General features: G+C 67.8%; 59 protein-coding genes, 1 tRNA gene, 1 pseudogene and 1 riboswitch (1 of these 62 cut by a window edge). Of the genes and pseudogenes, 35 read left to right on the forward strand and 26 right to left on the reverse strand.

The features are described 5' to 3' along the window. The 4 genes from IQ210_RS00745 to IQ210_RS00755 form a co-directional block, all read left to right on the forward strand. Positions 1–79 carry the final stretch of a LacI family DNA-binding transcriptional regulator gene (locus tag IQ210_RS00745; RefSeq protein WP_194075611.1) on the forward strand. Its footprint begins 944 nt before the window's first position, so 79 of the gene's 1,023 nt are visible here — the last part of the coding sequence; its start codon lies off the left edge, out of view; the stop codon is at positions 77–79. Between the two features lie 88 nt (positions 80–167). Continuing rightward, positions 168–263 (forward strand): putative leader peptide, encoded by a 96-nt coding sequence (locus tag IQ210_RS48160; RefSeq protein ID WP_019759525.1) that lies wholly within the window; start codon positions 168–170, stop codon positions 261–263. A 110-nt stretch (positions 264–373) separates the two neighbouring features. After that, on the forward strand, positions 374–652 hold the full coding sequence (locus tag IQ210_RS00750) for a MoaD/ThiS family protein (RefSeq protein ID WP_194075613.1): 279 nt from the start codon (positions 374–376) through the stop codon (positions 650–652). 6 nt (positions 653–658) lie between these two features. Then, entirely contained in the window at positions 659–1,609 is a 951-nt protein-coding gene (locus IQ210_RS00755) for a PLP-dependent cysteine synthase family protein (RefSeq protein ID WP_194075615.1), read from the forward strand. A gap of 1 nt (position 1,610) precedes the next feature. Here the strand turns inward: IQ210_RS00755 and IQ210_RS00760 are convergent, their stop codons facing one another. Further along, positions 1,611–2,066 (reverse strand): type II toxin-antitoxin system PemK/MazF family toxin, encoded by a 456-nt coding sequence (locus IQ210_RS00760; RefSeq protein WP_194075617.1) that lies wholly within the window; start codon positions 2,064–2,066, stop codon positions 1,611–1,613. A gap of 228 nt (positions 2,067–2,294) precedes the next feature. Here IQ210_RS00760 and IQ210_RS00765 point away from each other — a divergent pair, with 228 nt between their 5' ends. After that, positions 2,295–3,047: an MBL fold metallo-hydrolase gene (locus IQ210_RS00765; RefSeq protein ID WP_194075619.1), complete on the forward strand. Its 753-nt coding sequence runs from the start codon at positions 2,295–2,297 to the stop codon at positions 3,045–3,047. A 66-nt stretch (positions 3,048–3,113) separates the two neighbouring features. Here the strand turns inward: IQ210_RS00765 and IQ210_RS00770 are convergent, their stop codons facing one another. Together IQ210_RS00770 and IQ210_RS00775 are read right to left on the reverse strand one after the other, a co-directional pair. After that, a complete protein-coding gene (locus tag IQ210_RS00770; protein ID WP_194075621.1) occupies positions 3,114–4,361 on the reverse strand; it encodes a PTS transporter subunit EIIC in 1,248 nt (415 codons plus the stop codon). Between the two features lie 138 nt (positions 4,362–4,499). Beyond that, on the reverse strand, positions 4,500–5,789 hold the full coding sequence (locus tag IQ210_RS00775; RefSeq protein ID WP_194075624.1) for a PTS transporter subunit EIIC: 1,290 nt from the start codon (positions 5,787–5,789) through the stop codon (positions 4,500–4,502). Positions 5,790–5,916: 127 nt separating this feature from the next. Between IQ210_RS00775 and IQ210_RS00780 the strand changes: the two genes are divergently transcribed. The 4 genes from IQ210_RS00780 to rdgB all read left to right on the forward strand — a co-directional run bounded on the left by IQ210_RS00780 (position 5,917) and on the right by rdgB (position 8,155). After that, a complete protein-coding gene (locus IQ210_RS00780) occupies positions 5,917–6,150 on the forward strand; it encodes a glucose PTS transporter subunit EIIB (RefSeq protein ID WP_055553187.1) in 234 nt (77 codons plus the stop codon). Positions 6,151–6,227: 77 nt separating this feature from the next. Further along, complete coding sequence (gene rph, locus IQ210_RS00785) at positions 6,228–6,965, forward strand: ribonuclease PH (protein ID WP_194075626.1); 738 nt, start codon at positions 6,228–6,230, stop codon at positions 6,963–6,965. 144 nt (positions 6,966–7,109) lie between these two features. Further along, positions 7,110–7,520, forward strand: a complete 411-nt coding sequence (locus IQ210_RS00790; RefSeq protein ID WP_194075628.1) for a hypothetical protein — start codon at positions 7,110–7,112, stop codon at positions 7,518–7,520. Between the two features lie 32 nt (positions 7,521–7,552). Next, positions 7,553–8,155 carry an RdgB/HAM1 family non-canonical purine NTP pyrophosphatase gene (gene rdgB, locus IQ210_RS00795; RefSeq protein ID WP_194075630.1) on the forward strand — a complete coding sequence of 201 codons (603 nt, stop codon included), beginning with the start codon at positions 7,553–7,555 and terminating at the stop codon, positions 8,153–8,155. A gap of 50 nt (positions 8,156–8,205) precedes the next feature. On the opposite strand, the gene IQ210_RS00800 is transcribed toward rdgB, so the two are convergent. The 3 genes from IQ210_RS00800 to IQ210_RS00810 all read right to left on the reverse strand — a co-directional run bounded on the left by IQ210_RS00800 (position 8,206) and on the right by IQ210_RS00810 (position 9,623). Continuing rightward, positions 8,206–8,289, reverse strand: a tRNA-Leu gene (locus tag IQ210_RS00800). A gap of 45 nt (positions 8,290–8,334) precedes the next feature. Then, positions 8,335–8,985, reverse strand: a complete 651-nt coding sequence (locus tag IQ210_RS00805; protein WP_194075633.1) for an HNH endonuclease signature motif containing protein — start codon at positions 8,983–8,985, stop codon at positions 8,335–8,337. Then, positions 8,982–9,623 (reverse strand): HNH endonuclease signature motif containing protein, encoded by a 642-nt coding sequence (locus tag IQ210_RS00810; protein ID WP_194075635.1) that lies wholly within the window; start codon positions 9,621–9,623, stop codon positions 8,982–8,984. Before IQ210_RS00810 ends, IQ210_RS00805 begins: the two co-directional genes overlap by 4 nt. A 159-nt stretch (positions 9,624–9,782) precedes the next feature. Here IQ210_RS00810 and IQ210_RS00815 point away from each other — a divergent pair, with 159 nt between their 5' ends. Then, positions 9,783–10,295, forward strand: coding sequence for a GNAT family N-acetyltransferase (locus IQ210_RS00815; protein WP_194075638.1), 513 nt, complete (start codon positions 9,783–9,785; stop codon positions 10,293–10,295). Here the strand turns inward: IQ210_RS00815 and bcp are convergent. Then, entirely contained in the window at positions 10,270–10,743 is a 474-nt protein-coding gene (bcp, locus tag IQ210_RS00820) for a thioredoxin-dependent thiol peroxidase (protein WP_194075640.1), read from the reverse strand. The genes IQ210_RS00815 and bcp overlap by 26 nt on opposite strands. 107 nt (positions 10,744–10,850) lie before the next feature. On the opposite strand from bcp, the gene IQ210_RS00825 reads away from it, so the two are divergent. From IQ210_RS00825 to sugE, 3 genes are all read left to right on the forward strand, one after another. Continuing rightward, positions 10,851–11,183, forward strand: coding sequence for a DUF3618 domain-containing protein (locus IQ210_RS00825; RefSeq protein ID WP_194075642.1), 333 nt, complete (start codon positions 10,851–10,853; stop codon positions 11,181–11,183). Positions 11,184–11,227: 44 nt separating this feature from the next. Next, the gene (locus tag IQ210_RS00830) at positions 11,228–11,584 is read left to right on the forward strand and encodes a GroES family chaperonin (RefSeq protein ID WP_194075644.1); all 357 of its coding nucleotides are present in this window, start codon (positions 11,228–11,230) and stop codon (positions 11,582–11,584) included. A gap of 55 nt (positions 11,585–11,639) precedes the next feature. Further along, positions 11,640–11,705, forward strand: a riboswitch (guanidine-III (ykkC-III) riboswitch). Between the two features lie 35 nt (positions 11,706–11,740). Continuing rightward, a complete protein-coding gene (gene sugE / locus IQ210_RS00835) occupies positions 11,741–12,061 on the forward strand; it encodes a quaternary ammonium compound efflux SMR transporter SugE (protein WP_194075647.1) in 321 nt (106 codons plus the stop codon). Here sugE and IQ210_RS00840 read toward each other — a convergent pair. Beyond that, entirely contained in the window at positions 12,058–14,424 is a 2,367-nt protein-coding gene (locus IQ210_RS00840) for a transglycosylase domain-containing protein (protein ID WP_194075649.1), read from the reverse strand. The genes sugE and IQ210_RS00840 overlap by 4 nt on opposite strands. Before the next feature lie 246 nt (positions 14,425–14,670). Here IQ210_RS00840 and IQ210_RS00845 point away from each other — a divergent pair, with 246 nt between their 5' ends. From IQ210_RS00845 to IQ210_RS00860, 4 genes are read left to right on the forward strand one after another with little or no spacing between them, the layout of a single operon-like run. Continuing rightward, a complete protein-coding gene (locus IQ210_RS00845) occupies positions 14,671–15,471 on the forward strand; it encodes an ABC transporter permease (protein WP_194077010.1) in 801 nt (266 codons plus the stop codon). Beyond that, positions 15,464–16,336 (forward strand): ABC transporter permease, encoded by an 873-nt coding sequence (locus IQ210_RS00850; RefSeq protein WP_407699675.1) that lies wholly within the window; start codon positions 15,464–15,466, stop codon positions 16,334–16,336. Before IQ210_RS00845 ends, IQ210_RS00850 begins: the two co-directional genes overlap by 8 nt. A gap of 6 nt (positions 16,337–16,342) precedes the next feature. Continuing rightward, a complete protein-coding gene (locus tag IQ210_RS00855; RefSeq protein WP_228046673.1) occupies positions 16,343–17,320 on the forward strand; it encodes an ABC transporter ATP-binding protein in 978 nt (325 codons plus the stop codon). A gap of 32 nt (positions 17,321–17,352) precedes the next feature. Beyond that, positions 17,353–18,222: a DUF1707 SHOCT-like domain-containing protein gene (locus IQ210_RS00860; RefSeq protein ID WP_194075651.1), complete on the forward strand. Its 870-nt coding sequence runs from the start codon at positions 17,353–17,355 to the stop codon at positions 18,220–18,222. Here the strand turns inward: IQ210_RS00860 and IQ210_RS00865 are convergent. After that, a complete protein-coding gene (locus IQ210_RS00865; protein ID WP_194075653.1) occupies positions 18,219–19,556 on the reverse strand; it encodes an SGNH/GDSL hydrolase family protein in 1,338 nt (445 codons plus the stop codon). The genes IQ210_RS00860 and IQ210_RS00865 overlap by 4 nt on opposite strands. 191 nt (positions 19,557–19,747) lie before the next feature. Here IQ210_RS00865 and IQ210_RS00870 point away from each other — a divergent pair, with 191 nt between their 5' ends. Together IQ210_RS00870 and IQ210_RS00875 are read left to right on the forward strand one after the other, a co-directional pair. Then, positions 19,748–21,100: a DUF445 domain-containing protein gene (locus IQ210_RS00870; protein WP_407699676.1), complete on the forward strand. Its 1,353-nt coding sequence runs from the start codon at positions 19,748–19,750 to the stop codon at positions 21,098–21,100. Between the two features lie 54 nt (positions 21,101–21,154). Next, positions 21,155–22,651 (forward strand): MFS transporter, encoded by a 1,497-nt coding sequence (locus tag IQ210_RS00875; protein ID WP_194075657.1) that lies wholly within the window; start codon positions 21,155–21,157, stop codon positions 22,649–22,651. Positions 22,652–22,877: 226 nt separating this feature from the next. On the opposite strand, the gene IQ210_RS00880 is transcribed toward IQ210_RS00875, so the two are convergent. Then, positions 22,878–24,302 (reverse strand): alginate lyase family protein, encoded by a 1,425-nt coding sequence (locus IQ210_RS00880; RefSeq protein ID WP_194077014.1) that lies wholly within the window; start codon positions 24,300–24,302, stop codon positions 22,878–22,880. Positions 24,303–24,455: 153 nt separating this feature from the next. Here IQ210_RS00880 and IQ210_RS00885 point away from each other — a divergent pair, with 153 nt between their 5' ends. Next, complete coding sequence (locus tag IQ210_RS00885; RefSeq protein ID WP_194075660.1) at positions 24,456–24,818, forward strand: VOC family protein; 363 nt, start codon at positions 24,456–24,458, stop codon at positions 24,816–24,818. Here IQ210_RS00885 and IQ210_RS00890 read toward each other — a convergent pair. Together IQ210_RS00890 and IQ210_RS00895 are read right to left on the reverse strand one after the other, a co-directional pair. Next, positions 24,815–25,471 (reverse strand): hypothetical protein, encoded by a 657-nt coding sequence (locus IQ210_RS00890; RefSeq protein ID WP_194075662.1) that lies wholly within the window; start codon positions 25,469–25,471, stop codon positions 24,815–24,817. The two genes, IQ210_RS00885 and IQ210_RS00890, sit on opposite strands and share 4 nt — an antisense overlap. 13 nt (positions 25,472–25,484) lie before the next feature. After that, positions 25,485–25,787: a hypothetical protein gene (locus IQ210_RS00895; protein ID WP_194075664.1), complete on the reverse strand. Its 303-nt coding sequence runs from the start codon at positions 25,785–25,787 to the stop codon at positions 25,485–25,487. Between the two features lie 201 nt (positions 25,788–25,988). Between IQ210_RS00895 and IQ210_RS00900 the strand changes: the two genes are divergently transcribed. Both IQ210_RS00900 and IQ210_RS00905 read left to right on the forward strand, forming a co-directional pair. Further along, complete coding sequence (locus IQ210_RS00900; RefSeq protein ID WP_194075666.1) at positions 25,989–26,411, forward strand: Hsp20/alpha crystallin family protein; 423 nt, start codon at positions 25,989–25,991, stop codon at positions 26,409–26,411. Positions 26,412–26,435: 24 nt separating this feature from the next. Continuing rightward, positions 26,436–26,843, forward strand: coding sequence for a DUF2267 domain-containing protein (locus IQ210_RS00905; RefSeq protein WP_194075668.1), 408 nt, complete (start codon positions 26,436–26,438; stop codon positions 26,841–26,843). Between the two features lie 14 nt (positions 26,844–26,857). Here IQ210_RS00905 and IQ210_RS00910 read toward each other — a convergent pair whose 3' ends face one another. After that, positions 26,858–27,361 (reverse strand): hypothetical protein, encoded by a 504-nt coding sequence (locus IQ210_RS00910; protein WP_194075670.1) that lies wholly within the window; start codon positions 27,359–27,361, stop codon positions 26,858–26,860. A 130-nt stretch (positions 27,362–27,491) separates the two neighbouring features. Between IQ210_RS00910 and IQ210_RS00915 the strand changes: the two genes are divergently transcribed. Continuing rightward, positions 27,492–28,298 carry an alpha/beta fold hydrolase gene (locus IQ210_RS00915; protein WP_322656288.1) on the forward strand — a complete coding sequence of 269 codons (807 nt, stop codon included), beginning with the start codon at positions 27,492–27,494 and terminating at the stop codon, positions 28,296–28,298. Positions 28,299–28,410: 112 nt separating this feature from the next. Here IQ210_RS00915 and IQ210_RS00920 read toward each other — a convergent pair whose 3' ends face one another. From IQ210_RS00920 to IQ210_RS00930, 3 genes are all read right to left on the reverse strand, one after another. Next, positions 28,411–28,908, reverse strand: coding sequence for a peptidylprolyl isomerase (locus IQ210_RS00920; RefSeq protein WP_194075672.1), 498 nt, complete (start codon positions 28,906–28,908; stop codon positions 28,411–28,413). A 94-nt stretch (positions 28,909–29,002) separates the two neighbouring features. Then, entirely contained in the window at positions 29,003–29,206 is a 204-nt protein-coding gene (locus tag IQ210_RS00925) for a DUF397 domain-containing protein (protein WP_194075674.1), read from the reverse strand. After that, positions 29,207–30,052, reverse strand: a complete 846-nt coding sequence (locus tag IQ210_RS00930) for a helix-turn-helix domain-containing protein (RefSeq protein ID WP_194075677.1) — start codon at positions 30,050–30,052, stop codon at positions 29,207–29,209. A gap of 218 nt (positions 30,053–30,270) precedes the next feature. Here IQ210_RS00930 and IQ210_RS00935 point away from each other — a divergent pair, with 218 nt between their 5' ends. Then, entirely contained in the window at positions 30,271–30,903 is a 633-nt protein-coding gene (locus tag IQ210_RS00935; protein ID WP_194075679.1) for an ATP-binding protein, read from the forward strand. A gap of 87 nt (positions 30,904–30,990) precedes the next feature. Here the strand turns inward: IQ210_RS00935 and IQ210_RS00940 are convergent, their stop codons facing one another. From IQ210_RS00940 to IQ210_RS00950, 3 genes are all read right to left on the reverse strand, one after another. Continuing rightward, positions 30,991–31,689: an HNH endonuclease gene (locus IQ210_RS00940; RefSeq protein WP_194075681.1), complete on the reverse strand. Its 699-nt coding sequence runs from the start codon at positions 31,687–31,689 to the stop codon at positions 30,991–30,993. A 660-nt stretch (positions 31,690–32,349) separates the two neighbouring features. After that, a complete protein-coding gene (locus IQ210_RS00945) occupies positions 32,350–33,717 on the reverse strand; it encodes a DNA cytosine methyltransferase (protein WP_194075683.1) in 1,368 nt (455 codons plus the stop codon). Positions 33,718–33,951: 234 nt separating this feature from the next. After that, on the reverse strand, positions 33,952–34,641 hold the full coding sequence (locus IQ210_RS00950) for an RNA-binding protein (RefSeq protein ID WP_322656289.1): 690 nt from the start codon (positions 34,639–34,641) through the stop codon (positions 33,952–33,954). 119 nt (positions 34,642–34,760) lie between these two features. On the opposite strand from IQ210_RS00950, the gene IQ210_RS00955 reads away from it, so the two are divergent. The 3 genes from IQ210_RS00955 to IQ210_RS00965 all read left to right on the forward strand — a co-directional run bounded on the left by IQ210_RS00955 (position 34,761) and on the right by IQ210_RS00965 (position 38,855). Next, positions 34,761–36,170 carry a ParB N-terminal domain-containing protein gene (locus IQ210_RS00955; RefSeq protein WP_194075685.1) on the forward strand — a complete coding sequence of 470 codons (1,410 nt, stop codon included), beginning with the start codon at positions 34,761–34,763 and terminating at the stop codon, positions 36,168–36,170. After that, positions 36,170–38,014 carry a DEAD/DEAH box helicase gene (locus IQ210_RS00960; protein ID WP_194075688.1) on the forward strand — a complete coding sequence of 615 codons (1,845 nt, stop codon included), beginning with the start codon at positions 36,170–36,172 and terminating at the stop codon, positions 38,012–38,014. Before IQ210_RS00955 ends, IQ210_RS00960 begins: the two co-directional genes overlap by 1 nt. 208 nt (positions 38,015–38,222) lie before the next feature. Beyond that, complete coding sequence (locus IQ210_RS00965) at positions 38,223–38,855, forward strand: protein NO VEIN domain-containing protein (RefSeq protein ID WP_194075689.1); 633 nt, start codon at positions 38,223–38,225, stop codon at positions 38,853–38,855. Here the strand turns inward: IQ210_RS00965 and IQ210_RS00970 are convergent. Together IQ210_RS00970 and IQ210_RS00975 are read right to left on the reverse strand one after the other, a co-directional pair. Then, on the reverse strand, positions 38,846–40,849 hold the full coding sequence (locus IQ210_RS00970) for a GmrSD restriction endonuclease domain-containing protein (RefSeq protein WP_194075691.1): 2,004 nt from the start codon (positions 40,847–40,849) through the stop codon (positions 38,846–38,848). The genes IQ210_RS00965 and IQ210_RS00970 overlap by 10 nt on opposite strands. A gap of 212 nt (positions 40,850–41,061) precedes the next feature. Further along, positions 41,062–41,529, reverse strand: a complete 468-nt coding sequence (locus IQ210_RS00975) for a very short patch repair endonuclease (protein ID WP_194075694.1) — start codon at positions 41,527–41,529, stop codon at positions 41,062–41,064. 573 nt (positions 41,530–42,102) lie between these two features. Here IQ210_RS00975 and IQ210_RS00980 point away from each other — a divergent pair. The 3 genes from IQ210_RS00980 (at position 42,103) to IQ210_RS00990 (ending at position 44,701) form a co-directional block, all read left to right on the forward strand. After that, a complete protein-coding gene (locus tag IQ210_RS00980) occupies positions 42,103–43,515 on the forward strand; it encodes an HNH endonuclease signature motif containing protein (RefSeq protein WP_322656290.1) in 1,413 nt (470 codons plus the stop codon). Between the two features lie 127 nt (positions 43,516–43,642). Further along, complete coding sequence (locus IQ210_RS00985; protein WP_194075698.1) at positions 43,643–43,957, forward strand: hypothetical protein; 315 nt, start codon at positions 43,643–43,645, stop codon at positions 43,955–43,957. Positions 43,958–44,074: 117 nt separating this feature from the next. Continuing rightward, the gene (locus tag IQ210_RS00990; protein ID WP_194075701.1) at positions 44,075–44,701 is read left to right on the forward strand and encodes a TOPRIM nucleotidyl transferase/hydrolase domain-containing protein; all 627 of its coding nucleotides are present in this window, start codon (positions 44,075–44,077) and stop codon (positions 44,699–44,701) included. A gap of 87 nt (positions 44,702–44,788) precedes the next feature. Here the strand turns inward: IQ210_RS00990 and IQ210_RS00995 are convergent, their stop codons facing one another. Continuing rightward, positions 44,789–45,808 carry an SEC-C domain-containing protein gene (locus tag IQ210_RS00995; RefSeq protein WP_194075703.1) on the reverse strand — a complete coding sequence of 340 codons (1,020 nt, stop codon included), beginning with the start codon at positions 45,806–45,808 and terminating at the stop codon, positions 44,789–44,791. An 89-nt stretch (positions 45,809–45,897) separates the two neighbouring features. After that, positions 45,898–47,370 carry a glycoside hydrolase gene (locus tag IQ210_RS01000; protein ID WP_194075705.1) on the reverse strand — a complete coding sequence of 491 codons (1,473 nt, stop codon included), beginning with the start codon at positions 47,368–47,370 and terminating at the stop codon, positions 45,898–45,900. A gap of 310 nt (positions 47,371–47,680) precedes the next feature. Between IQ210_RS01000 and IQ210_RS01005 the strand changes: the two genes are divergently transcribed. Then, entirely contained in the window at positions 47,681–48,448 is a 768-nt protein-coding gene (locus IQ210_RS01005) for a class E sortase (RefSeq protein WP_194075707.1), read from the forward strand. A gap of 116 nt (positions 48,449–48,564) precedes the next feature. Here IQ210_RS01005 and IQ210_RS01010 read toward each other — a convergent pair whose 3' ends face one another. Then, positions 48,565–48,714: an Arc family DNA-binding protein gene (locus IQ210_RS01010; RefSeq protein ID WP_194075709.1), complete on the reverse strand. Its 150-nt coding sequence runs from the start codon at positions 48,712–48,714 to the stop codon at positions 48,565–48,567. A gap of 28 nt (positions 48,715–48,742) precedes the next feature. On the opposite strand from IQ210_RS01010, the gene IQ210_RS01015 reads away from it, so the two are divergent. The 3 genes and pseudogenes from IQ210_RS01015 to IQ210_RS01025 all read left to right on the forward strand — a co-directional run bounded on the left by IQ210_RS01015 (position 48,743) and on the right by IQ210_RS01025 (position 51,416). Continuing rightward, the gene (locus IQ210_RS01015; RefSeq protein ID WP_194075712.1) at positions 48,743–50,041 is read left to right on the forward strand and encodes an RNA-guided endonuclease InsQ/TnpB family protein; all 1,299 of its coding nucleotides are present in this window, start codon (positions 48,743–48,745) and stop codon (positions 50,039–50,041) included. A gap of 48 nt (positions 50,042–50,089) precedes the next feature. Next, positions 50,090–50,428, forward strand: a pseudogene (locus IQ210_RS01020) (hypothetical protein); the annotation flags it as partial. A 130-nt stretch (positions 50,429–50,558) separates the two neighbouring features. Further along, complete coding sequence (locus IQ210_RS01025; RefSeq protein WP_194075714.1) at positions 50,559–51,416, forward strand: fumarylacetoacetate hydrolase family protein; 858 nt, start codon at positions 50,559–50,561, stop codon at positions 51,414–51,416. A 79-nt stretch (positions 51,417–51,495) separates the two neighbouring features. On the opposite strand, the gene IQ210_RS01030 is transcribed toward IQ210_RS01025, so the two are convergent. Next, the gene (locus IQ210_RS01030) at positions 51,496–52,005 is read right to left on the reverse strand and encodes a heme-degrading domain-containing protein (RefSeq protein WP_194075716.1); all 510 of its coding nucleotides are present in this window, start codon (positions 52,003–52,005) and stop codon (positions 51,496–51,498) included. After that, positions 52,002–53,099, reverse strand: a complete 1,098-nt coding sequence (locus IQ210_RS01035; protein ID WP_194075718.1) for a Gfo/Idh/MocA family protein — start codon at positions 53,097–53,099, stop codon at positions 52,002–52,004. The genes IQ210_RS01030 and IQ210_RS01035 overlap by 4 nt, the downstream gene beginning before the upstream one ends. Before the next feature lie 56 nt (positions 53,100–53,155). On the opposite strand from IQ210_RS01035, the gene IQ210_RS01040 reads away from it, so the two are divergent. Next, positions 53,156–54,232: an ROK family transcriptional regulator gene (locus IQ210_RS01040; RefSeq protein ID WP_194075720.1), complete on the forward strand. Its 1,077-nt coding sequence runs from the start codon at positions 53,156–53,158 to the stop codon at positions 54,230–54,232. The last annotated feature ends 229 nt before the right edge of the window (positions 54,233–54,461 follow it).

Consider the following 54,461-nt stretch of genomic DNA (forward strand, 5'->3'; position numbering starts at 1 on the left):
CCGGCTGCTGTTCGACCGGGCGAAGGAGCCGACCGCGGTCGTCGTACCCACCCAACTCACGGTGCGCGCGTCCGCCTGAGCTGTGCCGTCTCATGGTTCGGCCGGAATCCGTCCACCATGTGGGATCACACTCCGGGACCCGGACCGGGAATCGATACGATGACCGCATGGTTTCCCACGACGTGAGCGAGAAGACGCCGGGCATGCTGCTCGTGGCGCGGCTGCACGTCGACCTGTGCAGGCTCGCCAGCGCCATCTGTTGACGCTGCTCCCTGCCGCCGTACGGCCGTGAGCCGCGGCGCCACTCACCTCTGCTGTTCTGCGCTGCCGTGCGCCCACCGACCCGAACACCATCCGACAGGAGCCCGCAACCATGGCCATCGAGGTCCGCATCCCGACCATCCTCCGCACGTACACCGACGGCCAGAAGGCCGTGGAGGGCACCGGGGACACCCTCGCCGAGCTCTTCACCGACCTCGAGACCCGGCACGCCGGCATCCAGGCCCGGATCGTGGACGGCGGCGAGCTGCGCCGCTTCGTCAACGTCTACCTCAACGACGAGGACGTCCGCTTCCTCGAGGGCATCAACACCAAGCTCACCGACGGCGACAACGTCACGATCCTGCCGGCCGTGGCCGGCGGCATGGCCTGATCCTCGATGCGTTACGACTCCCCGCTCGCCGCGGTCGGCAACACCCCCCTGGTGCGCCTGCCGCGGCTCTCGCCGTCCGAGGACGTCCGCATCTGGGCCAAGCTGGAGGACCGCAACCCCACCGGCTCGGTCAAGGACCGCCCGGCCCTGCACATGATCGAGCAGGCGGAGAAGGACGGCCGCCTCACGCCGGGCTGCACGATCCTGGAGCCGACCAGCGGCAACACCGGCATCTCGCTGGCCATGGCGGCCAAGCTCAAGGGCTACCGCATCGTCTGCGTCATGCCCGAGAACACCTCGCAGGAACGCCGGGACCTGCTCGGCATGTGGGGCGCCGAGATCATCTCCTCCCCGGCCGCGGGCGGCTCCAACACCGCCGTACGCGTCGCCAAGGAGCTCTCCGCCGAGCACCCCGACTGGGTGATGCTCTACCAGTACGGCAACCCGGACAACGCGGGCGCCCACTACGCCACCACCGGCCCGGAGATCCTCACCGACCTCCCGTCCATCACCCACTTCGTGGCGGGCCTCGGCACCACCGGCACCCTGATGGGCGTCGGCCGCTACCTCCGCGAGCACAAGCCGGACGTGAAGATCGTCGCCGCCGAGCCGCGCTACGACGACCTGGTGTACGGCCTCCGCAACCTCGACGAGGGCTTCGTACCCGAGCTGTACGACGCCTCCGTCCTCACCACCCGCTTCTCGGTCGGCTCCGCCGACGCCGTCACCCGCACCCGCGAACTCCTCCAGCAGGAGGGCATCTTCGCGGGCGTCTCCACGGGCGCCGCGCTGCACGCCGCGATCGGCGTCGGCAAGAAGGCCGTGAAGGCGGGGGAGACCGCCGACATCGTCTTCGTCGTCGCGGACGGCGGCTGGAAGTACCTGTCGACAGGCGTGTACACGGCAGCGACGACGGAAGAAGCGATCGAGACACTCCAGGGCCAACTCTGGGCGTGACCTAGGTCGCCAGGTGACGGACCTGGTCCCACAGGACCGGGTCCACCACCCCCACCCGGCGCCGGAAGTCCCACACCGGCACCTCGCGCAGCTCGTCCGTCTCCAGGAAGCTCGCGCGCCCGTGGGCATCACCCACGGACCCCGGCGGCAGCGGAATGACGCCCGCCCGCTCGTCGTGATACTTGCTGGTGATCTTCGCGACGACCGCCCGCCGCCCGTGCACCGCCAGCACCAGACACGGCCGGTCCTTCGCCCCCGGCCCCTCCTCGTACGGCACGATCGCCCACCAGATCTCCGCGGGCCGCGGACGCGCGGCAGCACCCCGGGTTCCGGCCCGCCCGGGCGGCCGCGTACGCCGCCCCTCCGGCCGACGCCCCCGCCCCCACCCGTCGACGAGCGTGGCGACCAACGCGAGCAGCACCACTGCCACGAGCGCCAGCCACCAGGACGTGTCCATACGACGACGTTACCGGCGCACGATCCCCACCGCGCCCTCGAAGGGCCTTCCGATCGCGACCGAACAGCTGAACGTCACGTAGCCCGGATGGCAGCGCCGCACAGGTGAGTTCGCCCACAACAGCCCTTGGCGGAGGAGCGACAGGGGGTTTTGCGCCTTACGCTCGACGAACCGCACGACCCCCGACGCACCCATTCTCTCCATCCCGCCAGCGGAGGTTTCTGCTTCATGAAGCTCACCGTCGTCGGCTGCTCGGGGTCGTTCCCGTCCGCGGAATCGGCCTGCTCGAGCTACCTCGTAGAGGCCGACGGCTTCCGGCTGCTTCTCGACATGGGCAACGGTGCCCTTGGCGAGCTGCAGCGCCACTGCGGTCTCTACGACCTCGACGCGATCTTCCTCAGCCATCTGCACGCCGACCACTGCATCGACATGTGCGCGTACTTCGTCGCGCGCTACTACCGCCACGACGGCGGCCGCTGCGCCCCCATCCCGGTCTACGGCCCCGAGGGCACCGAGCACCGTCTCACCACGGCCTACGCCGACACCCCCACCGCCTCCTCGATGAGCGAGGTCTTCGACTTCCACACGGTCAAGCCGTCCACCTTCGACGTCGGCCCCTTCACGGTCCACACCGAACGCGTGGCCCACCCGGTCGAGGCGTACGGCATCCGCGTGGAGCACGGCGGCAAGTCGCTGACGTACTCGGGCGACACGGGCATCACCCCCGCCCTCGACGAACTCGCCCGCGACACCGACCTGTTCCTCTGCGAGGCCGCCTTCACCCACGGCAAGGAGGACATCCCCGACCTGCACCTCAACGGCCGCGAGGCGGGAGAGACGGCGACCCGGGCCGGCGCCCGCCGCCTGGTCCTCACCCACATCCCCCCGTGGACCGACCCGCAGGTCAACCTCGCCGACGCCCGCGCGGTGTTCGACGGCCCGGTGGAACTGGCGGCGCCGAGGGTGTCGTACGAGATCTAGTTCCCGATACGTGCACGAAGGCCCCGGTACCTCTTCGGTACCGGGGCCTTGGTCATCGCGCGAACCTCACGCCTTCGTGAGGTCCTCGACCTCCTCCTCGGGCTCGCGGCCCGGGGTGGGGAGGTTGAACTTGGTGATGGCGAAGCGGAAGACCACGTAGTAGATCGCCGCGAAGACCAGACCGATCGGGATGATCAGCCAGGGCTTGGTCGCCAGGTTCCAGTTCAGGGCGTAGTCGATGGCACCCGCGGAGAACGTGAAGCCCGCGTGGACGCCGAGGGCCCAGGTGATCGCCAGGGACAGGGCCGTGAGCACCGCGTGGATCACGTACAGGATCGGGGCGATGAACATGAACGAGAACTCGATCGGCTCGGTCACACCGGTCACGAAGGAGGTCAGCGCGAGCGAGATCATCATGCCCATCACGGCCTTGCGGCGCTCGGGGCGGGCGGTGTGCGCGATGGCGATCGCGGCGGCCGGCAGACCGAACATCATGATCGGGAAGAAGCCGGACATGAACTGACCGGCGGTCGGGTCACCGGCGAAGAAGCGGGTGAGGTCACCGTGCACGATCTCGCCGGCCGAGTCCTTGAAGTCGCCGATCTGGAACCAGGACACGGAGTTCACGAACTGGTGCATGCCGACCGGGATCAGCGCGCGGTTGATCAGACCGAACAGACCGGCACCCACGGCGCCGAGACCGGTGATCCACTCACCGGCGTCGGAGATGACCTCGCCGATCGGCTCCCAGACCAGGCCGAAGAAGACGCCCATGGCGGTGCCGACGAAGGCCATGATGATCGGCACGAGCCGGCGGCCGTTGAAGAAGCCGAGCCAGTCCACCAGCTTCTTGCGGTGGTAGCGCTGCCACAGCACGGCGGACAGCAGACCCATGATGATGCCGCCGAGGACACCCGGGTTGTTGTAGGTCGCGGCTATGTCCGCGCCCGCCTGCACCTTGGCCTCCGTCACCGGGAAGGCCTTCAGGACGTTGCTGTAGACCAGGAAGCCGACCAGGGCGGCCAGCGCGGTGGAGCCGTCGGCCTTCTTGGCGAAGCCGATCGCGACACCGATGCAGAACAGCATCGGCAGGTTGTCGAAGATCGCGCCACCGGCGGTGGCGAAGACCGCCGTGACCTTGTCGGGCAGGTTCAGCTTGTCCTGGACGTCGGTCTGGCCGAGTCGCAGCAGGATGCCGGCCGCGGGCAGCACGGCGATCGGAAGCTGAAGGCTGCGGCCGACCTTCTGCAGGCCCTGGATCAGACCGGATCCCCGCCTCTTTGCGGGGGCCGCCGTATCGGTGGCGGTGCTCATACATCCTCCATCGGGTGGTGGTCTACACCACTCAGTGGTGTAGACCTGTTGTAGCACGATGAAGGTGACGTAAGGAACCCACGATTCCGTGACGGGAACCGTGGGTTCTGTAACCGCGTCGAGAGGGGCCGTTCGGCCTCAGACCTTGGTCACGTCCTCGACCTCGTCCTCGGGTTCCCGCCCCGGGGTCTTCAGGTCGAACTTCGTGATCGCGAACCGGAAGATCGCGTAATAGACGGCCGCGAAACACAGCCCGATCGGGATGATCGCCCACGGTTTCGTCGCCAGGTTCCAGTTGATGATGTAGTCGATCAACCCGGCCGAGAAGCTGAACCCGTCGTGCACCCCGAGCCCCCACGTCACCGCCATCGACACACCCGTCAGCACCGCGTGCACCGCGTACAGCAGCGGCGCGATGAACAGGAACGAGTACTCGATCGGCTCGGTGATACCGGTGACGAACGACGTCAGCGCGACCGAGAGCATCAGACCGCCGACCTCCTTGCGGCGGTGCGGCTTCGCGCAGTGGGTGATCGCCAGGGCCGCGGCCGGGAGCGCGAACATCATGATCGGGAAGAACCCGGACGTGAACTGACCCGCGTTCGGGTCGCCCGCCAGGAACATGTTGATGTCACCGTGCACCTCGGTGCCGTCCGGCTTGGTGTACGTCCCGAACTGGAACCAGATGGGCACGTTCAGGAACTGGTGCAGCCCGATCACCAGCAACGCCCGGTTCGCCAGACCGAAGATGCCCGCACCCCACGCACCCGCGTCGCTCAGCCAGTCACTGAAGTTCTCCAGCCCGTCACCGATCGGCGGCCAGATCCACAGACACAGCGCCGCGAACACGATCGCCACGAACGCCATGATGATCGGCACGAGCCGGCGGCCGTTGAAGAAGCCCAGCCAGTCCACGAGCTTCGTACGGTGATAGCGCGCCCAGAAGAACGCCGCCATCAGACCCATGATGATGCCGCCGAACACCCCCGGGTTCTGGTACGTGAAGGCGCTGACCGTGCCGTCCGCCGCCTGGCAGCCGGTGACGACCACCTTCGCGCCCGCCGCACAGTCCTCCGGGAACTGCCGCAGCACGTTGTAGTAGACGAGGAACCCGGCCACCGCCGCCAGCGCCGTCGACCCGTCCGCCTTCTTCGCCATGCCGATGGCCACGCCCACGCAGAACAGCAGCGGCAACCCCAGCGAACCGTCGAGCAGCGCCCCGCCCGCGCCCGCCATCACCTTGGACACGTCCGTCCAGCCGAGCCCGTCGTCACCGAACACGTCAGGCTGGCCGAGCCGGTTGAGGATGCCCGCGGCCGGCAGGACGGCGATGGGCAGCTGAAGACTCCGCCCCATCTTCTGCAGCCCCTGGAACGCCGAGTGCCACCGTCGGCGAGTCGGAGGGGTCTCAGTGGTCTCGGAACTCATGAGTTGGCGACCGCCTGTCAGGTGGTGTAGACCAGTTACGGACGATTGGGTAGCTGTGACGTCATCTTTCGGTACGTTCGGCGCAATCGCTCGCGAAGTTGGGCCAACAGTGCGTGAGGAGACCGACATGGCCAGCAAGGCAGAGAAGATCGTCGCCGGGCTCGGTGGCATCGACAACATCGAAGAGGTCGAGGGCTGCATCACCCGCCTGCGCACCGAGGTCAAGGACCCCGCGCTGGTCGACGACGCCGCCCTGAAGGCCGCCGGCGCCCACGGAGTCGTCAAGATGGGCACTGCCGTCCAGGTCGTCATCGGCACGGACGCGGACCCGATCGCGGCGGACATCGAAGACATGATGTAGGGGCCGTCAAGGCACTGCCGGGGCTCTTTCCCACCGGGGGAGGAGCCCCTTCCGTTCGTACGGCTAGGCTCAGCGCCATGTCTCGAATCGACGGCCGCACCCCCGAACAGCTCCGCCCCGTCACCATCGAACGCGGCTGGAGCAAGCACGCCGAGGGCTCCGTCCTCGTCTCCTTCGGCGACACGAAGGTCTTCTGCACCGCCTCCGTGACCGAAGGCGTCCCCCGCTGGCGCAAGGGCAGCGGCGAGGGCTGGGTCACCGCCGAGTACTCCATGCTGCCCCGCGCCACCAACACCCGCGGCGACCGCGAGTCCGTCCGCGGCAAGATCGGCGGCCGCACCCACGAGATCAGCCGCCTCATCGGCCGCTCGCTGCGCGCCGTCATCGACTACAAGGCGCTCGGCGAGAACACGATCGTCCTCGACTGCGACGTCCTCCAGGCCGACGGCGGCACGCGTACGGCCGCCATCACCGGCGCGTACGTGGCCCTCGCCGACGCCGTCTCCTGGGCCCAGGGCAAGAAGCTCATCAAGGCCGGCCGCCAGCCGCTGACCGGCACGGTCTCCGCGGTCTCGGTCGGCATCGTGGGAGGGGTTCCGCTGCTGGACCTCTGCTACGAGGAGGACGTGAAGGCCGACACCGACATGAACGTCGTCTGCACCGGCGACGGCCGCTTCGTCGAGGTCCAGGGCACCGCGGAGGCCGAGCCGTTCGCCCGCGACGAGCTCAACTCGCTGCTGGACCTGGCCGTTTCGGGGTGCACGGAACTCGCTGTCCTGCAGCGCAAGGCCCTTGATACCGTCCTCGAAAAGTAAAAGACGCACCAAGGAAAGGCGGCCGGGACGGGCAACCCGGCCGCCCGAACTCGCGTCACTACGGGTACGGGCGTACGGCACACCGCTGGACGCCCGGCCAGTACACGGGGGCCCTTGGGGCTGAACAAGGGAGGGAACATCACCATGGCCGAGAGCCGACGCGGCCGTCGTCGATCACGCCGTACCGCCATCGCCGCCGCGGTGGCCGCGGTGGGGCTGACGGTAGGCCTGACCACCGGCTGCGACGCCGTCAACAAGGCGCTGGACTGCGTCCAGACCGCCGACGCCATCGCCGACAGCGTCACCGACCTCCAGCAGGCCGTGGAGAACGCGTCCAACGACCCCACCCAGCTCGAGGAGTCCCTCGACTCCATCGACAAGAACCTCGGCGAGATAGGCGACAAGACCGACAACGCCGACGTCAACCAGGCGGTCGAGGACCTCGGCAAGGCCGTGGACAACGTCCGCAAGTCGGTCGACAACGGCGACACGACCCCCGACCTCAGCCCGATCACGGACGCGGCGGGCGAGTTGACGAAGGTCTGCACGCCGTAAGGAACCGGCCGCCGGGCCGGGATACTGGGGGCATGACCCGCCTGATCCTCGCCACCCGCAACGCCGGCAAAATCACCGAACTCCGCGCCATCCTCGCCGACGCAGGTCTGCGCCATGACCTGGTCGGCGCGGAGGCGTACCCGGAGGTACCGGACGTCAAGGAAACAGGAGTGACGTTCGCCGAGAACGCCCTCCTGAAGGCCCACGCCCTGGCCCAAGCCACAGGTCTGCCCGCCGTCGCCGACGACTCCGGCCTCTGCGTGGACGTCCTGAACGGCGCCCCCGGCATCTTCTCGGCCCGCTGGGCGGGCAAGCACGGCGACGACAAGGCCAACCTGGACCTCCTCCTGGCCCAACTGTCGGACATCGCCGACGACCACCGAGGCGCCCACTTCGCCTGCGCGGCAGCCCTGGCACTGCCGGACGGCACGGAACGAGTGGTAGAGGGCCGCCTCACGGGCGTACTCCGCCACACCCCGTCCGGCACGAACGGCTTCGGCTACGACCCGATCCTCCAGCCGTCCGGCGAGACGCGCACGTGCGCCGAACTGACCCCGGAGGAGAAGAACGCGATCAGCCATCGGGGGAAGGCGTTCCGGGGGTTGGTGCCGGTGGTGCGGGAGCTGTTGGGCTGATAACTGACGAAGGTCCACCCGAACTCGGGTGGACCTTCGAATCAAAGGTGTGCGGCCGGAGGGACTCGAACCCTCAAGGGATTTCTCCCACAGCATCCTAAGTGCTGCGCGTAGGCCAGTTCCGCCACGGCCGCCCGCGCGCTCATGCTACCCGGCTGAACGGCTCCGTAGTCGAGCGCTTATCGGGCTCTGCGGCCACCGCGGCACCAGGTACTCGTGACGGCGTGACAGTTGGGGCAGAGCAACCGCAGGTTCTCCCGCCGGTCGTCACTCCAGTCCCCGTTGATGTGATCGACCTCCAGCGTCATGGGCTTGCCGAGCCACTCGGGGCCGACCCCGCAGTCTGCGCATACTTCGGGTACACCGACTTCGCACAGAGCGCGGCGCAGCAGGTAGGTCCTGGTGCGGCGCCTGCCGTCGTGTTGCACCAGGACATCCTCCGGATGCCTGCGGATGTCAACCCGGCGCTTACCTCGCTGGTGGGCCTGCCCCAAGAAGTGTGCGGTGTCGAGCCCCTCCTCTGCGACCCACTCACGCAGCAGTGCGCGCTGCCTACCGTTGTCCGGGCGTTCCAGGCGGCGCAGCACCTCTGCGATGGAGACCGATCCGGTGACGGCAGTTCGCAACTCGTCGCGGTTGGGGCGTTGCCGCCTGCCACAGGGGTCGAAGTGTGAGACGTCGATGCCGTAGTGGGCGAACCGCCGTAGTAGGTAGCGCCGGATCGTGGCATATGGCTGAGTGCCGAAGAAGGCGATGACCTCGTCGACGTTGGAACATCGCTCGGCGGCTTCGGCCAGCCGTTCCCGGGTGTACCGCACGCTGCTGCTCATGAAGTCCTGCCTTTGCCGCGCCCCCGGTAACTGTCCGTTGTCGAGTGACAGTTGGGGCACAGAAACCGCAGGTTCTCGATGCGGTTGTTCCGCCAGTCGCCGTCGACGTGGTCCACTTCGAGAGGCAGCGGATACCCCCGCCAGACTGCTTCGATACCGCACAGTGCGCACCGCTCGGGTACACCTACGCTCGTCATCGCCCGCCTGAGACGATCGCTCTGGATGCGTCGGGCGTGTTCTGCGGGCTGTTCGACGAGCAGTTCGCTGGGTGATCGGCGACGCAACGCCTCACCTCGCTGAGGCGGCACGTGGAAGTGCGAGGTGTCGATGCCGTACGCCTTGATCCGATGGCTGATGTGAGTGTGCTGCCCGCCGACCACCTCGACTCCGAGGCGGCGCAGAACCTCGCACATGTTCGTCGAAGCCAAAACCGCAGCTTCGAGAACTTCCCTCGTCCACCGACCCCCTTCCCGTTCGAAGTGCGAGACATCCACCCCTAGCTTCTTCATCCGCGCCCGGATGTAGTCCCGTGTCGGGCCTTTTGGATCCACCCCCAAGCGCACGCACGCCTCCGACAACGTCCGAGCGCCCCGAGCCGCCTCCTCCAGCCGCTTCCTGCTGTACACACTGGCCCCCACCGAACCCCCTCCGTTCCCGGCCACACGTTCATGGCTCGCACGGAGTAACGAAGTGGTGATCCGACAGTCACGCTTGAAACGTAAACCTGTAACCCGATAACCTGCCCGTATCTGCAAAGCCTCCCCGCGGCCCCTTGTCCGCTCGGGAGGCCTTTTTTTATGACCACACCACCAGATGTCACCGTCCGCCCAGTCACCTCTGCCGACCGCCCCACCGTCGAGCGCCTCTGGCTTCTCTTCCGGCACGACCTGTCCGAGTTCCGGGGGCAACTGCCCAACCCGGACGGCACCTTCCGGGGGGACCGGCTGGAGGCTGCCTTCAGTGGCTCCGAGGACTGGGCCGCGTATCTGTTCAGCCGAGGGGAGCATCCCGTCGGGTTCGCCTTCGTGCGGGCGCTCACCGAGCCGACGCGGGTGCTCAACAGCTTCTTCGTCGTGCGAGGGGCCCGGCGCCATGGGGTCGGGCTGCATGCCGTGCGAGAGGTCGTGTCGCGGCATCCCGGGGCATGGACCGTCGCCTTCCAGGACAACAACCCTCGAGCCGTGCGGTTCTGGCGCCGGGTCGGGGAGACCATCGCCCCCGGCGCCTGGGAAGAAGAGCGCAGGCCGGTGCCCAACAAGCCCGGCCTGGCTCCCGATGTCTGGGTCAGCTTTCGATGCCCAAGTCCTTGATGATCTTCGCCACATGGCCGGTCGCCCGGACGTTGTACAGCGCCCGTTCGACCTTGCCCTCCTCGTCCACCACGATCGTGGAGCGGATGACGCCCATGTAGGTCTTGCCGTAGTTCTTCTTCTCGCCGTACGCCGCGTACGCCTCGGTGACCGTCTTCTCCGGGTCCGCGAGGAGGGTGATCCTCAGGTTTTCCTTGTCGCGGAACTTCGCCAGCTTCTCCGGGGCGTCCGGGCTGATGCCGATGACGTCGTACCCGGCGCCGGCCAGCAGTTCCAGGTTGTCGGTGAAGTCGCAGGCCTGCTTCGTGCAGCCGGGGGTGAGGGCCGCCGGGTAGAAGTAGACGATGACCTTGCGGCCCTTGTGGTCCGCCAGGGACACGTCGGTGCCGTCGGCGTCGGGGAGGGTGAAGGCGGGGGCTACGTCCCCGGGCTGGAGTCGCTCGCTCATCCGGCAAGCCTAACCGGGGGTCCTGACAGTGCGGCGGCCCGCCGAACTGACAGACTGTCCAGGACAGGAAAAGAACACACACCACCCCGCATCCCGGAGGGCCCACCGTGGCGGACACGTCGGACACGAGAACCCCGGCGCAGATCGAGGCGGACATCAAGCGCCGCCGCGAGATGCTGGCCGAGACGCTCGACGAGATCGGGGTGCGCGTGCACCCGAAGACGATCGTCGGCGATGCCAAGGCCAAGGTGGTTTCCAACATCGATCACACGCTCGGGCGGGCCTACGTCGGCGTGAACAAGGTCCTCACCGACACCAAGGCCCAGTTCGTGGACGAGGAGGGGTCCCCGCGGCTCGAGCGCATCGTTCCCGTCGCGCTCGTCGCCGTAGGGCTCGTGGGGCTGCTGGCCCTCGGCAGCACCCGGCGTCGCAAGGGCTGACCCGGGGGCGTACGGATTCCCGTCAGGCAGGTAGGTTCTGAGCCGTGAGCGCCAACAGAAACGAGCACAGCGACCAGCACGACAAGCTGCCCATCCGGATGCTGCACGACCGTGTACTCGTGCGGCAGGACACCGGTGAGGGCGAGCGGCGTTCCGGGGGCGGCATCCTCATCCCCGCCACCGCGGCCGTCGGGCGGCGGCTGGCGTGGGCCGATGTCGTCGCGGTGGGTCAGAACGTACGGACCGTCGAGCCGGGGGACCGGGTTCTCTACGACCCCGAGGACCGCGCCGAGGTGGAGGTGCGCGGCGTCGCGTATGTGCTGATGCGTGAGCGCGATCTGCATGCCGTGGCCGCGGACCGGTTTGAGGGGTCCGAGGACTCGACCGGGCTGTACCTCTGAATCAACGGTAGAAAGGGCTGGTGACCATCGTCACCAGCCCTTTTTGTCGTTCCTTTGCTAGCTTTGAGGAGTCAACCCGACGAGACGCGCCGTACCGGGTCCTACGACAAGACGACGCACCCCGCACAAGAAGCACGCGTCTCGGAGGTGCCTGTCATGGCCTGGGTTCTGCTCGTCGTCGCCGGTCTGCTCGAGGTCGGCTGGTCGATCGGGATGAAGTACACCGACGGTTTCACCCGGCTCGTGCCGTCCCTGTTCACCGGCGCCGGGATCGTCGCCAGCATGCTGCTGCTGTCCTACGCCGCCCGTTCCCTTCCCATCGGCACCGCCTATGGGGTGTGGGTCGGGATCGGGGCGGCCGGTGCGGCGGTGTTCGGCATGGTGGTGCTGGGGGAGCCGGCGACCGCCGCCCGGATCTTCTTCGTCTGCTTGCTGCTGGTCGCCGTGGTCGGCCTCAAGGCGACGTCCGGCCACTAACCCGTCTTGCCCGGCGGTCCCGCCGTCGTGCCGGTCGTCGTCGTGCCGCCGTCCGCCGTGCCGCCGTCGGTGGTCCCGCCGTCCGTGGTGCCGCCGTCGGTCGTGTCCCCGGTGGTGCCGCCGGTCGTGGTGTCGCCGCCGGTTGTCGTCGTCCCGCCGTCCGTGGTGCCGCCCGTGGTGGTGCCCCCGTCCGTCGTGCCGCCGGTCGTGGTGTCGCCGGTGGTGCCGCCGTCCGTCTGGCCCTGGGTGTCCTGGCCGCCGTCGGTCGTGCCGCCGTCGTCCTGGCCCGGCGTCTCCGAAGGGGTGCCGGTGGTCGGCTGCTGGGTCGGGGTCTGGACGACGTCGGCGCCCTCCTGGAGCTCCAGGTCGAAGTCGCTGGCGGGCTTGCCCTTCAGGGCGCGCTGGGTGAAGTCGGCCCAGATCTCCGCGGGCGCCCCGCCGCCGTTGACACGCTGGAGGCCCATCGCGCCGTACAGCGACTTGTGCGCGGCGGTCTCCGGGTCCTGGCCCATCACCGCGACGACCGTGGCGAGGTCGGGGGTGTAGCCCGCGAACCAGGCGGCCTGGTCCTCCTCGGCGGTGCCGGTCTTGCCGGCCGCCGGGCGGCCCGCGGCCTGCGCGGCGGTGGCGGTGCCGTTCTCGACGACGCTCTGGAGGATGGAGGTCGTGGTGTCAGCGGCCTCGCGGCTGACGACCTGGGAGGTCTTGCGCTCCGGCAGCTCCACGACGCTCTGGCCGTCGCGCGTGATCGACTTGATCATCGTGTACGTGCCGTGCTTGCCGTGGTTGGCGAGCGTCGCGTACGCCTCCGCCATGTCGAGGACGCTGGCCCGGGCGACACCGAGCGCGATCGACGGGTAGGCGTTCAGCTCGGGCGTGCTGCTGGGCAGGCCGAGGTCGACTGCGGTCTGCTTGACCTTGTCGGGGCCGACGTCGACGGCCATCTGCGCGTACACCGAGTTCACCGACTTGTCGGTGGCGGTGCGCACGGTGATGTTGCCGTACGACACGTCGTCCTCGTTGGCCGGGTCGTAGGCGCCGCCGGTCCAGCCCTGCACGGGGCGCTTGTTGGTGCCGTCGTAGTACGTGTTGGGCGTGATGGTCCGGCCGTCCTGGGTCGTCGAGTCGTTCTCGACGGCGGAGGTGAAGACGAACGGCTTGAAGGTGGAGCCGACCTGGAAGTCCTGGCGGGTGGCGTTGTTCGTGTACTGCTTGACGTAGTCGATGCCGCCGTACATCGCCACGACCTGCCCGGTCTTGGGGTCGACGGCGGCGCCGCCCGCGCGGACGTACGTGTCGACCTTGCGGTTCTTCTTGTCGAGCTTGTCCATCAACTGCTTGTTGACGGCCTTGACGAAGTCGTCCTGCTTGTTCTTCTGGATGGTGGTGGTGATGCGGTAGCCGCCGGCGTCCAGCTCGTCGGCGGTGAGGATCTTGTTGTCGCTCAGGTAGTCGTTGATGGCGTTGACGAGGTAGCCGCGCTGCCCGGACATGCCGGTGGAGACGGTGGCCTCCTTCGGCATCGGGAACTTCAGGCCCGTCCGCTCCGACTGCGGGAGCCAGCCCTCCTTGACCATGCCGTCCAGGACGTAGTTCCAGCGGGCCAGGGCGGCCGACTTGTTCTCCGGGTGGGCGACGACGTCGTACTCGCTGGGCGCGTTGAGCAGGGCGGCGAGGTAGGCGCCCTGGGCGGCGCTCAGGTCGGTGGCGTCCTTGCCGTAGTAGGCCTGGGCGGCGGCCTGGATGCCGTACGAGTTGCGGCCGAAGTAGCTGGTGTTGAGGTAGCCCTCGAGGATCTGGTCCTTGGACTCCGTGCGGTCCAGCTTGATGGAGATGAAGAACTCCTTCACCTTGCGGGTGACGGTCTGCTCCTGGGCGAGGTAGTAGTTCTTCACGTACTGCTGGGTGATCGTCGAGCCGGACTGCTTGCCCTTGCCGGTCGCGGTGTTCCAGCCGGCGCGCAGCATCGCCTTGGGGTCGATCGCGGACTCGGAGTAGAAGTCGCGGTCCTCGGCGGCCAGTACGGCGTGCTGGGCGGCCTTGGAGACCTGGGCGAGGGTGACGTTCTCCCGGTTGACCTCGCCGTCGCGGGCGAGCTGGCTGCCGTCGGCGTAGAGGTAGACGTTGGACTGCTTGGTGGCGAGGGCGTTGGCGGGCGGGATCTTCACCAGGGAGTAGCCGAGGAAGAACAGGCCGATCAGCAGCAGTATCCCGACGACGAAGGTGCCGAGCACCATGCGCCAGGTCGGGATCAGCCGCCGCCAGCCGGTGCGCTTGGGCCGCTTGGGCTTCTTCGTGCCCCCTTCGGGGTCTCTGGGCGCCCAGCCCTCGGTCGGCTGCTGCGGCTGCGGCTCGTCGCTCATGTCGTGCACGGACTCCTGTTGCGTGTCTCTTATGCGCTGGTTGTGCGTCATACGCCGTGATGGGCCGTCGTACGCACTTGTACGCCCTCGTACGCCTTCTGCGTCCCCAGATGAAGACTGTCGCACCGCGCGTTCCGTTGCGGTTCGCGGCACGCTTCCGGGCCGAAAAAGGCGTGGCGTACGTCACCACCTGCGGACTAGGCTCCTGCGCTTCGGTGCCTGGCGCGGGTGAGGAGGGCTGTGGATGTGGATTCGGGGCGGTTGTACCTCGCCGTAGGGGTGGGCGGATTCAGACGGTACGCGACGTATCGGGCGGCGATGGTGGCCGGGATCTTCACGAACACGGTGTTCGGGCTGATCCTCGTCTACACGTACACCGCCCTGTGGGACGAACGGCCGCAGCTGGGCGGGTACGACCTCGCGCAGGCCGTCACCTATGTGTGGGTCGGCCAGTCGCTGTTCAAGACGCTCGCCAACGGGGGCGGGGGTGTCGAGGGCGAGCTCATGGAGCGTATCCGCACCGGGGACATCGCCGTCGACCTGTACCGTCCTGCGGACCTCCAACTGTGGTGGCTGGCGGCCGACTTGGGCCGGTCGTCGTTCGAGCTGCTGGCGCGCGGGGTGCCGCCCTTCGTGCTGGGCGCGCTGCTGTTCGACCTGGCGCTGCCCACGGACGCGCTGACGTGGCTGGCGTTCCTGGTCGCGGTGATGCTGGCGATGCTGGTCAGCTTCGGCATCCGGTACCTGGTGGCGCTGAGCGCGTTCTGGCTGCTGGACGGCACCGGGGTGGCGCAGATGGTGATGTTCGTCGGCTGGTTCTGCTCGGGGATGATCCTGCCGCTCAACGTGTTCCCGGGGCTGCTCGGCGAGATCGTCCGGGCCCTGCCGTGGTCGGCGCTGCTCCAGGCACCCGCGGACGTGCTGCTGGGAGAGGGCGACCCGCTCGGCACGTACGCCTTCCAGGCGATGTGGGCGGTGCTGCTGCTGGCGGTCGGGCGGCTGGTGCAGGGGATGGCGACGCAGCGGGTGGTGGTGCAGGGTGGCTGACACGGTACGTGGTCCCGTCGGGACCGCTGACACGGTCCGCGGTCCTGTCGGGACCAACCGGGTGCTGGACGGCATCCGCACCTACCGCATGATCTCGGCCATGTGGATCCGTTCCACGATGACCTACCGCGCCTCCTTCGCCATGACCACGCTCGGCAACTTCACGGCGACCGCGTTCGACTTCGTGGCGATCCTGCTGATGTTCTCCCGCGTCGACGCCCTCGGCGGCTACGCGCTGCCCGAGATCGCCTTCCTCTACGGCCTGTCCAGCGTGGCCTTCGGCCTGGCCGACCTCGGCCTCGGCTCCATGGAGCGACTGGGCCGGCGGGTGCGCGACGGCACGCTGGACACGCTGCTGGTGCGCCCCGCGCCGGTGCTGGCGCAGATGGCCGCCGACCAGTTCGGGCTGCGCCGCCTCGGCCGGGTCACCCAGGGCACGATGGTGCTGGTCTACGCGCTGGCCACGGTCGACATCGACTGGACGCCGCTGAAGCTGCTGCTGATGCCGGTGATGATCCTCAGCGGCGCCGGGATCTTCGCCGCGGTGTTCATCGCGGGCGCGGCCTTCCAGTTCGTCGCGAAGGACGCCTCCGAGGTGCAGAACGCCTTCACGTACGGCGGTACGACGTTGCTCCAGTACCCGCCGACGGTGTTCGCGACGGAGCTGGTGCGCGGGGTGACGTTCGTGCTGCCGCTGTCCTTCGTCAACTGGCTGCCGGCCACCTATGTGTTGGGGCGGCCGATCCCGCTCGGGCTGCCCGACTGGGTGGCGTTCCTGTCGCCGCCGGTGGCGGTGGCGTGCTGTGCGCTGGCCGGGCTGGCATGGCGGGCGGGGCTCAGGTCGTATCGGAGTACGGGGAGTTGAGGGCGGATGGCTGAGGACATGAGCGAGGGCTTCATCGAACTCGACCGGGTCGAGAAGGTCTTCGAGGTGCGCAAGAAGACCGGCTTCATGAAACGGGAGCGCAGGGAGGTACGAGCCGTCGACTCGATCTCCTTCCGGGTGGCGCGCGGCGAGATGGTCGGCTACATCGGCCCGAACGGCGCCGGCAAGTCCACCACCATCAAGATGCTCACCGGCATCCTCGCCCCGAGCGGCGGCAGCCTGCGCGTGGCCGGCATCGACCCGTCCCGCGAGCGCCAGCGCCTCGCCCACCGCATCGGCGTGGTCTTCGGGCAGCGCACCACCCTGTGGTGGGACCTCCCGCTGATCGACTCCTACAAGCTGATGCACCGCATGTACCGCATCCCCGACGCCCGTTACCGCGAGAACCTCGACCGCCTCGTCGAACTCCTCGACCTGGCCGACCTGTTGGACGTGCCGGTCCGCCAACTCTCGCTCGGCCAGCGGATGCGCGGCGACATCGCGGCGGCCCTGCTGCACGACCCGGACGTCCTCTACCTCGACGAGCCGACCATCGGGCTCGACGTCATCTCCAAGGCCCGGGTCCGGGAGTTCCTGCGCGAGGTGAACGCCGAGCGCGGCACCACGGTCCTGCTCACCACCCACGACCTCCAGGACATCGAGCAGCTCTGCTCCCGGGTGATGGTCATCGACCACGGCCGGCTGATGTACGACGGCCCGCTCACCGGGCTGCACGAGGCGGGCGACAGTGAGCGCACCCTCGTGGTGGACCTGGAGCGGGAGCTGCCGCCGATCGAGGTCCCCGAGGCGCGGGTGGTGAAGGTGGAGGGGCCGCGGCAGTGGCTGGCGTTCCCGGCGGGGACGTCGGCGGCACCGCTGGTGGCGCGGATCGCGGCGGAGTATCCGCTGGTGGACCTGTCGGTGCGGGAGCCGGACATCGAGACGGTGATTGCCAAGATGTACGCCGAGAAGGCCACCACATAGTGCCGGGCGCCCGGAACTCGTAGGCTGAGGACATGACGGACGCCGTGCCTTCCGAGGGGACACCCACGCCCCCCAGGCCCTCTGCCCCGGAACTCCGTGCCGCCGACGCCGACCGTGAGCGCGTCGCCGAGATCCTGCGGGACGCCCTCGCCGAAGGGCGCCTCGACATGGCGGAGTTCGAGGAGCGGCTGGAGGCGACGTACAAGGCGCGGACGTACGGCGAACTGACGCCGATCACCCGCGACCTGCCGACCGCCCCCGGCGCCGTACCGTCGGTGAACCTGACCAAGGAGCCGTTGGCGGACGGGAGTTGGGCCTCGCGGATCACGGGCGGCGAGGGCTCGTCGACCTGGGCGGTCGCGATCCTGTCCGGGTTCCAGCGCCGGGGTCGCTGGACCGTGCCCAAGCGCTTCAACTGCTTCGCCTTCTGGGGCGGCGGCGAGATCGACCTGCGCGAGGCGAACTTCGCGGACCGCGAGGTCGAGATCAACTGCGTGGCCATCATGGGCGGCGTGAACGTGATCGTGCCGCCCGGCGTCGAGGTCGTCGTCCGCGGCATCGGCGTCATGGGCGGCTTCGACCACCGCGAGGAGGGCGTGCCGGGCGAGCCGGGCGGTCCGCGCGTGATCGTCACCGGGTTCGCGTTCTGGGGCGGCGTCGGCGTCGAGCGGAAGCTGACCCGGGAGGAGCGGCGGGCGCTGAAGGAGGAGCGGCGCCGGCAGCGGCTGGACCGCAAGGAGTCGATGCGCGAGCTGCACGAATCCTTCCGCGAGGACGTCCAGGACGCGCACCGCCGCCTGATGGACGGCCACCACGACCTGATGCGGGACCGCCGAGACCGCCACCGCGACCGCCATGACAGGCGTGACCGCCGCGACCGCCGCGACCGGTACGACGACTAGAGCTCGGCCGGAGCCGCGCCCTTCAGGTCCTCCAGGTCGAAGACCTCCGCCATCCGCGCGTACCCCTTGTCGCTCGGGTGGAGATGGTCACCGGAGTCGTAGTCCGAGCGCAGCCGGCGCGGGTTGTACGGGTCGCGCAGCGCCTCGTCGAAGTCCACGACGGCGTCGTACACCTTGCCGTCCCGGATCGCGGCGTTGATCTGCTGCCGCACGCCCTCCCGGGCGCCCGTGTACCCGCGGTGGCCCTGGAAGGGCATCAGCGTGGCGCCGACGACCTTGATCCCGCGCGCGTGGGCCTGTCGGACCAGGGTGCGCAGCCCGTCGAGGATCTTGTCGGGGTCGGCGAGCCGGGGGTTGCGCAGGATGTCGTTGATGCCGAGGTCGATGACGACGACCTTGACGTTAGTACGGGAGAGCACGTCACGGCCGAAGCGCCCGAGCCCGCTCTGGTTGTCGGCGGGGCGGCCGAGGCCGTTGGCGAGGACCTGGTTGCCGCTGATGCCCTGGTTGACGACGCTGTAGCGGGGCAGGTCGCGGCCGGCCTCGATCGCGGTGCGCAGCCGCTCCGAAAGGACGTCCGTCCAGCGGTGGTTGGCGCCCTCGGTGGAGGTGATGCCGTCGGTGAGCGAGTCGCCGAGGACGACGACGGTGCCGTCGGACTCGTTGCTCAGCACGTCCAGCGCGGTGAGGTAGCGCCAGTACGGCGTCTGTTCCGCGTACCCGGTGCCGGTGGTGTCCTCGGTGAGGTCACCGTCGGCGACGTACGAGATCTGCCGGGCGTGCGGGTGGTAGGTGACCGGCCCGGACCGGGTGGGCGAGTACGTGGTGACCAGGACGTCGCTGTCGTGCGCGACGGTGATGCCGACCGCGTCGCTCATCACCTGGCCGCCCGCCGGGACGACGACGGAGGGGTTGCCGCCGAAGGTGAGGCGCCGCATGGTGCCGACCGCCGCGGCGGCGGAGCCGTCGGCCGCCGCGAGGGCGATCGAGGCGTGGGTGATCGTCAGCGGTGACTGGCCGTAGAGATTGGACAGCGTGATCCGGGCACTCGTACCACCGACCGACGCGTGCACGACGTTGCGCACCGAGCGGCCCGCCATGCCCTCCGTCTCGGTGCCGGGCTCGGCACCGGCCGGGGAGGCGGACCAGGCGCCGACCCAGGTGCCGGTGGAGGCCGGGGCGGCGTTGCGCGGAGCGGGGGCGCCGGCGGCGCGGTGCCGGGGGCTGTCGGCGCTGCCGTCGTCGGCGGCGACACCGACGTAGATGGCGCCGGACAGGGCCACGATCAGGGCGATGATCGCCGAAAGCAGGGCATAACCACGTTTTCTGGTCATGCGGTGCGGGTCTCCTCGGGCGGATGGGAGCCCGAGGCTCCGATGTGATCACCTCATGATGCGTCATGTGGTGAGGGGTAGTTGACCGGACCCCCTTGTCCCGATGCCCCGATCAGACAGACGCCGGGAACTCCTGTTCCGTTCCGGGAGTAGGTCAGGAAGGGACAATGTGTGCAGGGGATCACGAACGGATGGAGTGGATGGAACGCACTAATCCGGATGAAACGGATGCCGCTGACGTCAAGCAGCATGCCCGCCCAGCCACCACCGGTAACCGCGCGATGAGCACCTTCAGCGCGGCCGACGAGGAGAAGCAGCGCGGCGTGCGCCGCATGAAGCTCACCGCGCTCGGGCTGCTGCTGTTCGTCGCGCTCGTGTACGTCCTCGCCACATGGGCCTCCCACGAGGGCGCCGGCGCCTGGGCGGGCTATGTCGCCGCCGCGGCGGAGGCGGGCATGGTCGGCGCGATGGCGGACTGGTTCGCGGTGACGGCCCTGTTCCGCCACCCGCTCGGCCTGCCCATCCCGCACACCGCGATCATCCCCACCAAGAAGGACCAGTTGGGCGTGTCGCTGGGCGAGTTCGTCGGCGAGAACTTCCTCTCCGAGGACGTCGTACGACAGCGTCTGCGCGCCGTCGGCATCGGCAGCCGGCTCGGCGCCTGGCTCGCCGAACCCGAGCACGCCGACCGGGTCACGGCCGAGCTGTCGGCCGCGCTGCGCGGCGCCCTGACGGTCCTTCGGGACTCCGACGTCCAAGCGGTCGTCGGCGAGGCGATCACCCGGCGGGCCGACGCACAGGAGATCGCGCCGGGCATCGGCAAGATGCTGGAGAAGATCGTCGCGGACGGCGGCCACCGCAGGGTCGTGGACCTGGTGGTGACGCGGGCGCACGACTGGCTGGTCCTCCACGACGAGCAGGTCATGGACGCCGTACAGGGCGGGGCGCCCGGCTGGACCCCGCGGTTCGTGGACAAGAAGGTCGGCGAACGGGTCTACAAGGAGCTGCTGCGCTTCGTCACGGAGATGCGGGACATGCCCTCGCATCCGGCGCGGGGAGCGCTGGACAGGTTTCTGACGGACTTCGCCTCCGACCTCCAGTCCGACACGGACACGCGCGCGCGGGTGGAGCGGCTCAAGGGCGAGGTGCTGGGCCGGGGCGAGGTCCAGGACCTCATCGCGTCCGCCTGGACCGCCGTACGCTCCATGATCGTGTCGGCCGCCGAGGACGAGCGCAGTGAGCTGCGGCTGCGCGTGCGGGCGTCGCTGCTGTCGCTCGGGGCGCGGATGTCGGTCGAGCCGCGGCTCCAGGCGAAGGTCGACGGCTGGGTCGAGGGCGCGGCGGTGTACGTCGTCACCACCTACCGGCACGAGATCACGTCCCTGATCACCGACACGGTCGCCGGCTGGGACGCCGAGCACACCACGAAGAAGATCGAGGCGAACATCGGCCGTGACCTGCAGTTCATCCGGATCAACGGCACGGTGGTGGGGTCGCTGGTGGGGTTGCTGATCTACACGGTGTCGCGGGCGCTGGGGGCGTAGGTCGCCCTCGTCGGGGAACCCGTCGTCGGGTCTCGCTCGACGAGGAGGGAGCCCATGACCACCGCAGACCAGGCCGCGACCGGCCGCACCGTGACGACGAACATCCCCGCCCGCCTGGACCGCCTCCCCTGGTCCCGCTGGCACTGGACGATCGTCATCGGACTCGGCACCGTGTGGATCCTCGACGGCCTGGAGGTGACGGTCGTCGGCAACATCGCGGGCCGCCTGTCCGAACCGGGCAGCGGCCTGCCGATCACCTCCGGCGAGGTGACGGGCCTGGCGGCGGCGCTGTACGTGGCGGGCGCGTGCACGGGAGCCCTGTTCTGGGGCCGTCTGACGGACAAATGGGGCCGGAAACGCCTCTTCATGATCACGCTGGCGGTGTATCTCGCGGCGACGGCACTGACGGCCGTGTCGTTCTCGACGTGGTGGTTCTTCGCGTTCCGCTTCCTGACCGGGTTCGGCATCGGCGGTGAGTACGCGGCGATCAACTCGGCGATCGACGAGCTGATCCCGGCGCAGTACCGGGGCCGGGTGGACCTGATGATCAACGGCAGCTTCTGGCTGGGAGCGGTGGGCGGCTCCCTGCTGTCGATAGTCGCCCTGGATACGTCCGTGCTGGCGAAGGACGTGGGCTGGCGCCTGACGTTCGCACTGGGCGCGGTCCTGGCCCTGGTGATCCTTCTCGTACGACGTCACGTCCCGGAGAGCCCACGGTGGCTGCTGATCCACGGCAGGGACGAGGAGGCAGAACGGATCGTCACGTCGATCGAGGAGCAGGTGGCGGCGGAGAAGGGGGAGCGGCTCGCCGAGCCGGAGGGCGAGATCACGATCCACCAGCGGCGCAGCGTGAGCTTCATGGAGATCGCGAGGACGGTGTTCTCGGACTACCGCAGGCGAGCGGTCCTGGGATTCTCCCTGTTCATAGGCCAGGCGTTCCTCTACAACGCGATCACCTTCGGCTTCGGCGCGATCCTGACCAAGTTCTCCGACGTCCCGACCGGCAGCACCGGCTACTACTTCGCCGTCATCGCGATCGGCAACTTCATGGGCCCGCTGCTGCTGGGCAAGCTTTTCGACACGGTCGGACGCCGGGTGATGATCTCGGGGACGTACCTCCTGTCCGGCCTGCTCCTGTTCGGCACGGCATGGCTGTTCGACCAGGGCTCGCTGAACGCCGGGACGCTGACGGCGTGTTGGTGCGCGGTGCTGTTCTTCGCGTCGGCGGGCGCGTCCAGCGCGTACCTGACGGTCTCGGAGATCTTCCCGATGGAGACCAGGGCGATGTCGATCGCGTTCTTCTACGCGCTGGGCACGGCGGCAGGCGGCATCAGCGGCCCGCTCCTCTTCGCCGACCTCACGGAAACGGGCAAGGTCGCCGACACGGTCCTCGCCTTCCAGGTGGGCGCGACACTGATGTGCCTGGCGGGGCTGGTGGCGGCGGTGCTGGCGGTGCGGGCGGAACGGAGGTCGCTGGAGGACGTGGCGCGGCCGCTTACGGCGGCGGTGGGGCGTACTTCCACGAAGGCTGCGGGCATGCGGGCGGCTTGAGGTGGCACCCGGGGCTTGATGCGCTGGCTGCGGGCGTGCGGGCGTGCGGGCGTGCGGGCGTGCGGGCGTGCGGGCGTGCGGGCGGCTTGGGGCGGCTTATGGGGCCGTGTCCTTCTGCGCAAGCTGCGGGCAGTCGTGCCGCTGGGGCGGCACGGGTGGGCGCAGGCGGCACCCCGTCAGCGCCGGGCCGCGCGACCCACCCCCGGCCCACCCCGACGCCGGACGCCTACTCAGCAGCCTCGCGGCGACCCCGCTCCCGCCGGCGCAGCAGCAGCAATCCACCCGCGACGGCGGTGACCCCGGCAGCCGCACTCCAGCCGACGAGGTCATTCGACCCGGTGGCGGCAAGGTCATCGCCCGCTGCGGCGGAAGCAGACGGGGAGGTGCCCGTCTGAGGACGAGGCTCGGAACCGGCATCCGACGCCGACACAGAGGGCTCCGCCGAAGCCTCCACGCCGCTCACCTTGTCCCGCGTGAACGCCAACGTCCCGAACCCCAACTGGTCGTACCCCCCACTGTTCGGCCCATAGTCCCCACCCCCACCCTCAGGCGAAGCCTTCGCCGCGATCCGCGTGAGATACGACGCCGACACCCCTCGCCGCTTGGTGTAGTGGTTGGCGATCATCGCCCAGATGGGCCGCATCATGGCCGGGTCCACCCCCGCGGCCTCGCTGACGGTCTCCGCCCCCGACCATCCACCCACGGCCCCCTTCCGCCGCGTGTTCGCGGTGAACGGCACCTCCCCACCCAGGCTCCACTTCGCCACGTACTGCGCCCCCTTGAGGAACCGGCTGTCGTCGTAGCCGTACAGATCGATCCCCTGGTTCCACGCCATCTCGCACAACGTGCCCATCAGCCCGACCCCCAGCAGCGCATGCCCCTGGTCCCGCCCGGCCTCCAGCCACTCGCCGAGCCCGTCGTCGTACACCACGGGGATAGCGTTCTTGACCGCCCCGAGCCCGGCCCCACTCTTGAAGTACTCGACCGCACGTCCGACTTGGGCCTTGTCGTCGCAGAAGATGCCGGTGGCGAGGACGCAGGCCATGTTGGCGAGGTCCCAGTTGGTCCAGTAGTTGGAGTCGACGGCGCCGTTGTGCCGTACGAGGAAGTCGTCGGCGAGCGTGCCGAAGACGGTGCTGAGCATCTCCTGGAACCGACCGAGCTCGAAGTCCCCGTGTCCACGGACGAGTTCGGCGGCGTTCGCGAACTGGTACCCGTACAACCCGGACGCGAGGAACCGGTCCGCGCTCCCGGCGAGCTGCGTGAGCTTCCCCGACCAGGCGTTGAGGATCGCGACGGCGGTGTCGGCGTGGGCGGCCTCGCCGCTGACGTGGTAGCGGAGGGCGTTCTGGTAGGCGGCGTGGATGTCGTTGTAGAGGATTGTGTAGTTCTGCGGGCTGCCCGCGCCGCGATAGACGGTGGCCTGCGGGTTCGGCGTCCACCCGGCCTGCGCATGCCGGTTGGCGGTCAGCTTGGCGTACCCGGCGGTGTAGGGCGCGGCCCCCGCCTTCACCTTCGCCCGCATCCGGGCCAGGTCGGCAGAGGTGTGCAGCAGACCGGGGTGGGCGTAGGCGGAGCCGGCGGCGTGGGCGGCCGGGTCGGCGCCGAGCACCGCCGTGGCGATACCGACGGCTCCGGTCGCCTTGAGCATGCTGCGGCGGCTGAACGCCGAAGTCGAGGTCACGGGTGTCACGGGTGTCACGGGTGTCATTCCTCGCGTGCCGGTGGCTGGGGACGCAGGGGAGACGCGAGGGTGGGAGCACGGATAACAGAAAGTCCCGAACGCCCGTGAGGAGCCGTACCCATGACCGTCCGCCGGATCATGCCCGACTACCAGGTCGAGTCGGAGGAGGCGATGAGGGCCAGCCGCGATTTCTACGGCCTCCTGGGCTTCCAGCAGGTCATGGACATGGGCTGGATCGTCACCCTCGCGTCCCCCGCCAATCCCACCGCCCAGATCAGCTTCTTCACCGAGGAGCGCACCGCACCCGTCGTCCCCGACCTGAGCGTGGAGGTCGAGGACGTGGACGCCGTCTACGCGCAGGTGGTGGCGTCGGGCGCGGAGGTCGTACGGGAGTTGCGGGACGAGGAGTGGGGCGTACGACGTTTCTTCGTACGGGACCCGAACGGCCAGGTGGTGAACGTGCTGACGCACCACCGGAGTTAGCCGTCCCGCGGCACCGGCTCCCACTCCGCGCGGTACTCGACATGCATCAGCGGCATCGAACGGTCCAGCAGCCCTGACCCCGGATGCAGTTCGGCACACACGTGCCCGTCCTGGTGGGGCCCCGTGTCGGCGAGGTCGAAGAAGTCCGCGGCGGCGTCCGCGAAGGGCAGGGCGCTTCCGCTGAGTACGAGGGTGTCGGCGGCGCTGCTGAGGCCGAGCCGGTCGCGGAACCCGGCGTGGTGCGCGCCGGGCACGACCTGGTCGTGGGGGAGGGGGAAATCGGCGCGCCGGAACTCGACGGTGTGCTGCCGTCCCGCCTTGCCCGCCCTCGCCCGGACCTCCTTCCAGCGGGACGCCGGGAACTGGAGGGAGTGGTGCAGCAGAAGCAGATCGCGGGCGCGGTGCGGCTCAGGGAGCGCGGCATCGACCGGCCGCTCAGCGCGCCGCCGCAGCGGCAGATGCACGAGCGAGCGCGGCGACCGCGCGGCCAGCAGCCAGGCCGCGGCCAGCTCGGCGGCGGCACCCCGGTCCACCCACAGGCTCAGCCAGTGCTCGCTGTCGTAGCAGAGCGCCCGCCGCAGCCCGCCGACGCGCAGCACCCGGTACTCCTCCGCACCGAGCCGCACGCGATGTTCGGTGACCCCGATGCGCACCCCCCTCCCCCTCTCAGCTCTGCCGGTCGGCCACCGCCCAGGAGGCGAGCGCGACGGCCCCCGCCACCCCGAACACGGCGGGCCAGGCGCCCACCTTCTTGGCGAGCGGGTGCGACCCGGCGAAGGCGGCGACGTACGCGGCCGTCAGCGCGCCCGCCGCCTTGCCTCCGGCCTGCTGCCGCCACTGCGTCGCCGCGGCGGCCCCGGCGACGGCCAGCACGGCCCCGCCGAGCTGCCGCTTCTTGGTCCAGCGGGCCACGCCGTACCCACCGACGAGCCCGCCGGCCGCGACAACCGCGCTGGGGACCTTCGCCATGCCTGCCTCCTGGTGGTTCTTCTGGTGGTGCTCTGGTGGTGCTCTGGTCGTTCTTCTGGTGGTGCTTGAGGCCTTGAGGCTAACTCCGGCACCGCGAGCCGCCCCGAACCTGAGTCGAGGCTTGTCAGCTTTCCTCCTCCGAGCTATATAAGAAGTCGTAAGGGCATCGCACCCAGTTCCCGAAGAGAGGAGTGACCCGTGATGCTCATGCGTACCGACCCCTTCCGCGAATTCGACCGACTCGCGCAGCAGGTCTTCCAGCCCGCCCGTCCGGCCGCGATGCCGATGGACGCCTACCGTGCCGGGGACGACTTCATCGTCCACTTCGACCTCCCCGGCATCGACCCCGAGACGATCGATCTGGACGTCGAACGCAACGTCCTCAACGTCCGCGCCGAGCGCCGTTCCCCCGCCCCCGAGGGCGCGGAACCCATCGTCGCCGAACGACCCACCGGCACCTTCACCCGCCAGCTCTTCCTCGGCGACACCCTCGACACGGAACGCATCGACGCCTCGTACGAGGCAGGCGTCCTGACCCTGCGCATCCCCGTGGCCGAACAGGCCAAGCCGCGCCGCATCCAGATCAGCGGGGGCGGCGGAGGACGCAAGCAGCTGAGCAACTGATCGCACACCAGGAGGAGATACTCGGTGGTGAAGAGAAGCTGGGCCGAACTGGTGGACGCGGTGCGGGAGTCGGGTCAGTACCCGACCCGCGTCGAGGCCGAACGCGTCACCCGCGTCGTCCTGTCCGCCCTCGGCGGCCACGTCACCGGCGACGAACGCGTGGCCCTCGCCCGGGCCCTGCCCGAGCAGGCCGCGCGCGTCGTCGCCGCCCAGATCCCGGCCACCCGCCCCCTGACGGCGGCGGAGTTCGTGGAATCGGTGGCGGCCCGCATCGAGGGCGCGACGACGGCGACGGCCCGCTGGGACGTCAGCTCGGTACTGAGCACACTGCCGCGCTGGGCGGGCGACGCGCTGGTGGACCGCATCCTCTCCCAACTCCCGCAGGGGTACGCGCTGTTGTTCGGGAGGGCGGAGCTGATGCCGACAGCGTGAGCGAGTGAGCGCCGCTACTGGGCTTCGCCCGCACGGCTCCTGTGCTGCCTCCGGGCGCGCATCTCCGAGACGTACCCCGCGCCGATGACACACCCGGCACCGGCGAGGGCGAAGCCCAGAAGGGCCGGGTTGAGATACCCGGGCACGTCCCCGTTGTCGTAGCTCCCGCCGTCACTGGTCTCGCACACGAACCCGAGCGGGAGATACGACACCGAGTAGTCGACGATCTCGACCCCACGCTGGTGCCGCTCCCACCAGCCGGCCGTACGACAGGACTGCGGCGGCGCGGAATCCGTACCGCCGTCCTGAGCGGTCATGACAGCGCCGACGACGATGAACAGCCCCCACGCACAGAGCACCGCGGCCACGGCACCGGCCAGGGCGCCGAGGCCACGGAGAAGGGTGGGCAGATCTGCCCGCCGTACACCACGCTCGGCGAGCCGCCCGAACCCGTACCCGGTGAGCGCGAAGGCGACGACGGCGGCGACGAGGGCGAGCAGCAGATTCAGCAGTGCCATACCGCCCCCTGGTGTGATCGACTGTCGACTCACGGATTGTCGGGCGAGTCCAGCAGGCGCCCTGGCGGTACGGCAGTGGCGGAGCCCACAGTTCCGGCAACAGGTCGGCTACAGGAGACAGGGGAGCCACGTGAGCCGACTGAGGCACATGGCCGTGCCGGACGGCACGAGCATCGCGTACCGGGACCAGTCCCCACCCCTCTCCGATCCGCCCCGCACGATCCTGCTCCTGCACGGCCTCGCCGGTCACCTGGGCGAGTGGGACGCCCTGACACCGGGCCTCCTGGCCGCCGGCTTCCGCGTGGTGTCGTACGACGCCCGCGGCCACGGCGCGAGCACCCGCCGCCCGCATACGGTGAGCAGGGCGGCGCATGTCGAGGACGCGCGGACGCTGATCGAGGAACTCGAGCTGACCCGCGTGACAGTGGTGGGCCAGTCCATGGGCGGCAACACGGCCATGCTGCTGGCGTCGGCGCACCCGGAGCTGGTGTCGTCCCTGATCCTGCTAGAGGCGGGCCCGGGCGGCCCGAACCCGGACGTACCGACACAGATCGCGGCCTGGCTGGACGGCTGGCCGACGCCCTTCAGGTCTTTCGGAGAGGCGGAGAGGTTCCTGGGCCACGAGGCATGGGCGAGGGGCCTGGAGCAACGCCCGGACGGCTGGTGTCCCCGCTTCGACCCGGACACGATGGTCGCCACGATCACGGAGGTGGCGGCGAGGGCGTACTGGGAGGAATGGTCGAGGCTGAGCTGCCCGACGCTGGTGGTGAGGGGCGGGAAGGGGATGCTGCCGGCGGGGGCGGCGGAGGAGATGCTGAGGCGCAGGCCGCAGGGAACCCGGCTGACGGTAATCCCGGACGCGGGCCACGACGTACACCTGGACTGCCCGGGGCGACTGCTGGCGGCGATGGAGGAGTTCAGGCTGGACCAGGCCTGACGCGACCGGAGTCGAAGGCCCGGCGTTCATCCACACCGGGCGGGACACGCGACGGCCGGCGCGCTGCGCCGATGAGGCACGCGCCGGCCGTTCACAGGTGCCGTGGGGCAGGTCAGAGCTGACCGGACTCGGCGATGGTGATCTTCGCCGAGGTGGTGCCGCTGCGCGAACCGAGCGCCTCGATCTTCTTGACGAGCTCCATGCTGCTCTCGTCGGCGACCTCGCCGAACACCACGTGCTTGCCGTCCAGCCAGTCCGTCACGATGGTCGTGATGAAGAACTGCGAGCCGTTGGAGTTCGGGCCGGCGTTGGCCATGGACAGCAGGCCCGGGCGGTCGTGCTTGAGGGTGAAGTTCTCGTCGGCGAACTTCTCCCCGTAGATGCTCTTGCCACCGGTGCCGTTGCCCCGGGTGAAGTCGCCGCCCTGGAGCATGAAGGCGGGGATGACACGGTGGAAGGACGACCCGGCGTAACCGAAGCCCTTCTCGCCGGTGGCGAGAGCACGGAAGTTCTCAGCCGTCTTCGGGACGACGTCGTCGAAGAGGTTGAAGTTGATACGGCCAGCGGGCTGGTCGTTGATGGTGATGTCGAAGTAGACCTTGGTTGTCATGGGTCTATCCTGCACCCTCGGCTCTGAGCTGCCACATTCGTGTCGCCGGGGCCTTGGTGGTACGGGGTGTCACCCCAGGTTACGATCCTGTTGATCAGTGCGAGCACGGGGTGGCTGCCAGGAAGTCGGCCCACGCTCGCGCCGACACCGTGAGATGCGGCTCCGCGGGTCGCTTGGAATCCCGGACCAGCACACCCGAGGGTATGAACGCGGCTTCCAGGCATTCGGTCGCGTTACCGCCGCTGTATGACGACTTGAACCAGGCAGGCTCGCTGGCGGGCCGGGAGACGACTGGCATTCACAGCTCCTTGAGAGCGCGATGGATCATGGCGGACGAGGCTTCCATGTCCAACGCTTGTGCGCGGAGGTACTCGAACGCAAGTCTGTAGCGCTCCAGTTCCTCGTCCTTCTCCAGGAACAGGGAGCCGGTGTGGAAGTCGACGTAGACCACGTCGAGGCCCGGCTCGACGCCCCCGATGATGACGAAGCTTCCCAGGGCCGCGGCGTGGGCCCCTTTGGAGAAGGGCAGCACCTGGAGCGTGATGTGCGGCGATTCGTTGGCTTCGAGGAGTCTGCCGAGCTGCTCTCTCATGGTCCCGGCTGACCCGACGACGCGGCGGATGACGGACTCGTCGAGAATCGCCCAGAGGCGCGGGGGCTTCGGCCGGGTGAGGATCTCCTGCCGCTTCATGCGGATGTCGACGAGCCGCTCGATCTCGCTCGGCTCCAGGGGGACCTCGTTGGCCCGTTGAAGTGCCGTGCTGTACGCGCGAGTTTGCAGTAGGCCGGGGACGTAGACACACGCGAAGTGGTTCTCACCGATGGCCTCGTCCTCCAGCGTGAGCATCAGGTTCATGCTCTCCGGAATGGAGTCGGCGAAGGAGCTCCACCAGCCTTGCTGTTTGGCGTCCTTGGCCAGAGCGACAACAGACGTGCGTTCGGCCTCAGTTGCTCCGTATTCACGGCACAGCGCATCGACGACGATCCACTTGACGGGCCCGGCCTGGGTCTCGTACCTGCTGACCGTCGCCTTGGATACGCCGACGAGCTTCCCGGCCTCCTCCAGGGTCAGCCCCTTGCGGGCGCGCAACTTGCGCATCATCGCGCCCAATTGGCGGCGACGCGTTGTGGTCCGTTCGGACATGCTGCTCCTTCGCCATGCGCCGGGTGCTAGACCCAGACATCCCCATCAGGCTAGGCAGCGCCGAACCAGACCCACCATCAGATTCACCCGATAGATTCTGATGAGAAGTTACACAGTGAGAGTTCTCCGTGCCATGCTCAAACGCAGATCGCTACGCAGCGCAGCCGTACAGACACGGCAGGTGCAGCGCGTGCGTGGCATGGGAGGGAGGAGTGGCCGTGCCTGGCTACGAAGTCACCGAACCTCAACTCCGTTGTGTCCTGCCATTCGAGGCCGCGCCGGGGGAAGTCCGCCTGCTCCGGAGAGCGGTCGTGAAACAGCTGAGCCGATGGGGTGTGCCCATGGCGGCCGACGAAGCGGAGCTGCTCGTCACGGAGTTGGCGACGAACGTCTTCAAGCATGTTGGCGAGGGCGCCTCGGCCACCTTGATCCTTGAGCAGAGGGGAGAGCGGCTCCGGCTTGAAGTCCACGACAAGAGCCAGACGGTGCCGTCGTTGAGGGCAACTGATTGCGATGAGGAGTGCGGCCGCGGCCTCCACCTGCTCGCCGCCTTGGCAGTGGACTGGGGCACGGTCCTGACTGCGGTCGGCAAGGCAGTCTGGTGTGAGCTCTCGATCGGCTCGGAGCAGGGCTGTCGGCGTATCGAGAGAGCCGTTGAAACGCTTAAGTGCTATCAGGGGCCCAGTCGCGGAGCTGTCCTCCAGGGGAAAGGGCGGGATGTGGCCCTTGAGGAGTCAGCGGTCGAGTTGATCGCGGACTTGCTTCACTGGACCGCGTCGCGCGGCCTTGATCCAGACGACGTTCTGGATCGCGCCCAGATGCACTACGAAGCCGAAGCGGATGTTGCGTAGAGGGTTCGCATTGGGCGGCTGGTGAGCCCCGCGGCGTCAAGACGCGGGGCGCATCCGTAATGCCTGGACGAGCGGAGTTCCTCGGTGCTATTCATCCTCGATCAGTGCTCCCGCGAGTTGCAGCATGACCTCCACCCGCTCGTCACGCCCCAGCCGCAGCCATTCAGCGAAGATCAAGTCGACTTCATCTCGCTCTGGCCTGCCAGCCTGCATGAGTCGGTACAGCCGGCGCTTTTCTTCGCGGCTGCTGAGTCCGGATGCTCGCTCTGCTACTTCCTCTGGTGTGGTCAGCGCCGTTCCCCCGCCCCTGATCCCGGCGTTGCACCGTTGGCACTCCACTCGGAGGTTGGACAGCTCTGTGTCTACTGGTGGCGTCGCGTCGATGATGTGGACGCTGAGTACCGCCCTCAGGTCTTCATCTGGATAGGGCTCGCCTGCTGCCATACCGCATGTTTGGCAGGCGGACCCTGCCCTTTCGATGGCTTCTCGTCGGCGAGCGGCCGAGATCCGCGGCCGGGGAGTCTCCTTTGGCTGCTCCCCTAGATCGATACGGGTTCCGATCCTTGTCAGTCGGTACTCGTCAGGCTGGAGGTGCGGATCGGTCTTGTAGTTGTCGATCTTCCAGCCCAGCTCACGCAGGTCGCGCATGCGGCGATCCGCCTGGGCGACGCCAGGGACCCCCTCGAAAAGCTGGAGCTTGGTGAAGAGGTTGCCTTCTCCGACTGCTGCCAGAAACTCGGCGACCTTCACTTTTGATGACCGCCGCACGGGGCGCTCGTCTGTCATCGCTTCCCTCCTGTCCGGCGCTTCTGATGCGCTGCCGTCGACTCTCGTAGCGGTGACGGCTCGGACTAGTGTACCGTCGGCGTCACCCGATTGGGTGCCGTCAGCGTTCGGCAACGTTCGGCAGAAACGCCACTGCGATCTGTGGAGGCCAACCCACACCTGGACTCAAAGGGAGCGCTAGATCGGCTGCCCAGGCATCCATGAACCGCGCCTTTCAGCTGGAGGCACGGCAATGAGGCTTCCACGCCGACGGGAGCGTTCCCCGTTTATACGGCCCTCGGGCCGGAGAGGAGACCGGTCTTGAAGCTGGTGCGCTGGCTTAGGGATCGGTGGAAGGACCAAGCGCGACCGCTCGTATCGTCCGCGCGCGTCTCGGCGGGGTGCGAAGCATTCCTCGTGATCGCGTGGATCTGCGAGCACTGTCTCTGGTCTTGATATGCGTGTGCCCCGACTGAGTCATCAGCCAGGGCACACACCACCGAAGCCAGGAGCTCCGTCCTCGCACCCCGCGGATAGCAGCCGCGGGAGGACGGAGCCTCTGGTCGCTGTCGGCGCTGCGCCACCTCTACGAGGTGCGGGCACCTAGCACGACAGTAGCAATTGAGCCGCCATGATGGGGAGGCTGATGGCTGCGAGGGGCAGCGACAGCCCGCCGCTGACCTAGCTGATCTTGGCCCTGTGCTGAGTAAACAGATCGTGCCGCTGATGGTCGTCCTGACCAGTGAACGCCTTGAACTCGCCCAGGCTGTATGCGATGACGCCATTTGACCTGGCCGTCATCGTTACCGTGAAGTCGTGACCCAGGTGGTTCAAGCGCCGCTCAACATCCGGCTGCTCAAGGAAAGTGCCACCCTTGGCGAGCTTCTCAATGATCTGGTCGACAGTCAGGGCACGGTTAGAACCACGGAGCAGTTTGTACACGGGGTCCAAAATCCGGTCAGTGCTCTCCAGAAGGGTCCGACGCTCACCCTCCTGATGGATGGCTTTCCGGATGGCTACCCCCAGAGCCTTGGCGACCGGGGGAGGGAATGCGTTGCCGATCTGCCGGTACACGGAGGTCTTGCGTCCGTGGAATTTCCAGCGGAATTCGTAGCTTGCAGGCGAAGCGCTGCCCTCAAGAGGCTCGAAGTCGTGCCATCCCTGGATTCGGGCAACCATGGCAGTAGTCAGTTTTGGTCCTGGGACGCCTTCTGGGGCTCGCCACCCCTCTGATGGGGCCTCGTTGGCCACGCCCATGGCGTCCACACCGAGGGCCTCCCACGCCCGCTTGGCCCTTGTAGGGCCGAGGTCAGCCCCACCATGTTTCTTGGAACCGCCGACAATCGTCGGAGCGATGCCATCGGCTCTCTTGACCCAGTCATTGACCTGGTCTTCTTCCCAGCCATTGCTGGCCATGAGGTCACGGAGCAGCTCTCCCACTGAGGGCGGCTCTTCCTCGCAGGGTGTGGGCCAGTCCCAGTACTCTGCAAACTCTTTTTTGAGGGCAACGAGGACAAAGCGAGGACGGAGCTGGGAGACACCAAACTCGTTGGCTTGGAGGAGTTTCCAGTCACCGATGTAGCCGTGCTCGTGAAGCCGGTCCAAGACATGCTGCCGGTAGGCCGTGAAGCGATTGGCGCTGAGCCCCCGCACGTTTTCTAGCAGGAGCGCCTTCGGTTGAATCTCCCCACAGAGCTCGACCGCCCAAGCAAAAAGATCTCGTTCGTCATTGGCGCCCAACTGCTTGCCTGCGATGCTGAACGGTGGACACGGGACGCCGCCAGCGAGCAAGTCGACGCCCTTGTGTTCTTCGGGCTTCCAGGTGTTGCTGTCGGCAACGTCGCCGATCTTTACAGTCTCTTCCGCCTCTTCTTCGCTGTACCCGAGGACTTCCTGCAAATTGCAACGCAAGGTGTTTGCCGCGTTCGCATCGAGCTCCACTGCGACACGATGACGAAACCCCGCCCGTTCCAGCCCGAGGGTCTGACCTCCCGCGCCCGCGCAGATCTCGACGACTTCGAGCTGCCTGTCGCGCTCCGACGTCGCCATTCGATCTCCTTTCAGGCGCGCTGAGTCAGCGCGGGGCCGAGATTTTTTGCGCTCGGCTCTATCACAGCGGGCACTCGATTGAACACAGCTCCCGCAGCAGCACACTAGTCGTCGATCTTCGCCGACGTCACCCAGTTCGTGCGGCGAGCCGGGCGCGAAGGCGAAGTCTACGGTGGCCCACTGGCCTGCACGAAACACGCCTGGCTCATGGGCCCCGCAGCCGAGTAGGAACGATCAACCTTCAAGCACGGCCCGTACCTCGTCGCGGGCATCGGCCGGCAGGCGGCGGTAGGAATTCCACGCCCGGTCCAGTGCTGTGGAGCCCCGTCGTCCGCGCTCGATCCACCGGAGGAGCCGACGTCGGTCGCTGGGGTCTAGCGCCTGGATATCAGCCACCGCCTCGTCGGCTCGGGCGGGAAGATCGCCACTCCCTGCGCGGCATCGCTTGCATTCAGTGACGAGCAGGGTTCGTTCCCGGCCGTCCGGAAGTACGGTTTCGCGGCGGGTGACGGAGAGCACGCCAGTCTGGTTGGAGTCGTCCACGTAGGCCTCGCCGCCAGAAATTCCGCAAACGCTGCACATGTAGTCGTCGCGGGCCATGACGGCCTGTTTCTCCTTGTTGGAGACGGTCTTCTGCGGTGCCGCAGCGCGGCGGGCCGCCGAGTCCCAGACAGGGACGCCCGCCTTGACGAAGCGCTGGTCCTCAGCCATGAGCCTTGCATCGTCAGCGTTCGTGAAGAGGACCCAGCCGTAGTCGCGAAGATCGCGTATGCGTCGGTCCGCCTGTGAGATCCCCGGGAAGGCTTCGCGCAGCTGCTCCTTGGTGAACGTGTTTCCCTCGCCGACCACTTGGACGAGCCAGAGTGCTCCGCGGACCATGGTTCCGGCCTTGAGCGCAGGATCGTCCCAGACGGGCAGCGTCACTTCTTGCTCCGTTCTCCAAGTGATCGAGATGTTGATTGTCGGCTATGGGCGCACGCTGTGTCAGCGGGTCCTGCCATGATGCTGGGACACACTGCGTCTGGCACTTGGAGGCTCTGGTTATGGCTGTGAAGTTCGGCGTTCCGCCCGAGGGTGAGAAGATTCGCTCGCTGGTGGACGAGCGGCTCAAGCAGGCCATGGCCGACGACGGTGCGAAGATCACCGTGGAGTGGCGTGGTGAGCAGAAGCACCTGCATGTGATCTCCATGCCGGTCGACATGCTCTACTTCAACCCCGACACGCACCGCATCCGCGCGCAGCGCACTCTTGACCCGGAGCGCAATCGGGTTCTAGAGGAAGAGCCTTGGAGCGAACCCGCACAAACGTATCTGCATCACTTGTTGCGTTGCCGACCCTCCAACCCCACCCAGACTGACCCTGATTACCTGGCGCTGCAGGACGAGTTGGACGATGTGGGCCAGAGAGAGCCCGGCATCATCAGCCCAGACGGCATCCTCGTCGACGGGAACACCCGATGTGCCGCGTTGAAGGACCTGGGCATCAAGAACATTCGGGTGGGTGTCCTTCCTGCCGACACGTCTCGTCGCGATATCAACAGCGTTGAACTTGCCCTGCAGTTGCGTCGTGACAAGCGTCGCGAGTACTCGTACATCAACCGCCTCATCGCGATCGAAGACGAGCTTGCGGACGGCCGACGTGAGGAGGACGTGGCCCGAGATTTCAACATCAAGAGGACTACGCTCCAGCAGGACCGCTGGGTTTACCAGCTGATCAAAGATGCGATTGACCGCAGCAAGACGCCGAACGGTGCCGTTCTGCGCCTGGTCGACTTCGAAGATCACCAGGAGAAGCTCCGTGAGCTTCACCGCGACTACACCAAGCTGGCCAAGACTGACCCAGACGCTGCTGAGCAGCTCAAGGAATCCCGTCTGGCCATGGTGGTCCTGAACTATGCGAAGACGACAGTGCGCCTTGCAGAAGCTGACTTCCACAGCCGATACCTCGAAGAGCGCCTGCCCAGCGAACTGCGGCCCGCCACCCAGGAGTCTGCTGCCGTGGCGATTCCAGGCCTGGTTGGTGTAGCGATCCCAGACGCAACCGCTGCAGTCAAGACCACTCGTGCTCTTACAGACGCCCTGTTGCAGGCGAAGGCGGTGGCACAGGCCGGTGACAAGCTGGATGCTGCGGCCGTGGCACAGGCTGACGCTCGCATCAAGACGGCGCGGAAGACCTTCGACGCTGCGGTGAAGCTGGCAGGAGCGAATGCTGAACTCCAGAAGCGTCAGGTGGCTGTCCCGGAGCGCCTCACGGACGCTGCTGACTACGTCAACCAGTGTGCTGCCGAGTTCGCCGAGGCCAAGGCTAAGCGAGCACTCGACGAGGATGCATTTGATGACGCTTTGCTCACGTTGAAGGCCAGTCTTGCCCGCCTAGCTAAGCAAGCGGGGCGCACCTTCAGCTCGCCTGGCAACGGTGTGGCCTGGCTGCTCGACTCCACGCGGGAGAACTGATGGCAGGGCAGTCCCCTGCTCCCAGCCTTGAGATCGGTTTTGGCGAGGGCGTGACCCGCGCGCGGCTTCGAGCCGGGACTGGATATGAGAGCGATCTGCGGCGCCTCGCCCTGCGGTTCCAAAGCAGCGTCCAGCGCTCCCCGGGAACCATGGAAGTCGAGATCGATGATCTCCTGACGAACCTGGTGGCACTCGCTACCTGGCCTGAACCCAGCAGTGTTGCCTGGGATCCACAGCTGGCTGCGCTGGCTACAGACTCCGCCGTCGACGCGCAGACGGTTGCCAAGCGGCTGGATGCCAAAGCTGGCCCAGACGGAGAGGTCGACCCGGACGACGTTGACAGTCTGCTTGGCTCAAGTTGGGTAGCGGATCTCACGGTGTTTCAGCGCCGGGATATCGCAAAACTGCTCTCACTTCGCCACGGCGCCAACTTCTCTGTACCGGGCGCTGGCAAGACCCGTGTGGGCCTCGCCGTGTTCCACTCTTTGCGGCGCAGTAGTGGCATTGAGAGGCTGCTGATCGTCGGTCCGAAGTCCTGCTATGAGTCCTGGAAGTACGAGAACCAGAAGTGCTTGCGCGAACCCTTGAGCATGGACGTGTTCTCCAAAGACGCCGATCCAGGTGCGGACGCGCTCATTGTGAACTACGAGCGCCTGCGCCAGGACGGAGTTGTGAATGAACTCGGCCAATGGCTGGCGGCTCGGCCATCGATGCTGCTGCTAGATGAGGCGCACCGGATGAAGCGCGGTGCCGACGGCACGGACGGAGCTGCCTGCCTCGCCCTGGGGCCCCGCAGCAGACACCGGCTCATCCTTACCGGGACGCCGGCGCCGAACGGTGTGAAGGACTTGGAGAACCTCTTCGGCTTCGTGTGGCCTGGCCATGGCCGCCAGAAGGTAATCCAGGCGGTGGCCGGCGGGGACCTCGCCAAGGCGAGCCAGGTGCTGCGCCCCTTGTTCACGCGCACGACCAAGAGTGAACTCGGGTTGCCACCTGTTTCCACGAGCCTGACTACCGTGCCCATGCCGCCTCTTCATCAAGAGGTCTATGAGGCGCTTGTCGGGCGGTTTTCTGCCCGCGCCTCTGGCTCGGAGAGTGACTTCCTCGCTCTTGGCAAGGTCATCGTCTACATGCTGATGGCAGCGACTAGCCCTGCGCTGCTCGCCGTTGGCACGACGCGGCATGAACCCTTGTCGTACCAGGTGCCGCCACTCTCCGTGCCTGCGGGCACGCCGCTGTTTGAGCTGATGAAGGACCTGCCGAGTTACGAGATGTCGCCGAAGTACCGCGAGGTTCTGGCGATCCTTAGCAGGAATGCTGCCCAGGGACGTAAGACGCTGGTTTGGTCGACCTTTGTACGGAGTCTTAACACGCTGGAGCGCATGCTCAGCGAATTCTCGCCCGCCCTGGTCTACGGCGCGATGGATGATGCGGACCGCGAGGAAGCGATCAATCGATTCCGTTACGATCCCGACTGCATGGTTCTCCTGTCTAACCCAGGAACTCTCGGCGAAGGCATTAGCCTTCACCATCACTGCCACGACGCTGTTTACGTGGATCGGGATTTTGCGGCGGGTCGCTTTCTTCAAAGCCTCGACCGTATTCATCGGCTCGGTCTTGCTCCAGAGACGGAGACACGGATCACGGTCCTTGCTTCAGAAGGAACAATTGACGAAATTGTTGATCAACGGCTCAGTGACAAGCTCAAGTTCATGGGGAGCATCCTCGATGATCCGGCTGTCCAGCAACTGGCTGACCTTGAGGAAGAACCCGCAGTCGGCGGTGGCCTGGACCACCGGGACCTTCAGGCCCTGATGGGACATCTCCGTGCCCGTGCCGCCTGAACCGGTACTGCGTGCGGCTGTCCGCTGGCTGGAGAGGCTCCCTGCCAGCGGAGTCGCGCGGGTCCGCGCGTTGTTCACTACACACGGCGACTTTAGCGACATCACGCCCACTCAGTACGACGCAGCGTATGCCTGGATCCAGGAAACGGGACTCCTTGACGGGGCGAATAGCAAGGTGCCAGTGAGTTGCCGAGTCTTTGATGCAGCGATGGCGCATAGCGGAGTGCCGTGGTTCCGAGACGCCGACCTGCTTATCCGCAGGCCGGATGAACTTCCCGAAGACGCCCTTCGGGCAGCAGAGGCCCTCGGTCTTGCTCCGGACGAGGCCTACGCTCAGGTGGGTACGGTGTGGGGCAAGGTCGATACCGAGGAGCGTTCTCGCATCGGTTCAGCGGGTGAACTTGCGCTCCTTGAGCTGCTGTCGGAATCAGCGGAAGGGAAGGTTGAGCATGTCGCAGCATGGTCCGACGGCTACGGTTACGACATTTTCGTGGACGCTTATCAGCACTCCGCCCACCTGGAAGTGAAGACGACGGTTCGCGTGGGGCGGCTCACGATCTACATATCGCGCAACGAGTACGAGACGATGTTGCGCGACCCGGCTTGGGAACTCGTAACTGTCCGCCTCACTCCAGAGCTGAAAATAACGGGCGTAGCGGCAGTTCCACGAGATTGGATTGCACGCCACGTTCCCTCAGATCGCACAGCACGAGGACGCTGGGAATCATGTCGGCTCGAAGTGCCTCCAGAGGTGCCGGTGCCAGGCATTCCGAGCGTTGTACCGATGCTCACCGAAACCGCGCCAGACGTCCTCAGAGGGCAGCTGGTACATCAGGTCTGAGCTCCAGCGTTTGAGAGCAGGAACTCCTGTGGCTCCGCAGACCATTGATCGTCGTTGGGCTCAGGACACTCCGCCAGGGGCTGTACCCCCTCGAAAGCATCCTTGACCGCAGTACGCCACTCATCGAGTGAACCCCGAATGATGAAAGGGCCTAGGCCGAGTGTCACGCTGCCTTCGTCATCGACGCGAAGCGGAGCTGTCTCGTCGCCAACGGGCACATCACTGGCAATACCGGTGGCGGCAGCGTCGAGCGCTGCTTCAAAGTCAGCTGGGTCAATCCACCCGATCCAGCCTTGGTCGTCAGATTTAGCCTCTGCCACCAGTACGCTCCGGCCGGCTCCCGTATAGCCGACGAGCGCAAGCGATCGCGGAGCGCGGGTCTTGGGTGGTGCGGCGTCCTTAGCCAGGGAATTGGGTCGGAATTCGTCGAAGAGAGCTGTGATCCGTTCGGCTAGAAGTGCTCTCCGGGCCCCCAGGAATTCTCGATAACCTTCGGGATCAAGCACGGTGGGGTCGTTCGGGATTGCATGGGCGACACGGTCACTGGCGCTCACGCTCTGCATGTAGGCAGCTGGTGATCGGCTACCAATGATGTTCTTCGACGTCTGCTCTGAGACGAACACGATGTTCGCAAGTTCGTTGATCTCTGCTGACGAGTACTTGCTGCCGTAGGTCCGCAATTTTGCCGTCGGATGTACAAGGCTGTATTGCGGCTTGCCGGACCCATCGATACCATCGGAAATGGGGCAGCCGTCCCACCAGTCGGTGGCATTCGCGTGAGCTGCCGCAAGATAGCAGAACATCAAGTAGGGACTCTGGTGGTTACGTCCTGCCAAGTCGCTGGCGGTTACGGAAATTCCGCCCTCATAGATTCCCAGGTTAGAAAGCAGAGCGGGCACAGGGTTTTCATTGTCAAGCATCCTGATGTCCTGCGTAAGCGCTGTGTCCGAGGCTCCGCCGTATCGGTTGCGGGCTGTAGCAGCAAGGAACCAATACAGAAGTCCATTGTCCAGTTCCTCGGAGATTACTGTGTCATCTGGCCAACGCCCGTAGTAGTGGATGAGCGGGTGGAGCGCGGCAAGTGAAGGGACCAGAGCCGTAGTCGGGATGAGGAGCCTCTCTTGCAGGAGAGGCACGACGCGGGAAAGCCCGCGCCGGACCTTTTGCCAGCCGGCTTCGACCGATTCCTTGCTGGCAGCGGTCAGCTTGGCGACGGAGGCCAGACGTGTGCCCGTGGTTGACAGGCTCAACGTCAGCGCTTTGATGAGGAAGTTGACGTCGAGGGCACCATACCCGCGCTCAGCCCAATGGGCCGATTCTGCTTCCAGCTGTCCCAGGAATCCGGGTGTGCGTGCGGAAAGTGTCGCGAGCGCGAGGTCTGTGGTCTTGAGTGCACGGCCACCGCTGTTTACTCGGACGAATACGTCGGCGACTTCTTCATATTCGAATTCGTGGAGCACCTCCATGTGGAAGTCGCGTTGAGTGATCTTCTGAAGTGCACTTAGGCGCCGCCCGATTTCAGAGTCGGGAATGGCAAGCCCTGCGCCCTTGAGGTCGCCATGGATTGCAAACACGTCGGAGTCAGGGCCGACGACGTCGTAGACTTTGATCCATTTCTTGTTGCGCCGGGTAGCAGCGCTCTGGTTCTGGAAAGCTTCGGTCTCGATGTTGAAGACAACCTGGGCGTCCGGATGATCAGTGAGCACTCGGAAGAGCGAGGTGAGCCTCTGCTGGCCGTCGAGAAGGTATAGGGGCATGACGCTTGGCAACGCCTGACGGGCACCGATTGCCGCCCCCCGAGTTTCGGTAGGCTGGCCGGTCTTCCAGAAGAGAAGGGAGCCAGCCGGGTATCCGCGATACAGCGACTCGATGAGCCTGGCGACCTGCGATGCCTTCCACACATATCCACGCTGGATCTCGGGGAGCATGATCTCTCCCGCTGCGATCTGCGTGATCAGTGTCCGGACGTCGCGGTTTGTGCGTTCGACGGCCACCTTGCCCCCCAGGGATCTACGCGGGCGCGGCTCGATGGCCGTCTCCGCTGCGCCTCGTTGTGAGCCCAGCCAGACAGCCTCCCCACCGAAGCTGCTAATGCCGCTGAACCCGCTGGAGATAGCGTAGACGAGGGAGAAGGGACTATGGCCTGGGATTCTTACATCGCGGCGGAAGCGGATGGGCTGGGCAACAGCTGCGGCGCGCACCGTTGCTAACGCGAGGCTTCAAGGGGTTGTGTTCTTCTGGCTGCGACCGCCTCGCAGACCTTGAGCGAGCACTCTTCCGCCGACTCGTGTTCCCAGAAGCGGAGTACGAGCCACCCCGCCTCCTTGAGCTGTTGATCTGTGTCGCGATCACGCGCCACGTTGCGCAGTACCTTCTCAGACCAATAGCCAGGATTCGTCTTCGGCGGTACGTAGTGCTCGGGGCAACCATGCCAGTAGCAGCCGTCGATGAAGACGGCCACTTTAGCCGGACGGAACACCATGTCTGCTGTCCGGCGGAGGCCTGGCAGAGGGCGCGCGGCCACGCGGTAGCGAAGTCCTTGGGCATGAACTAGCCGTCGGATCAGCTTCTCGGGCTTTGTGTCACGGCTGCGGATCGCCTGCATGTTGCGACGACGGGCCGCGGACGAGGCCCAGGAACCTTCTGGTGCTTCCCACTCGGGATCTTCGGACACATCGTTGAGCGTAGTACCGGTGGGGAGTCTCGGGTACGTGGGTCCTGTCTGGCTCTGAGGGGAGTACTGGCGCGACAGGCTTGAAGGACCCTAGGCGGGCCTCTCCTTTGCGTGGTTGCCGTTGGGCCGCCCGCTTCTTTTCAGTGTCGTGCTTCCACGGCCCGCCTCAAGGGCGCTTCGCGTCGCCTTCGGCGATGGCCCTTCGGGCCACCCTTGACCCGGGCCGCTCCAGCACGGGTTAGAAGCGCGCGGGCGGCCCGGAAAGACGGGTGGCCGAGGTTAGTCGGCGAGTGCTGTCGGCTGGGCAGTTGGCCGGTGTTGGGCGGGCGCGGGGGCGTCTCGCCTGCACGCCGGGTGGGTTTGGCGGCTTGCGGGTTGGTGGGTGGGCGCGCTGGCGGGGTGGGGGCACGCCGGGTGAGGCTCGGCGACCGCGAGTAGGTGTTCGGCGGTGGTTCACTCGTTCGAGTGGCTGCTCTGACCTGGTGTTATCACTCTGTGTGAGCGACAATGGGGATGTCAGCCTGCTCGGGGGAGCGGGCGTTGCGGCGCGGTGTCGGGATGGGGGTGAGTGCCGTGGCTGAGGTGGAGTTGGTGGCTCTTGGGGGTGTGGAGGGTGGGGGAGGTGTTCGCCGTTCGGGGGTGGCTGCCGGGCCTCTTGATGAATGGGTTGCTTCGCTTCGGGAGCGGTCGCCCAGTGCGGTGACTGCTGGTGAGCTTGGTGCTCTTGAGCCGGAGCTGATGACGGCGCGCGGGCGTATTGATGCGCTTGTGGTGTTGGAGCAGCATCTGGCGTGGTTGCAGGCCAAGCAGGTGGAGGTGTTGGCGGCTGTTGCCGCGCATACGGAGACTCCCGAGGCCGTCATCGTTGAGGCGGGTGGGTGTTTGGAGGACGTCTTTGCTGCTTCCTGGGACGGGGCCGTAGAAGAGGTGGCCTGCGCCCTGCGGTTGGCCAATCAGACGGCTGCGCAGCGGCTGAAGGTGGCTACGTTGTTGGTGGGGCGCCATGGGGCGACTTGTCGGCTGCTGGGCGAGGGACAGATCTCCTATGTGCAGGCCATGGCGGTCGCCGAGCAGTTGGAGGTCTTGGACGACGAGGTGGCTGGGCGGGTTGAGGCCGCCCTCGTCGACAAGATGCCGGGGCAGGCTGCCGGGCAGACTCGGGCCGCGTTGCGTCGGCAGATTCTGCGGGCCGATCCCAAGGGGGCAGAGCAGAGGCATCGGGCGCGGGCGAGCGAGCGGAGGATTCAGCACTATCCGCAGGATGACGGCATGGCGTTGTTCGGGGCAGTGTTGCCCGCTCAGCAGGCTGCGCTCATGGAGCAGGCGGTTGACGTGCGGGCCCGGGGCTATGAGGCCGATGGGCGCAGCTTGGAGCAGAAGCGTGTGGATGCTCTGTTCGATCTTGTGGTCAATCAGCCTGGGGCTTTGCCTTCGGGATCGGCTTCCGAGGCGGCTTCGGTCTCGGGGGACGCTGCGGGTGGGCGGGGTGCTGCGGTGGTGCAGGTGACCGTTCCCATTGATGTGCTTCTCGGTGCCGATGAGGGGCCCGCGGAGCTCAAGGGGTATGGGCCCATCGGAGCCTCGCAGGCGCGGGAGGTGGCCTTTGCGCCGGGGACGGTCTGGCGGCGGTTGTTGATCGAGCCGGCGACCGGGTTGCTCGTCAAGACCGATCCCACCACCTATCGACCCACCGCCGAGACTGAGCGGCAGGTCATCGCCCGGGATCAGTACTGTGCGTTTCCCAGCTGCCGTATGCCTGCTCATCGGTGCGATCTGGATCATGTGGAGCCGTTCGACCATCGGAACCCCGGGCGGGGTGGTCAGACGACGCCGGACAATCTGCAGCCGTTGTGCCGTCGACATCATCGGCTCAAGACACATCACCCGGGGTGGAAGGTCACCCGGGATCCCCACACCGGCGTTGCCACCTGGACCGCGCCGACCGGACATACGTACACCAATGCTCCGCCCGTCTATCGGGAGTGAGGTGTCAGTGAGGGGGCGAGGCGGGGTGGGGCTTCGCCATGTCCTGAGAGCGTCCGCGCGTAGCGAGATCCGGATCTGTATGCAGACACCCTTCCTGGAGTCCGATCAGCCGATGAACACTTCCCACATGCACGCCGCCGAGATCCGTCTCCCCCTTGCCGAAGTCGTGGCGGTCCTGCAGGACCTGAACGAGTTCGTGGTTTCCCTTGATCGGATCGGGTCTCGCCAGGCGTCGGGGACTGCCGATGAGCGCACCGTGGGGGAGTTCGTCGCCGACTGGGATGTTGCTCGGCGGCTGGCTCGGGCGCGACGTGTCATCAGCGTTGCGCTGGACGAGCAGTTGAGCGAGGAGGCGAACGCGGAGATTGATGCCCTCTGCGAGCGCGGGCGGTTCTACGGTGAGGGCGGCGGTCGTGGTGTTGGTGTCGAACCGCGTGAGTAGCGCTGAGATGGGCGCTGGTCGCTTCGGCTGCCGCCCGAATGGGCGGATGGGGCTCGGCGGCCTGCGGGCTGGGGAAATTGCCTCGCTCTGGGGTCGGGGTGGGCTGAGACTCGTCTTATGACTGACATGGGGGCGTTCCGGGACGCGGTCGCCGTATGGGTGGGGGGTGGTGACGGTGGGGCTGTGCGGGAGTTGGCTGGGCTGTTGCCCGTTCGGGTCGTCGTGCTGCTTGAGGGGCTAAGTGATGTTGCCGCCGTCAATGCCCTCGCGGAGCGGCGTGGGCGGGACCTGGAGGCCGAAGGTGTCTGTGTGTTGTCCATGGGTGGGGCCATGAATGTGGGGCGCTATGCGGGGCTGCTTGGGCCCTCCGGGCTGGGGCTTCGGCTTGCGGGGCTGTGTGATGAACGGGAGCGGCCGTACTACCTGCGTGGCTTTGAGCGGGCCGGGGCAGTGGAGCAGGGGATCTTTGTCTGCGCGGCGGATCTTGAGGATGAGCTCATCCGTGCCTTGGGGGTGGCGCGGGTGGGGGAGCTCGTGAGGGAGGAGGGCGAGCTGCGGGCCCTGGAGATCTTTTTGCAGCAGCCTGCGCAGCAGGGGCGGGCTCCGGAGCAGCAGTTCCGGCGTTTTCTCGGTACTAAGAAGGGGCGCAAGATCCGGTACGGGCGCGTTCTCATCGAGGCGCTCGATGACGATCGGGTGCCCGCTCCGCTCGACGGGTTGCTGGCCAGTCTGGGCAGGTTCTGACCTGTGGGTGACGGCCGCCCTCGCCGTGGCCGTGGTGGCGGACCGTCACCCGGGTCAGATTCCGTTACGTCGATTCCGGCGCGGGCCCTATGCCGCTCCCACCCCGTGGCAGTCCCCGTACACCTGCTCCGACCCGCACCAGCACGCCGCCCCCCGCTGCGGCGGCCACGCCACCGCTCGGCCCCGGGCCGCCAGCGTCGTCGCGTACTGCGGCAGCAGCGCGCTGTCCGCCGGGGAGGTTCCCTCTGATGCCGCGAAGGCCTCGTAGGAGGGGACCGTGCCCGTGACGATGCCCAGGTTCGGGGTGCCGGAGGCCGCCAGTTCGCGGAGGGAGGCCTCTATCGTCGCGAGGTGCTCCTCGTGGGAGGGGTACTCCTCCGACAGGGGCGCGTACGCGGTCAGCAGCTCCGTCAGTTCGGCCTTCGGCCAGTGCAGGACCGCCACCGGGAACGGGCGGGACAGGGCCTCGCGGTAGGCGCCGAGCTCTGCTCGTAGGCGGGAGATCTCCGCCGCGAGTTCCGCCGGGTTGTCCGAGCCGAGGGACCAGACGCGCTTGGGGTCGTGCAGTTCGTCCAGCGGGACCGGGGACGTGTGGAGGGTGTCCGCCAGTACGTCCCAGTCGTCGTGCGGGGCGCCCAGCATCCTGCGGACCCGGTGGCGGCCGAAGAGCAGGGGGTGGGTTGAGTACGGGGGCTCCGGCACGTCCGTCAGGAGGAGGCGGGCGCCCTCCGTGAACGTCTCCTGGGCCTGCTCCAGCTCGTCGTGGGCTTCGAGGGCCTCCGCCACGATCACCCACGGTGCCGGGTCCCGGGGGGACGCCGCGCGGACGCCGGTAATGATGGCCCTGGCCTCGGCCTCGTGGCCGTACTCCCACAGGTTCGAGGCCTTGAGGGCGCGTACCAGATGCGGGTTCTCCAGCGAGGCGGACGAGGACAGCAGGCGGTCGTAGAGCGTGGTCGCCGCGGGGCGGTCGCCGGACAGTTCCAGGTGGGCGGCGGCCTGCAGGAGCAGGGGCTCGGCGTCCTCGGGATACAGGCCGGCGGTTCGCTCCAGGCGTGCCGCTTCGGCGGTGTGGTCGACGTTCTCGGCAGGCGTGTCGGGGCGCATGAGGGACACCGTACTGCCGAGCGGTGACGGGGGAGAGATATCTGCAGGCCAGGGCCCGCCCCGGAACCCTGGCCCGCCTCACGCGGTCGCTAGATCGTCACCCCGTCGATCTGGATCGTCTGCACCGCCTTCGCGGCGAAGGGCACGGCCACCGTCTTCCCGCTCAGGTACGTGTTGGAGTACGACGCGTACTTGTCGCCGCCCGTCGTCACCGTGTTCCAGCGCGGGACCAGGCCGCCCGAGCCGCCCGTCACCGTGGTGAAGCGGGAGAGGTCGAAGGTCAGGGTCTGGGCCGAGGTCGAGGTGTTGAGGGCGACGATGACCAGGCGCTTCGCCGTCGCGTCGTACGCCGCCGTCGCATAGCTGACGCCGGTGTCGAGGATCTTCATCCCCGGGCGGATGTGGCGGCTGAACTGGGCCATCACGTAGTACTTCGTCTGGACCGTCGTCGGCTGCAGGGTGCTCGCGTCGTACGCGATCATCGCCCAGCCGGTGGACGGGTCCATGACCTGCCAGTACACCCAGGCCGTCGGGTGCAGCCAGCGGAAGTCGTAGAGGAGGTTGAAGGCCAGGTTGTAGCCGGTGCCGTCGCTGTCGCCGGTCTCCGAGTTCCACAGCTTCTTGCCGGCGGTCGTGACGACGTCCGTGTAGAGCAGGTCGCGGCGGCCGCCCGAGCCCTGGTAGCCGTGGACGTTGACCTGGTCGACGTAGCCCTTCGTCGTGGAGCTGAAGGAGTTCCAGGTGGTGCGGGCGAGGTCGTAGCTCGTCTCGTCCGAGGAGGAGATCTTCACGCCGGTGAGGCCCCGGCTGTTCAACTCGCTGCGCATGTACGGCAGTACGGCCGCCTGGACCGTCGCGTCCATGTGGCAGCCCTCCTGCGTGCCGGTCGCCGTCCACCAGGACGACGAGGGCTCGTTGAAGGGGTCCACCGTCGCGAAGTTCACGCCCCAGTTGTTCTTGGCGTACAGGGCGACCGAGGCGAGGTGGGAGGCGTGCTGGCGGTAGTTCCAGGACTGGAGGTTGTTGCCGCCGTCCGAGGCGCCCGAGGGGTTGTGGTTCAGACACATCCACCACATGGGGGAGTTGGCGAAAAGCTCGGTGGTCGCGCCGCGGGCCACCGCCTTCGTCAGCATCGCGCGCTGGGTGGCGTCCGCGGTCCAGTCCCAGGCGGAGGATGTGGGACTCTCGTTGTTCCAGTCCTGCCAGTAGCCCTCGATCTGCTTGAACGCGGGGATGTTGGGGGACGCGACCATCGACGACCCGTTCACCGTGTTCCAGCTGCACGCGCCCAGGTTGTAGCGGGCGATGTTCAGGCCGAGGCCGGGGAGCGAAGTGCCGCTGTACGTCGTCGACTTGGTGGTGAAGAAGATGTCGGCGAAGTCGTCCCGGGCGCCGAAGACATTGGCCCACCAGGCCAGCGAGGTGCCCCAGCCCTCCCAAGTGCCGTACGACGTGCCGGGGTTGACGGCGATCGTGGCGTCCGCCCGCGCGGTGCCGGTCGCCAGGGCGCTGCCGAGGAGGGTTCCTCCCGCGGCTGTCAGCAGCGTTCTGCGTCGGATCATGGCTGTCTTTCCGCCTCTCCGTGGGGCCGGGTTCCTGCCCCTGAGCAGGAGTTGGCCTGAAGACGTAGTGGCTCGCACCTCTCGCCCCCCGCGCGCCATCACGAAGCATCAGGGGTGACGTGTGGGGTTGTCGAGAGGTGAGACAGCGCTTTCTTTCTATCGGGCTTTCTATTTCTCCAATGGTTATGACAAGGGGTAGCGGTGGGGGTGAGGTGCCGGTGTGTCTGGTCACTTGCGGGAGCAGCGCCTATCGTGCGGGCCCGGTCCGGGTCGGGTGGGCGACCGGGCGGGCGAGCGGGCAGGTGGGTGCATGCGCATTCCCGTCGTACGGCACGACACCCGGCGTCGGCGTGCCCGACGGCGGCGGGCGGTGTGGGCCGGGGGTGAACTCCTCGTCACCGTAGGAGTGGTGCTGCTGCTCCTCGTCGTCCACCAGCTGTGGTGGACCAACCGGGAGGCGCGGCGCGGCGCCGAGCGGAAGGTGGAGGCGCTGGAACGGGAATGGGGGACCGGGACGCCGACCCCACCTCCCAGCGATGCGCCCGCGGATGAGGCCGAGGGCTCGGGAGAGCAGCAGACCCCCACGACCCGCCGACAGCCCACCACCCGCCCCCCGCAACCCAGTTGGTCCCAGGCCTACGCCATCCTCACCATCCCCCGCCTTCACCTCCGCGTCCCCGTCGCCGAGGGTGTCGGCAAGCAGGAGGTGCTCAACAAGGGGTACGTCGGCCACTACCCCGGCACCCAACAGCCGGGCCAGGCCGGGAACTTCGCGCTCGCGGGGCACCGGAACACGCACGGGGAGCCGTTCCGGTACATCAACCGGCTGGCCAAGGGGGACACGGTCCAGGTGGAGACGCGGAGCGCGGTCTACTCGTACGCCGTCGACAAGACCCTCGCCCAGACCTCGGCCCGTGACTCGGGCGTCCTGAACCGTGTCCCGCGCTCCACGGTCCGTACCGCGTACGGCTACTCCGAACCCGGCTACTACCTCACCCTCACCACCTGCACCCCGGAGTACACGTCCCGGTACCGGCTGGTGGTGTGGGCCAAGCTGACCTCGATGCGCCCTCGCTGACGCGGGCCCTACGCCCGCTCCCGCAGCACCCCCAACAACACCGCCGTCACGGCCAGCTCCGCCGACACGACCATCGCGATGTCCGTCGTAGCGGGGCAAGGAAAGACCAAGCGCCGTCAAGGCGATTGATCGTCCCTCTTCACGGTGGTGAGGGCGACCTCAAGCATGTACAGGATCTCGGAGTTGAGGGACCGCCGATCGGTCTCTGCTTGCGCGACCAGCCGTGCGTGAAGTTCATCAGGGATGCGAACCGTAACTTTGACCATGCCGCCATCATGCCACTACAGTGGTGGCATGTCACGTTTCCGGATGTACCCGACGCCTGTGCAGGAGCGGCAGATGCTGCTGCACTGCGCGCACGCCCGGTACGTCTGGAACCTCGCCGTCGAGCAGCACGCGCACTGGCGCAGATGGCGCAAGTCCGCGCCCGGTTTCGCGGAGCAGTGCCGCCAGCTCACCGAAGCCCGACGCGACAACGAATGGCTCGGCGCTGGGAACGCCGACGTGCAGCAGCAGGCACTCAAGGACTTCGCCAAGGCCAAGAACGCCCGCTTCGCCTCCGGATTCGGCGAGCCGACATGGCGTAAGAAGTACCGGCACGAGGGCTTTAGAGTCATCGGCACCGACCGTGTGCCCGAGTGCAACGAGGACGGCACGCCGAAGCTGAACACGAAGACCGGCAAGCAGGTCATGGGCCGGTCCGTCGTCGTGCACAGGCTCAACCGCAGGTGGGCCCAGGTCAAGGTGCCTGGCTGCGGCTGGGTGCGATTCCGCCTCAGTGTGAGGGGCAAGTGCGCCCGGCTGCCCGACGCGAAAACGTTCCGGGTCACCTTCCGCAACGGTCAGTGGCATGTGGCGTTCGCCGTCATCCCCGAGCCGACCCCGGCCCCGGGTACGGGCGGGGTCATCGGCATCGACCGGGGTGTGAAGATCACGGCCGCGCTGTCGGACGGCCGCACCCTCAACTGCCCTCAGCTCACCACCCGCGAACGCGCCCAGATTCGCAAGCGCCAGCGGCGGGCGGCACGCGCACCCAAGGGCAGCGAGACCAAGACCGCCGAATACGCAAAGGCTGCGAAACTCAAGGCCCGGGAGGCGAACCGGCGCAAGGACTGGTGCGAGAAGACCAGCACCATGCTCGCCACGTCGTACGGCCTGATCCGGTTCGAGAGGCTGAACATCAAGAACATGACCCGCTCGGCCAAGGGCACGATCGCCGAGCCGGGCACGCGGGTCGCCCAGAAGGCCGGCATGAACCGAGCCATCCTCGCCCAAGGCTGGGGCCTGCTGCGCCAGCGCACCGAACACAAAGCCCCCGGCCGGGTCGAAGACGTACCCGCCCCGTACACCAGTCTGCGGTGCAGTAACTGCGGATGGATCGACAAGAACTCGCGCAAGAGCCAAGCCGAGTTCGAGTGCTCCTCCTGCGGCTTCACCTGCAACGCGGACACCAACGCGAGTACCAATGTCGCGGCAGGACAGGGCGGGATCCCTCGCCCCCGGCGATCAGCCGGTGCCGGAGGGACGACATCCCGCAAGGGGTCGAGCGTCCGTGAACCTCAGTCCAAATGGGCTGGAATCCCCCTCTTTTAAGAGGGGGAGGATGTCAACTGTTCTCCAACACCACGAACCGAACCCCCGCTGCTGACCCATGAACTCTTCGCCGCGCCCCTCGGCGGCCGCTGGTCCGACGCGCTCGGTGACGGCGGGATGCTCGGGGGCGCGGGGCTGGTGTACGCAGCCCTCTTCGCGCTCGTCGCGGTCGTCGCCGCTTTCAACTACCGGCGTGCCAAGCGCACCATGCCGGTCCCGGTCACCGATGGGGAGGCCGTACCCGGCATGGGGGCGATGACCAAGGTCATGCCGTTCATGTCCTTCTTCACGCTCTTCACCGTGGCGGTGGTGCCGCTGGCCGCCGCGCTCTACGTCGTGACCAGTACGACCTGGAGCGCGGTGGAGCGGGCCTTCCTGTACCGCTGAGCCCCGGCGGGCGGGCGGTCCAGTCCGTGAACCGGGTATTGCGGACTGGACGCCGACCTTGGAGGATCGACCAGTCATCCGATGGCTGCACCCGTCGGAGGGCGCCCCGCGATCGAGGGAGATTGTGATCATGAAGCTGCTGCGAGTCGGTACGGCGGGAGCGGAGACGCCCGCGCTGCTCGACGGCGAGGGTGTCCTGCGGGACCTCTCCGGTGTCGTCCCCGACCTCGACGGAGCACTGCTCGCCGACGCCGACGCGCTGGGCCGGATCCGGGCCGCGGCCGAGGCGGGCACGCTGCCCGCGCTGGACCCGACCGGGCTGCGGATCGGACCGCCGCTCGCCCGCATCGGCAAGGTCGTCTGCATCGGCCTGAACTACCACGACCACGCCCGCGAGACCGGCGCCCAGCCGCCCGCCGAGCCGGTGATCTTCTTCAAGGCCGCCGACACGGTCGTGGGCCCGAACGACACGGTGCTCGTCCCTCGCGGGTCGGTGCAGACCGACTGGGAGGTCGAGCTGGCGGTCGTCATCGGACGTACGGCCCGCTATGTCGAGTCGGCGGAGGCGGCGCTCTCGCATGTCGCCGGGTACGCGGTGTCGCACGACGTGTCCGAGCGGGAGTTCCAGCTGGAGCGCGGCGGGACGTGGGACAAGGGCAAGAACTGCGAGACGTTCAATCCGCTGGGGCCGTGGCTGGTGACGGCGGACGAGGTGCCTGACCCGCAGAACCTGTCGTTGAAGCTGTGGGTCAACGGGGAGTTGAAGCAGGACGGTACGACGGCCGAGCAGATCTTCCCGGTGGCGGAAGTGGTGCGGTACGTCAGCCAGTTCATGACCTTGTACCCCGGGGATGTCATCAACACGGGGACGCCCGCGGGGGTTGCGTTGGGGGCGCCTGAGCCGAAGCCGTTCCTGCGGGCGGGGGATGTGGTGGAGCTGGAGATCGAGGGGCTTGGTCGTCAGCGGCAGGAGTTGAAGGACGCCTGAGGGGTGGGGCGCGGGGTTTGTGCGGCGGCTGCGGGTGGTTCGTGGTTGCTCGCGCAGTTCCCCGCGCCCCTGGGGGCAGCTACTGATCCTTGCTCAGGAACTCCTCCAGCGCCTCCACCACGAGCTTGTGGTCCTGCAACTGCGGCAAACCGCTCACCGTCACCGATCCGATGACCCCTGCGCCCTCCACCGTGATCGGGAACGAACCCCCGTGGGCCGCGTACTCGTCCGGGTCCAGGCGAGAGCTCTCCTCGAAGGTCGTGCCCTTGGCGCGGAAGCGGGCGCCCACCAGGTAGGACGCGGAACCGTAGCGTTCGACCACCCGGCGCTTGCGGTTGATCCAGGCGTCGTTGTCGGGGGCGGAGCCCGGCAGGGCGGCGTGGAAGAGCTGTTGGCCGGCCCGGTGGATGTCGATCGCCACCGGGGCCTGGCGCTCGCGGGCCAGGTCCACCAGCAGGGAGCCCAGCGCCCAGGCGTCGTCATGGGTGAACCGGCGGAAGACCAGACGGCGTTCCTGGGCCTCCAACTCCTCGATCGGCGGGGTCAGTTCCGGATGGAACTTCGGGGTCAGCTCGGTGTTGTGGGTCACAGCTTCACCACCACTCCGTCGTGGGCCGAACGGCGGGCCGCCTCCAGTACGTCGAGGGCGGCGGCCGCCTGAGTCGCGGTCACCGGGTTGGGACCGCCGTCGAGCAGGGCTTTCGCCACGGCCGCATAGTAAGCGGGGTAGTCCCCGGCGAGGGTCGGTTCGGCGCGTCCGCCGCCGGTCACCGGGGATTCCCCGGCGCCGACGCGACCCCACATCGACTCGGGTTCGAGACCCCAGTCCTCGTCGGTCCCCGGCCGCTTGCCGTCCCGCAGAGCCGACTCCTGGGGGTCGAGGCCGTACTTCACGTACCCCGCCTCGGAGCCCAGCACCCGGAAGCGCGGGCCGAGTTGGGCGGTGGTCGCGGAGACGTAGAGGTGGGAGCGGACGCCGTTCGCGTGGGTGAGGGCGATGAACGTGTCGTCGTCGACGGAGGCGCCGGCCCGCCGGATGTCCGCCTCGGCGTACACGGAGGTCACGGGGCCGAAGAGGACGAGCGCCTGGTCGACGACATGGCTGCCGAGGTCGTACAGCAGACCTCCGATCTCTGCCGGGTCGCCGGACTCCCGCCAGCCGCCCTTCGGCTGCGGCCGCCACCGCTCGAAGCGCGACTCGAAGCGCCATACGTCGCCCAGGGCGCCCTCGGCGAGCAGCTTGCGGAGCGTCAGGAAGTCGTTGTCCCAACGGCGGTTCTGGAAGACGGAGAGGAGCAGGCCCCGCTCTTCGGCGAGGGCCGCCAGCTCGCGCGCCTCGGCCGCGGTGCCGGCGACGGGCTTGTCGACGACGACCGGGAGGCCGGCCTTCAGGGCGGTCGTGGCGAGCTGGACGTGCGTCTTGTTGGGGGACGCGATGACGATCAGGTCGAGGTCGGCGGCCCGTTGCTCGAACAGCTCGTCGGGGGTCGCGGCGACGCGTACGTCCGGGAACTCGGCGCGGGCCTGCTCCTGGCGCTCGGGGTTCGAGGTGACCACCGTGTCGAGGGCGAGGCCCGCGGTGGCCGCGATCAGCGGGGCGTGGAAGACGGAGCCGGCGAGGCCGTATCCGATGAGGCCCACGCGGAGGGGGGCCTCGGGGATGCCAGGAGTCGTACCAGTCATGACCCCCACTTTCGCAACGCTGTTGCCAAAGTGCAAGCACAGGCGACAATGGGGGCGTGAACAGGACGAACGTCGGCGCCAACCTCCCGGCTCTGCGCAGCCACAACACCGCACTGGTGCTGGACCTGCTGCGCACCGCCGGTGGCGACGGCATCAGTCGGCTGGAGCTCGCCGAGCGCACCGGGCTGACCCCGCAGGCCGTCAGCAAGATCACCGGGCGGCTGCGGGAGGAGGGCCTCGCGGCGGAGGCGGGTCGCCGCGCGTCCACCGGGGGCAAGCCGCGCACGGTGCTGCGGCTGGTGCCGGAGGCCGGGCATGCGATCGGCGTGCATCTGGACCGGGACGAGCTGCGGGCGGTACTGGTCGATCTGGACGGGGCCGTGGTGGGGGAGCGGTGCCTGCCGATGGACCTGGGGGCGGGTGCCGAGGCGGTCGTGGAGGGGGTGGCCCGGGCGGCGGAGGGGCTGGCCGAATCTGTGGCGTCGGTGCTCGGGGTGGGGGTGGCGCTGCCCGGGCCGCTCGACCATGTGCGGGGCGTGCTGCACCGGGTCACGGGGTTTCCGGAATGGGACGGGTTTCCGCTGCGGGACGCGCTCGCGGCGCGGCTTGGGCTGCCGGTCGTCGTGGACAAGGACACCAACGCCGCCGCGCTGGGGCTGGCGGTCGCGGACGAGGGCGCCTCCTTCGCCTACCTGCACCTCGGGACCGGGCTCGGTGCCGGGCTGGTGATCGGCGGGGTCGTGCACCGGGGGGCCAGGACCGGGGCGGGCGAGTTCGGCCATCAGGTGGTCCAGCTGGACGGGCCGGTGTGCGGGTGCGGCAACCGGGGCTGTATCGAGGCGTTGTGCCTGGGCGCGGTGGGGCGTGGGGACGTGGCGGAGGCGGCGCGGGTGCTGGGGGTCGGGGCCGCGAACCTGGTCGGGCTGCTGGACATCGACCTGGTGCTGCTGGGCGGACGTACGGTCGCCTCGGCGCCGGAGGAGTTCGTGGCCGGGGTACGGGCGGTACTGCGGGAGCGGGCCCGGGGCGAGGAGGCGGTGCCGGTGCGGATCGCTCCCGGCGGGGTGCGCGGGGTGGCGGAGGGCGCGGCCCAGTCGCTGCTGGCACCGCTGTTCGGGAGGGCGGACGGGTGACGCGGCCGGGTCCGAGGCCCGCTTTTCAGGGCGGCGGACGGGTGACGCGGCGGGGTCCGAGGCCCGCTGTTCAGGGCTGCGGGCGGGTGACGCGGCGGGGTCCGAGGCCCGCTTCTCAGGGCTGCGGACGGGTGACCGCGCCGCGCCGCGCGCCCGCCGATCGGGCGGGATTCCCTCTCCGACCGGTGCGGCTCCCCTCGTAAGCCACCCCCACCCGTCATGGTCATGT

It is taken from the genome of Streptomyces justiciae (assembly GCF_015163075.1).
GTDB classification, from domain to species: Bacteria; Actinomycetota; Actinomycetes; order Streptomycetales; family Streptomycetaceae; genus Streptomyces; species Streptomyces justiciae.

Coding starts and splice junctions, on each gene's coding strand:
- IQ210_RS48160 (WP_019759525.1), top strand. CDS start 168: ATGGTTTCCCACGACGTGAGCGAGAAGACGCCGGGCATGCTGCTCGTG.
- IQ210_RS00750 (WP_194075613.1), top strand. CDS start 374: ATGGCCATCGAGGTCCGCATCCCGACCATCCTCCGCACGTACACCGAC.
- IQ210_RS00755 (WP_194075615.1), top strand. CDS start 659: ATGCGTTACGACTCCCCGCTCGCCGCGGTCGGCAACACCCCCCTGGTG.
- IQ210_RS00760 (WP_194075617.1), bottom strand. CDS start 2,066: ATGGACACGTCCTGGTGGCTGGCGCTCGTGGCAGTGGTGCTGCTCGCG.
- IQ210_RS00765 (WP_194075619.1), top strand. CDS start 2,295: ATGAAGCTCACCGTCGTCGGCTGCTCGGGGTCGTTCCCGTCCGCGGAA.
- IQ210_RS00770 (WP_194075621.1), bottom strand. CDS start 4,361: ATGAGCACCGCCACCGATACGGCGGCCCCCGCAAAGAGGCGGGGATCC.
- IQ210_RS00775 (WP_194075624.1), bottom strand. CDS start 5,789: ATGAGTTCCGAGACCACTGAGACCCCTCCGACTCGCCGACGGTGGCAC.
- IQ210_RS00780 (WP_055553187.1), top strand. CDS start 5,917: ATGGCCAGCAAGGCAGAGAAGATCGTCGCCGGGCTCGGTGGCATCGAC.
- rph (WP_194075626.1), top strand. CDS start 6,228: ATGTCTCGAATCGACGGCCGCACCCCCGAACAGCTCCGCCCCGTCACC.
- IQ210_RS00790 (WP_194075628.1), top strand. CDS start 7,110: ATGGCCGAGAGCCGACGCGGCCGTCGTCGATCACGCCGTACCGCCATC.
- rdgB (WP_194075630.1), top strand. CDS start 7,553: ATGACCCGCCTGATCCTCGCCACCCGCAACGCCGGCAAAATCACCGAA.
- IQ210_RS00805 (WP_194075633.1), bottom strand. CDS start 8,985: ATGAGCAGCAGCGTGCGGTACACCCGGGAACGGCTGGCCGAAGCCGCC.
- IQ210_RS00815 (WP_194075638.1), top strand. CDS start 9,783: ATGACCACACCACCAGATGTCACCGTCCGCCCAGTCACCTCTGCCGAC.
- bcp (WP_194075640.1), bottom strand. CDS start 10,743: ATGAGCGAGCGACTCCAGCCCGGGGACGTAGCCCCCGCCTTCACCCTC.
- sugE (WP_194075647.1), top strand. CDS start 11,741: ATGGCCTGGGTTCTGCTCGTCGTCGCCGGTCTGCTCGAGGTCGGCTGG.
- IQ210_RS00840 (WP_194075649.1), bottom strand. CDS start 14,424: ATGAGCGACGAGCCGCAGCCGCAGCAGCCGACCGAGGGCTGGGCGCCC.
- IQ210_RS00855 (WP_228046673.1), top strand. CDS start 16,343: ATGGCTGAGGACATGAGCGAGGGCTTCATCGAACTCGACCGGGTCGAG.
- IQ210_RS00860 (WP_194075651.1), top strand. CDS start 17,353: ATGACGGACGCCGTGCCTTCCGAGGGGACACCCACGCCCCCCAGGCCC.
- IQ210_RS00865 (WP_194075653.1), bottom strand. CDS start 19,556: ATGACCAGAAAACGTGGTTATGCCCTGCTTTCGGCGATCATCGCCCTG.
- IQ210_RS00870 (WP_407699676.1), top strand. CDS start 19,748: ATGGAGTGGATGGAACGCACTAATCCGGATGAAACGGATGCCGCTGAC.
- IQ210_RS00875 (WP_194075657.1), top strand. CDS start 21,155: ATGACCACCGCAGACCAGGCCGCGACCGGCCGCACCGTGACGACGAAC.
- IQ210_RS00880 (WP_194077014.1), bottom strand. CDS start 24,302: ATGCTCAAGGCGACCGGAGCCGTCGGTATCGCCACGGCGGTGCTCGGC.
- IQ210_RS00885 (WP_194075660.1), top strand. CDS start 24,456: ATGACCGTCCGCCGGATCATGCCCGACTACCAGGTCGAGTCGGAGGAG.
- IQ210_RS00895 (WP_194075664.1), bottom strand. CDS start 25,787: ATGGCGAAGGTCCCCAGCGCGGTTGTCGCGGCCGGCGGGCTCGTCGGT.
- IQ210_RS00900 (WP_194075666.1), top strand. CDS start 25,989: ATGCTCATGCGTACCGACCCCTTCCGCGAATTCGACCGACTCGCGCAG.
- IQ210_RS00910 (WP_194075670.1), bottom strand. CDS start 27,361: ATGGCACTGCTGAATCTGCTGCTCGCCCTCGTCGCCGCCGTCGTCGCC.
- IQ210_RS00920 (WP_194075672.1), bottom strand. CDS start 28,908: ATGACAACCAAGGTCTACTTCGACATCACCATCAACGACCAGCCCGCT.
- IQ210_RS00925 (WP_194075674.1), bottom strand. CDS start 29,206: ATGCCAGTCGTCTCCCGGCCCGCCAGCGAGCCTGCCTGGTTCAAGTCG.
- IQ210_RS00930 (WP_194075677.1), bottom strand. CDS start 30,052: ATGTCCGAACGGACCACAACGCGTCGCCGCCAATTGGGCGCGATGATG.
- IQ210_RS00940 (WP_194075681.1), bottom strand. CDS start 31,689: ATGACAGACGAGCGCCCCGTGCGGCGGTCATCAAAAGTGAAGGTCGCC.
- IQ210_RS00945 (WP_194075683.1), bottom strand. CDS start 33,717: ATGGCGACGTCGGAGCGCGACAGGCAGCTCGAAGTCGTCGAGATCTGC.
- IQ210_RS00955 (WP_194075685.1), top strand. CDS start 34,761: ATGGCTGTGAAGTTCGGCGTTCCGCCCGAGGGTGAGAAGATTCGCTCG.
- IQ210_RS00960 (WP_194075688.1), top strand. CDS start 36,170: ATGGCAGGGCAGTCCCCTGCTCCCAGCCTTGAGATCGGTTTTGGCGAG.
- IQ210_RS00965 (WP_194075689.1), top strand. CDS start 38,223: ATGGCGCATAGCGGAGTGCCGTGGTTCCGAGACGCCGACCTGCTTATC.
- IQ210_RS00985 (WP_194075698.1), top strand. CDS start 43,643: ATGCACGCCGCCGAGATCCGTCTCCCCCTTGCCGAAGTCGTGGCGGTC.
- IQ210_RS00990 (WP_194075701.1), top strand. CDS start 44,075: ATGACTGACATGGGGGCGTTCCGGGACGCGGTCGCCGTATGGGTGGGG.
- IQ210_RS00995 (WP_194075703.1), bottom strand. CDS start 45,808: ATGCGCCCCGACACGCCTGCCGAGAACGTCGACCACACCGCCGAAGCG.
- IQ210_RS01000 (WP_194075705.1), bottom strand. CDS start 47,370: ATGATCCGACGCAGAACGCTGCTGACAGCCGCGGGAGGAACCCTCCTC.
- IQ210_RS01005 (WP_194075707.1), top strand. CDS start 47,681: ATGCGCATTCCCGTCGTACGGCACGACACCCGGCGTCGGCGTGCCCGA.
- IQ210_RS01010 (WP_194075709.1), bottom strand. CDS start 48,714: ATGGTCAAAGTTACGGTTCGCATCCCTGATGAACTTCACGCACGGCTG.
- IQ210_RS01015 (WP_194075712.1), top strand. CDS start 48,743: ATGTCACGTTTCCGGATGTACCCGACGCCTGTGCAGGAGCGGCAGATG.
- IQ210_RS01025 (WP_194075714.1), top strand. CDS start 50,559: ATGAAGCTGCTGCGAGTCGGTACGGCGGGAGCGGAGACGCCCGCGCTG.
- IQ210_RS01035 (WP_194075718.1), bottom strand. CDS start 53,099: ATGACTGGTACGACTCCTGGCATCCCCGAGGCCCCCCTCCGCGTGGGC.